The organism is Streptomyces plumbidurans (genome assembly GCF_019857225.1).
Taxonomy (GTDB): domain Bacteria; phylum Actinomycetota; class Actinomycetes; order Streptomycetales; family Streptomycetaceae; genus Streptomyces; species Streptomyces plumbidurans.
In genome coordinates, this window is sequence record NZ_JAFJSY010000050.1 from 1 (window position 1) to 43,899 (window position 43,899).

41 protein-coding genes and 1 pseudogene are annotated in these 43,899 nt (G+C 69.3%); 23 read left to right on the forward strand and 19 right to left on the reverse strand.

Going from position 1 to position 43,899, the window contains the following annotated elements:
• Positions 1-93: 93 nt before the first annotated feature.
• The gene (locus JYK17_RS27530; RefSeq protein WP_222811397.1) at positions 94-2,892 is read right to left on the reverse strand and encodes a helix-turn-helix transcriptional regulator; all 2,799 of its coding nucleotides are present in this window, start codon (positions 2,890-2,892) and stop codon (positions 94-96) included.
• A gap of 214 nt (positions 2,893-3,106) precedes the next feature.
• Here JYK17_RS27530 and JYK17_RS27535 point away from each other — a divergent pair, with 214 nt between their 5' ends.
• The 3 genes from JYK17_RS27535 to JYK17_RS27545 all read left to right on the forward strand — a co-directional run bounded on the left by JYK17_RS27535 (position 3,107) and on the right by JYK17_RS27545 (position 6,552).
• On the forward strand, positions 3,107-4,792 hold the full coding sequence (locus JYK17_RS27535; RefSeq protein ID WP_222811398.1) for an FAD-binding protein: 1,686 nt from the start codon (positions 3,107-3,109) through the stop codon (positions 4,790-4,792).
• Positions 4,793-4,893: 101 nt separating this feature from the next.
• A complete protein-coding gene (locus tag JYK17_RS27540) occupies positions 4,894-6,087 on the forward strand; it encodes an acyl-CoA dehydrogenase family protein (protein WP_222811399.1) in 1,194 nt (397 codons plus the stop codon).
• Positions 6,088-6,195: 108 nt separating this feature from the next.
• Positions 6,196-6,552: a hypothetical protein gene (locus tag JYK17_RS27545; protein WP_234548362.1), complete on the forward strand. Its 357-nt coding sequence runs from the start codon at positions 6,196-6,198 to the stop codon at positions 6,550-6,552.
• 37 nt (positions 6,553-6,589) lie between these two features.
• Here the strand turns inward: JYK17_RS27545 and JYK17_RS27550 are convergent, their stop codons facing one another.
• Genes JYK17_RS27550 through modA form a run of 3 tightly spaced genes read right to left on the reverse strand, consistent with a single transcriptional unit; the run spans position 6,590 to position 9,362 of the window.
• On the reverse strand, positions 6,590-7,675 hold the full coding sequence (locus tag JYK17_RS27550; protein WP_222811401.1) for an ABC transporter ATP-binding protein: 1,086 nt from the start codon (positions 7,673-7,675) through the stop codon (positions 6,590-6,592).
• Entirely contained in the window at positions 7,672-8,520 is an 849-nt protein-coding gene (gene modB, locus JYK17_RS27555; RefSeq protein ID WP_222811416.1) for a molybdate ABC transporter permease subunit, read from the reverse strand. Before modB ends, JYK17_RS27550 begins: the two co-directional genes overlap by 4 nt.
• Positions 8,521-8,531: 11 nt before the next feature.
• Positions 8,532-9,362 carry a molybdate ABC transporter substrate-binding protein gene (modA, locus tag JYK17_RS27560; protein WP_222811402.1) on the reverse strand — a complete coding sequence of 277 codons (831 nt, stop codon included), beginning with the start codon at positions 9,360-9,362 and terminating at the stop codon, positions 8,532-8,534.
• Between the two features lie 456 nt (positions 9,363-9,818).
• On the opposite strand from modA, the gene JYK17_RS27565 reads away from it, so the two are divergent.
• Together JYK17_RS27565 and JYK17_RS27570 are read left to right on the forward strand one after the other, a co-directional pair.
• Positions 9,819-10,712, forward strand: coding sequence for an SCO1860 family LAETG-anchored protein (locus JYK17_RS27565; RefSeq protein ID WP_164932100.1), 894 nt, complete (start codon positions 9,819-9,821; stop codon positions 10,710-10,712).
• A gap of 282 nt (positions 10,713-10,994) precedes the next feature.
• Positions 10,995-13,385, forward strand: coding sequence for a beta-L-arabinofuranosidase domain-containing protein (locus tag JYK17_RS27570; protein WP_222811403.1), 2,391 nt, complete (start codon positions 10,995-10,997; stop codon positions 13,383-13,385).
• A gap of 11 nt (positions 13,386-13,396) precedes the next feature.
• Here the strand turns inward: JYK17_RS27570 and JYK17_RS27575 are convergent, their stop codons facing one another.
• The 5 genes from JYK17_RS27575 to JYK17_RS27595 all read right to left on the reverse strand — a co-directional run bounded on the left by JYK17_RS27575 (position 13,397) and on the right by JYK17_RS27595 (position 20,986).
• The gene (locus JYK17_RS27575; RefSeq protein WP_222811404.1) at positions 13,397-16,579 is read right to left on the reverse strand and encodes a glycoside hydrolase family 38 N-terminal domain-containing protein; all 3,183 of its coding nucleotides are present in this window, start codon (positions 16,577-16,579) and stop codon (positions 13,397-13,399) included.
• An 88-nt stretch (positions 16,580-16,667) separates the two neighbouring features.
• Positions 16,668-17,858, reverse strand: a complete 1,191-nt coding sequence (locus tag JYK17_RS27580; protein WP_222811405.1) for a glycoside hydrolase family 76 protein — start codon at positions 17,856-17,858, stop codon at positions 16,668-16,670.
• A gap of 36 nt (positions 17,859-17,894) precedes the next feature.
• Entirely contained in the window at positions 17,895-18,710 is an 816-nt protein-coding gene (locus JYK17_RS27585; protein WP_222811406.1) for a carbohydrate ABC transporter permease, read from the reverse strand.
• Positions 18,711-18,713: 3 nt separating this feature from the next.
• Complete coding sequence (locus tag JYK17_RS27590) at positions 18,714-19,676, reverse strand: carbohydrate ABC transporter permease (RefSeq protein ID WP_108014109.1); 963 nt, start codon at positions 19,674-19,676, stop codon at positions 18,714-18,716.
• Positions 19,673-20,986, reverse strand: a complete 1,314-nt coding sequence (locus JYK17_RS27595; protein WP_222811407.1) for an ABC transporter substrate-binding protein — start codon at positions 20,984-20,986, stop codon at positions 19,673-19,675. Before JYK17_RS27595 ends, JYK17_RS27590 begins: the two co-directional genes overlap by 4 nt.
• Before the next feature lie 295 nt (positions 20,987-21,281).
• Here JYK17_RS27595 and JYK17_RS27600 point away from each other — a divergent pair, with 295 nt between their 5' ends.
• The 9 genes from JYK17_RS27600 to JYK17_RS27640 all read left to right on the forward strand — a co-directional run bounded on the left by JYK17_RS27600 (position 21,282) and on the right by JYK17_RS27640 (position 28,101).
• On the forward strand, positions 21,282-23,003 hold the full coding sequence (locus JYK17_RS27600) for a class I mannose-6-phosphate isomerase (RefSeq protein WP_234548363.1): 1,722 nt from the start codon (positions 21,282-21,284) through the stop codon (positions 23,001-23,003).
• A complete protein-coding gene (locus JYK17_RS27605) occupies positions 23,000-23,938 on the forward strand; it encodes an ROK family protein (protein ID WP_222811408.1) in 939 nt (312 codons plus the stop codon). Before JYK17_RS27600 ends, JYK17_RS27605 begins: the two co-directional genes overlap by 4 nt.
• 50 nt (positions 23,939-23,988) lie before the next feature.
• Positions 23,989-25,044 carry a LacI family DNA-binding transcriptional regulator gene (locus tag JYK17_RS27610; protein WP_222811409.1) on the forward strand — a complete coding sequence of 352 codons (1,056 nt, stop codon included), beginning with the start codon at positions 23,989-23,991 and terminating at the stop codon, positions 25,042-25,044.
• A gap of 94 nt (positions 25,045-25,138) precedes the next feature.
• Complete coding sequence (locus JYK17_RS27615; RefSeq protein ID WP_234548364.1) at positions 25,139-25,336, forward strand: hypothetical protein; 198 nt, start codon at positions 25,139-25,141, stop codon at positions 25,334-25,336.
• Between the two features lie 70 nt (positions 25,337-25,406).
• Positions 25,407-25,574: a hypothetical protein gene (locus tag JYK17_RS27620; protein WP_258198380.1), complete on the forward strand. Its 168-nt coding sequence runs from the start codon at positions 25,407-25,409 to the stop codon at positions 25,572-25,574.
• A gap of 63 nt (positions 25,575-25,637) precedes the next feature.
• Positions 25,638-26,093, forward strand: coding sequence for a hypothetical protein (locus JYK17_RS27625; RefSeq protein ID WP_108014104.1), 456 nt, complete (start codon positions 25,638-25,640; stop codon positions 26,091-26,093).
• Positions 26,094-26,108: 15 nt separating this feature from the next.
• On the forward strand, positions 26,109-26,678 hold the full coding sequence (locus JYK17_RS27630) for a cysteine hydrolase family protein (protein ID WP_128800876.1): 570 nt from the start codon (positions 26,109-26,111) through the stop codon (positions 26,676-26,678).
• The gene (locus tag JYK17_RS27635) at positions 26,665-27,039 is read left to right on the forward strand and encodes a MerR family transcriptional regulator (protein ID WP_222811410.1); all 375 of its coding nucleotides are present in this window, start codon (positions 26,665-26,667) and stop codon (positions 27,037-27,039) included. The genes JYK17_RS27630 and JYK17_RS27635 overlap by 14 nt, the downstream gene beginning before the upstream one ends.
• 48 nt (positions 27,040-27,087) lie before the next feature.
• Positions 27,088-28,101, forward strand: a complete 1,014-nt coding sequence (locus JYK17_RS27640; protein WP_222811411.1) for a zinc-binding dehydrogenase — start codon at positions 27,088-27,090, stop codon at positions 28,099-28,101.
• A gap of 9 nt (positions 28,102-28,110) precedes the next feature.
• On the opposite strand, the gene JYK17_RS27645 is transcribed toward JYK17_RS27640, so the two are convergent.
• The 6 genes from JYK17_RS27645 to JYK17_RS27670 form a co-directional block, all read right to left on the reverse strand.
• Complete coding sequence (locus JYK17_RS27645; RefSeq protein WP_234548365.1) at positions 28,111-28,938, reverse strand: ATP-binding cassette domain-containing protein; 828 nt, start codon at positions 28,936-28,938, stop codon at positions 28,111-28,113.
• Complete coding sequence (locus JYK17_RS27650; RefSeq protein WP_181362562.1) at positions 28,935-29,987, reverse strand: ABC transporter permease; 1,053 nt, start codon at positions 29,985-29,987, stop codon at positions 28,935-28,937. Before JYK17_RS27650 ends, JYK17_RS27645 begins: the two co-directional genes overlap by 4 nt.
• Positions 29,984-31,222 (reverse strand): sugar ABC transporter substrate-binding protein, encoded by a 1,239-nt coding sequence (locus tag JYK17_RS27655; RefSeq protein ID WP_234548366.1) that lies wholly within the window; start codon positions 31,220-31,222, stop codon positions 29,984-29,986. The genes JYK17_RS27650 and JYK17_RS27655 overlap by 4 nt, the downstream gene beginning before the upstream one ends.
• Before the next feature lie 87 nt (positions 31,223-31,309).
• Positions 31,310-32,176 (reverse strand): U32 family peptidase, encoded by an 867-nt coding sequence (locus JYK17_RS27660; protein WP_234548367.1) that lies wholly within the window; start codon positions 32,174-32,176, stop codon positions 31,310-31,312.
• 160 nt (positions 32,177-32,336) lie between these two features.
• On the reverse strand, positions 32,337-33,203 hold the full coding sequence (locus JYK17_RS27665) for a GNAT family N-acetyltransferase (RefSeq protein ID WP_234548368.1): 867 nt from the start codon (positions 33,201-33,203) through the stop codon (positions 32,337-32,339).
• Positions 33,204-33,483: 280 nt separating this feature from the next.
• Positions 33,484-34,218 (reverse strand): SDR family NAD(P)-dependent oxidoreductase, encoded by a 735-nt coding sequence (locus JYK17_RS27670; protein WP_108014098.1) that lies wholly within the window; start codon positions 34,216-34,218, stop codon positions 33,484-33,486.
• 120 nt (positions 34,219-34,338) lie between these two features.
• On the opposite strand from JYK17_RS27670, the gene JYK17_RS27675 reads away from it, so the two are divergent.
• Positions 34,339-34,968 carry a TetR/AcrR family transcriptional regulator gene (locus JYK17_RS27675; RefSeq protein WP_108014097.1) on the forward strand — a complete coding sequence of 210 codons (630 nt, stop codon included), beginning with the start codon at positions 34,339-34,341 and terminating at the stop codon, positions 34,966-34,968.
• A 107-nt stretch (positions 34,969-35,075) separates the two neighbouring features.
• Positions 35,076-36,002 (forward strand): aminoglycoside phosphotransferase family protein, encoded by a 927-nt coding sequence (locus tag JYK17_RS27680; RefSeq protein WP_222811413.1) that lies wholly within the window; start codon positions 35,076-35,078, stop codon positions 36,000-36,002.
• A 98-nt stretch (positions 36,003-36,100) separates the two neighbouring features.
• Here JYK17_RS27680 and JYK17_RS27685 read toward each other — a convergent pair whose 3' ends face one another.
• Positions 36,101-36,484, reverse strand: a complete 384-nt coding sequence (locus JYK17_RS27685; RefSeq protein ID WP_234548369.1) for a RidA family protein — start codon at positions 36,482-36,484, stop codon at positions 36,101-36,103.
• A gap of 188 nt (positions 36,485-36,672) precedes the next feature.
• Here JYK17_RS27685 and JYK17_RS27690 point away from each other — a divergent pair, with 188 nt between their 5' ends.
• The gene (locus JYK17_RS27690; protein WP_128800872.1) at positions 36,673-37,413 is read left to right on the forward strand and encodes an alpha/beta hydrolase; all 741 of its coding nucleotides are present in this window, start codon (positions 36,673-36,675) and stop codon (positions 37,411-37,413) included.
• A gap of 131 nt (positions 37,414-37,544) precedes the next feature.
• On the opposite strand, the gene JYK17_RS27695 is transcribed toward JYK17_RS27690, so the two are convergent.
• A complete protein-coding gene (locus JYK17_RS27695) occupies positions 37,545-38,144 on the reverse strand; it encodes a YdcF family protein (RefSeq protein WP_222811414.1) in 600 nt (199 codons plus the stop codon).
• A gap of 64 nt (positions 38,145-38,208) precedes the next feature.
• Positions 38,209-38,472 (reverse strand): annotated as a pseudogene (locus JYK17_RS40720) (hypothetical protein); the annotation flags it as partial.
• A 75-nt stretch (positions 38,473-38,547) separates the two neighbouring features.
• On the opposite strand from JYK17_RS40720, the gene JYK17_RS27700 reads away from it, so the two are divergent.
• Genes JYK17_RS27700 through JYK17_RS27715 form a run of 4 tightly spaced genes read left to right on the forward strand, consistent with a single transcriptional unit; the run spans position 38,548 to position 41,585 of the window.
• Positions 38,548-39,297, forward strand: coding sequence for an aminoglycoside phosphotransferase family protein (locus JYK17_RS27700; protein ID WP_108014093.1), 750 nt, complete (start codon positions 38,548-38,550; stop codon positions 39,295-39,297).
• 60 nt (positions 39,298-39,357) lie between these two features.
• Positions 39,358-40,158, forward strand: a complete 801-nt coding sequence (locus tag JYK17_RS27705; RefSeq protein WP_108014092.1) for an alpha/beta fold hydrolase — start codon at positions 39,358-39,360, stop codon at positions 40,156-40,158.
• 43 nt (positions 40,159-40,201) lie between these two features.
• Positions 40,202-40,819 carry a hypothetical protein gene (locus tag JYK17_RS27710; protein ID WP_234548370.1) on the forward strand — a complete coding sequence of 206 codons (618 nt, stop codon included), beginning with the start codon at positions 40,202-40,204 and terminating at the stop codon, positions 40,817-40,819.
• A 10-nt stretch (positions 40,820-40,829) separates the two neighbouring features.
• Positions 40,830-41,585: a class I SAM-dependent methyltransferase gene (locus JYK17_RS27715; RefSeq protein WP_128800869.1), complete on the forward strand. Its 756-nt coding sequence runs from the start codon at positions 40,830-40,832 to the stop codon at positions 41,583-41,585.
• 86 nt (positions 41,586-41,671) lie between these two features.
• On the opposite strand, the gene JYK17_RS27720 is transcribed toward JYK17_RS27715, so the two are convergent.
• On the reverse strand, positions 41,672-42,253 hold the full coding sequence (locus JYK17_RS27720; protein WP_108014089.1) for a GNAT family N-acetyltransferase: 582 nt from the start codon (positions 42,251-42,253) through the stop codon (positions 41,672-41,674).
• A gap of 306 nt (positions 42,254-42,559) precedes the next feature.
• Between JYK17_RS27720 and JYK17_RS27725 the strand changes: the two genes are divergently transcribed.
• Positions 42,560-43,009, forward strand: a complete 450-nt coding sequence (locus JYK17_RS27725) for a DUF5709 domain-containing protein (protein WP_108014088.1) — start codon at positions 42,560-42,562, stop codon at positions 43,007-43,009.
• 357 nt (positions 43,010-43,366) lie between these two features.
• Positions 43,367-43,899: molybdopterin-dependent oxidoreductase (locus tag JYK17_RS27730; protein ID WP_222811415.1), on the forward strand; the 533-nt coding region annotated here is incomplete at its 3' end.

Below are 43,899 nucleotides of genomic sequence, written 5' to 3' on the forward strand. Positions count from 1 at the left end.
GGGGGTCCACGGGGTTTCCCGGGGCCCCCGGGGGAGGGGTACCCCCGGACCCCCGGAGCGCGGGCCCGGGAGAGGGGCCGCAGGCGTCGATCCTCAGCCGGAGTTCACGGTGCCGGCGCTTCCGGCACCCGCGAGGGCGGCCGGCAGCGAGCGACGTGAGTTGATCCCGAGCTTCGCGTACACCTTGCGCAGGTGCCACTCCACGGTGTGCGGGCTGATGAACAGTTCCGCACCGATCCGCGCGTTTGTCATGCCCTCGGCGGCGAGCAGCGCGACCTGCGTCTCCTGTGGGGTGAGGGTGCTCGCGGGCTTGGAACTGCGAGTCCTGACGTGCTCGCCGGTGGCGATCAGTTCGCGGCGGGCCCGTTCGGCGAACGCGTGGGCCGGCATCGCGGCGAACATTTCGTGGGCCGTACGAAGGTGTTCGCGCGCCATCGCACGGCGGCGTCCGCGGCGCAGCCACTCGCCGTACAGCAGATGGCTGCGTGCGACTTCCACGGCGACACCGCCGCGGCCGAACTCCTCGATCGCGGTCCGGTACAGACGATCGGCCTCGTCACCGTCGGTGAGCAGAGCCTGGCTGCGGGCGCTCGCGCCGCGCGCCCAGCCGGAACCGGCGGCATGTGTCAGTTCGACGAGCCGGACCAATGAAGCGCGAGCCTGCTCGAGTTCACCGCACCGGGTCGCGGCCTCGACGTGCTCGACGAGCGACAGGCCGGTGAAGTTGAACCCGTCGTGATCGATGCTCGTGCGCGCGGCCACCATGGCCTCTTCGTAGCGTGCCAGGCCGTTGAACAGAACGCCCTGGATGTAGCCCATGGCGCCGAGCAGGCCCACCTCGCCCCGTTGTACGGCGCTCTCCGTGGCCTCTTCGATGAGGGCGGCCGCCACGTCCGCCTCGCCTCGCCAGGCGGCCAGGACGAGCGTCGCGTACTTGTGCGGGGCGTGGCCGGTCGCGGCGGCGATGGCGTCGGCCTCCTCGATCATCCGGTCGGCCATGGCGAAGTCGCCGTAGTGGATGTGCACCCCGCCGGCGTAGATCAGCGCAGGTGGCAGGCTGGCGAGCGCTCCGATGTCGCGAGCCAGACGCACCGCGCGACTCGACAGCGTGTCCCACGCGTGCAGGTCCCAGGCGTAGTGAATGAAGGCTTCGAGCGCGACCGGAGCCAGCAGAAGCCAGCGTACGGTGGCCTCCCGGGTGCTGAGCTCCTCGTGCGCGAGCGGCCCCAGCGCGCCGCGCAGGGCCGGGACACCGGTCTCGCAGCCGTCTGTGAGAAGCGCCGCCACACCGTCCAGGAGGAGGTCCGCGGCCATGGAACCGGAAGAGGGCGCCCCGGATCCCCTGGCCGCGATCGCGGCGGCGCGGGCGCCTGTCGGACCGTGCACCCGGCCCGCGAAAATGGTCGCGCTGATCGCTTCCAGATAGGTCTCCCGCGCCAGTGGGGATCCGGCGGCGGTGAACTGTGCAGCGGCCTCGAGGAGCAGCGGCGCCGCTTCGTCGCTGCGGCTGCGCGCGAAGAGGAGCCTGGCCCGCAGGCGTGCCAGGCGGGCGCGGTCCAGGGCACTGAGCGGATACATCTCGGCCACCGCCGCCAGCTCCGTGGCGCGGTCGGGCGCGGCGGCCGAGAAATGGGCCTCGGCCGCTGCGAGGGCTCGGCGCCCACGCGGCCAGGGGTCCGCTGTCACCTCGGTCGCGCGCTCCAGCAGTACCGCCTCGGCCGCGATGCCGCCGCGCCGACGCGCGCGGTCGGCGGCCTGCTCCAGCGCTGAGGCCACATTCTCGTCCGGCCCGTCGGCCGCCTGGGCGGCGTGCCAGGCGCGCCGGTCGGGGTCCAGAACCGGGTCCGTGGCCTCGGCCAGCGCCCGGTGCACCGCTCGGCGCTCTTCGGGCTCGGCCCCGTGGTAGACCGCCGAACGCACCAGCGGGTGCCGAAACCGTACGGACTCGCCGAACTCGATCAGCCCGGCCGCTTTGGCCGGTGCTGCATCAGGAGTGACCTTGAGGGAGGCGGCCGCGCGGACCAGCAGGCGCGCGTCGCCGACCGGCTCAGCCGCGGCGATCAGCAGCAGTGTCCGGGTCACCGCCGGCAGCGACACGAGCCGGCCGGCGAAGTCCCGTTCGACCCGGTTCGCGACCGGCCCCTGGATGCTCGGGGAACTCGACGCGTCCAGGCCGTACGCCAGTTCGGCGGCATTGCGGCCGCGGGAGAATTCGAGCAGCGCGAGCGGGTTGCCGTGCATCTCGGCCACGAAGCGGTCCCGGACCCGCTTCTCCAGGCGGCCGCCGACGGTGGCCTCGAGGAGCTCACCGGCGGCCGCGCTGTCGAGACCGCCGATCCGCAGCTCCGGCAGACCACTGAGCGCGGCCTGTCCCTCGGGGTCGCGTACCGCGAACGCCATCGCGACCGACTCCGCGAGCAGCCGCCGGGCCACGAACTCCAGGGTCTGCAGGGACACTTGGTCCAGCCACTGTGCGTCGTCGACGAGGACGAGCAGCGGCCGGGACTCCGAGGCCCGGGTGAGCAGGGAAAGCACGGCGAGGCCGACCAGGAAACGGTCGGGCGGGTCTCCGGCCGCCATGCCGAACGCCACGCGCAGGGCCTCACGTTGCGGTCCCGGCAGCTCTTCGAGCTCGTCCAGGAACGGCGCACACAGCTGATGCAGGCTCGCGTAGGGCAGTTCCATGTCGGCCTCGATGCCGCGCGCCCAGGTCACCTTCAGTTGGGATGCCTGCGCGGCCACATACTCCAGCAGCACCGATTTGCCGATGCCGGCCTCGCCGCGGACCACCAGTACCCGGGATTCGCCCTCGCGCAGGCCGACCAGCAGGTCGTCGAGCGCCGCGCACTCGCGCTGCCGGCCGACCAGATCGGGAAGCGGGCTGGCGATCATGCGACGCGGCTCCTTGGCGGGATCCGGGGAGGAACAAGTCCCTCGACGGCTGTCGGAACGAGCCTTGCAACGATACCCAGGACACCCCGCCCCCGCCGCCTGCGAGCTGTGAGGCACTCCACATCACCAAGTCCGCGAAGACTGTCACAAACCGAGCCGCTGCCCGGTCGACCACTGCCCATGATCTCGTCGGTCCGCTGTCGCAGGAGGTTCCATGTCGTCGCTCGGACACCAGGTGGCCACGTCCGTCCTCGTGGTCGGAACGGGCGGGTCGGGCCTGCGAGCGGCCATCGAGGTCGCGGAGGCCGGTGTCGCGGTCATCGCGGTGGTCAAACACACGGCCGACGGCGTCCACACGGCCGTGCCGGCCGGCGGTTTCGCCGAGACCTCCGATGTCGCCCACGCCCGCGACCCATGGGAGCGGCATGCGGCCGACACCCTGCTGGAGGGCCACCTGCTGGCCGACCCACGCACCGCGGAGGTCGTGGCCCGCCATGCCGCACAAGGCTTCCACGACGTCGCGCGCTACGGCACGCATGTCGACAGCCGGGGCGGAACCGCGTCGGCCGGCTCCTGCACCGGTGTGGGGGTGCAACGAGCACTCCGCGCACGCGCGAAGCACCTCGCCATCCCCGTCCTGCCGAACCTCTGCGTCACTCGGCTGCTGGTGGACGACGGGACCGTGTTCGGTGCCTACGGGTTCGACCTCGTCGACGGCTCGCGTTACCTCGTGCACGCCGACTCCGTGATCCTCGCGACCGGCGGACACACACGCATCTGGCGGCATACATCCTCGCGTCGCCACGAGAACACCGGCGATTCCTTCCGCCTCGCCGTCGAGGCCGGTGCCCGGGGACGTGACCTGGAGCTGGTGCAGTTCCACCCCTTCGGGCTGATCAGGCCGGAGATCGCGGCCGGCATGCTCATCAGCGAGTCGGCGCACAGTGAGGGCGGGGTGCTGCTCAACAACCTCGGTGAGCGGTTCATGACGCGATACGACGCCGCGCGGGCGGAGCTCTCCAGTCGCGACAGAGCCGCGCTGGCGTCCTACACCGAGATCAAGGAGGGCCGCGGCAGCCAGGCCGGCGGCGTATGGCTCGATCTGTCCCACCTGCCGCCCGAGACAATCCTGACGCGGCTGCCGCGCGTGCACCAGACCCTGTTGGACCTGCAGAAGCTCGACATCACCCAAGACCCCGTCGAGGTCGTGCCAACGGCCCGGTACTGCCTGGGCGGTGTCTGGGTCCGGCCCGAGGATCACAGCACCGATGTCAACGGGCTCTTCGTGATCGGAGAGGCGGCCGGCGGTCTGCACGGCGCGAACCGGTTGGAGGTGAACTCGCTGCTGGAGCTGCTTGTTTACGGACGTCTGGCCGGTCGTGCCGCGGCGGAGTACTCGGCCAGGCTCACCGGTCAGCGACGGTCGCCCGCGGCGATCCGTGCCGCGGACGGGGAGGTGAACGGGCTTCTGTCCGCCGACGGTGGCCAGAGCGTCCGCGGGCTGCAGCGGTTGGTGCGTCACCTGATGACGGAGTACGCCGGTGTCGTCCGGGACGAGGCCGGGCTCGCCGCCGGGCTCGCCCAACTCGACGAGATCGAGGCCCGCATGGCGGACATCAGCGTGCACGTCGATATCGGCGGTTTCCAGGAGCTCGCGTACGTCTACGACCTCAGGTCCAGCGTTCTCGCCGCCCGCGCGACGATCGAATGCGCGTTGGAGCGACGGGAGTCGCGGGGCTGCCACAACCGGTCCGATCACCCCGGTACCGACCCGGACCTGACAGCGAACCTGCTGTGGTCCCCGTCGACCGGGGTACGCCGCGAACCCGTCCCGCCCATTCCCACCGACATCGCCGAGTTGATGTACGACGTCGCAGCCGATGACAAGCCGGCCGAGTAGGGGCTTTTGGCGCATCGTCGCTGCCCGCCCACAACCCCCGGGCGCGGGCCGTGCGTACGATCGGGCCCAGGACCTGCCCGGCACCCGAGCGAGGATGACAAATGGCTTTGGAAGCAGACGAGTTCGCCATCGCCGACGATCAAGAGCTGCTCGGTCACGAGGAGTTGTACCGGTCCGCGCTCAACAGCGCCCGGCTGGCCCGTTCCCTGGCGCCGGCCACCGAGGAGCAGCGGGCTCTGGCCGGTGAACTGGTCCGCAGGCTCGTCGACGACGAACTGCTGCGCACCGGGGTGCCGCGCTCGGTGGGCGGTCCGATGGCATCGCCGTCGGTGATGCTCCGCTGCGCCGAGACGGTCGCACGGGGTGACGCGTCCGCGGGGTGGTGCGTGTCCATTGCGATGACGTCGAGCCTCCTGGGGGCCTATCTGCCACGGAAGGGCACCGAGGAGGTGTTCGGCGACCCGCGGTCCGTCGCTTCGGGCGTGTGGGCGCCCACCGCCCGGGCCCGGACCGTGCAGGGCGGTGTCGTCGTGTCGGGCCGGTGGGCGTTCTGCAGCGGCATCTCCCACGCCGACTGGTTGTTCGCCGGGTGCCTGCTGGACCCCTCCAAGGAACAGCCGGGCTCGCCGGTCATGCGGGTCGTCGCCCTCCCCAAACAGCAGCTGGAGGTACTCGACACATGGCACACGGGCGGCCTGCGCGGCACCGCCAGCCACGACGCCGTCGCCGATGAGGTGTTCGTGCCCGACCACCGCATCCTGTCGCTCGTGCAGGGACCTCCGGCCGACGCCGAGCCGCTCCACCGGTTCCCCGCCATCGCCTTCTTCGCCCTGTCGGTCGCCGCGGCCGCACTCGGCAACGCCCGCGGAGCCATTGACGACCTGACGGCGCTGGCGGGGGACAACACGTCCCGTGGGTCGAGCCGCGGCCTGGCCGAGCGGTCCTCCGCGCAGATCGCCGTGGCCCAGGCGGAAGCATCGCTGCGGGCCGCCCGCCTCCTCTACTACCAGTCGGTCGAGGACGCCTGGCAGGCCACCCAGTCCAGCGAGCCCGTGCCGCAGCAACTACGGGTCGGACTACGCCTGGCCGGAACGCACGCGGCCCGCGTCGCCACGGAAGTGACCGACACGATGTACGAACTCGCCGGCGGCGCCGCCGTCTACGAAACCTCCCCCCTCCAACGCCGCTTCCGCGACGCCCACACGATGACCGCACACATCCAGCTGAGGCCGACCATGTACAAGGCGGCGGGGGCCTACCTACTCGGCCAGCCGGTACCGGACCAGGACCTTTGACGCCTCCACCGGGTGTTCGCGGCACCGGCGGTCGGCCCGGCAGGCCTGGCAAGGAGGGTGATTATTCTCGGGGCACCGACAACAAGGAGGGGTTCGATGCTTACGGGTGTGCTCGTCGCCGAGAGCTTGCGGACCGGCACCGAGCTGACCGGTATCCCGTTGCAGATCACCAGATTGGCCCGGATCGAGATGACGAGCGCTTCGGAGGACCAGCCACGTCACTGGACGTTGCTGGACTTCACCGCCGAGGACTCCGAAGCGCCGCGGCTCGCGGATCAGCTCGCCGACTGCCTTTCGCCGACCGGCGGTTGGTACACCGACTTCCATACGCCGACCGAGACGTATGTGGTCTTCGCCAACAAGGTCTTTCGGTATCCGCGCGGACAGGCCGAAGGGCGCCGTGAAGCTCAGATGTACGGGCGCTCCGCCGGAATCCCCGAACAGCAACTCGACTGGCAGCACTGAAATGGTCGTACGCCTCGCAGACCTCGCCCCGCCATTCTCAAGCCGGATACGCATGCGTCAGCGTAGCCTTGACCGTCGCCCACACCGTGGCCCCCGGGCGTAGGTCGAGCTCCGCCGCGGCGACCGTGGTGAGGTCGGCGGTGAGGGCGAGGTCGCCGGTGAGGGCGACGCGGATCTGGTCGCTGTGGGTCTCCATGCCGGACACTTCGCAGCGCCAGAGGTTGCGGGCGCTGGCGCCGGTGGGGCGGTCGCGGTGGACGGTGACCGCGCTCGGTGGGAAGGCGACGAAGACCGGACCGGTGAGGTTTTCCTCGGTCGTGATCGCGGAGCCGGCCTCGAGCCGTACGGTGTGCCCTTCGGCCTCACCCCGGTACAGGTTCAGGCCGACCAGGTGCGCGATGTAGTCCGTGCGCGGATGGCGCGCGATGTGGGCAGGCGTGCCCTCCTGCACGATGTGGCCGTCCTCGATGACGACGAGGTGGTCGGCCAGGACCATCGCGTCCAGCGGGTCGTGTGTGACGAGTACGGCCACTGCCTCGAAGTCGGCGAGGTGGCGGCGGAGTTGGGCGCGGATGTCGAGGCGGGTGCGGGCGTCGAGGGCTGCGAGCGGTTCGTCGAGGAGCAGCAGCCGGGGATTGGTGGCCAGGGCGCGGGCGAGAGCGACGCGCTGGGCCTGGCCGCCGGACAGACGGCGGGGTTTGGCCCCGGCGTGGGCGGCGAGGCCCATGCGCTCCAGCCATACGGTCGCCCGGGCGCGGGCCTCTGCCTTGGTGGCGCCGTGGCAGCGCGGGCCGAAGGCCACGTTGTCGAGCGCGGTGAGGTGGGGGAAGAGCAAATAGTCCTGGAAGACGACGCCGACAGGGCGTGACTCGGGCGGCGTACGCTCCAACTGCGCGCCGTCCAGACGGAGATGCCCCCCGGAGAGCGGGACGAGCCCTGCGAGGGCACGCAGCGCGGTCGTCTTGCCCGCGCCGTTGGGTCCGAGGAGGGCGACCACGTCGCCGGGCGCCGCCGTGAGCGCCACGTCGAGCCGGAAGGAGCCACGCTCGACCACGAGCCGGGAGTCGAGCCCGCCACCGATCCGGGCGGCGACGTCGACGGCGTTCTTCTCGGTGTCGGTCATGACGCGGTCACCCAGCGGTCGCGCAGCCCTGCCAGCACCGCGATCGACACGGCGAGCAGGACCAGGCTGAGGGCGATGGCCGATTCGGGGTCGTTCTGCAGGGCGAGGTAGACGGCGAGGGGCATGGTCTGGGTGCGGCCCGGGAAGTTGCCGGCGAAGGTGATGGTCGCCCCGAACTCGCCCAGGGCGCGCGCCCAGGCCAGGACGGCCCCGGCCGCGATGCCAGGTGCGATCAGAGGCAGGGTGACCCGGCGGAACGCGGTGAAGCGGGACGCGCCGAGCGTCGTGGCCGCCTCCTCGTAGCGCGGATCGGCGGCCCGCAGGGTGCCCTCCACACTGATCACCAGGAACGGCATCGCCACGAACGCCTCGGCGATCACGACCCCTGCCGTGGTGAACGGCAGCGTGATCCCGAACCACGCGTCCAGCGACTTTCCGACGACCCCGTTGCGGCCCAGCGCCATCAGCAGCGCCACACCGCCCACCACTGGAGGCAGTACGAGAGGCAGGGTGACCAGGGCCCGTACGAATCCGCGTCCCGGGAACTCGACCCGGGCCAGCAGCCAGGCCAGCGGTACCCCCAGCACCAGGCACACCGCGGTCGCCGCCGTCGCACACACCAGGGACAGCCGGAGCGCCTGCCACACCTCGGAGCTGGTCAGCAGATCCGGCATGCTCCGCCACGGGGCCCTGATCAGCAGGGCGACGAGCGGCAGGATCAGGAACGCCAGGGCGAGCAGCGCGGGCAGCAGGAGGGGCAGTGGGGCGCTCATGCGGACACCCCTGAAGACGCGGCGAGGCCGCGGACCACCGGTCAGGGTGTCCGCGGCGTCGGCCTGGTCCATGCGGGGAGTGCTCACGGCTTGAGGAAACCGGCCTCGTTGAGGACCTTCTGACCCTCGTCGGACTGTACGAGTGCGATGAAGGCCTTGGCGCCCTCGGCGTTGGGGGCGTTCTTGAGGAGGGCGATCGGATAGTCGTTGATGGCGTCGGCGGACTCGGGGAAGTCGACGCCCTCGACCTTGTCACCGGCGGCCTTCACGTCGGTCTTGTAGACGACGGCGGCGTCGGCCTCCTTCAGCACCACCTTGTTCAGGGCCGCCTTGACGTCCTGCTCGTAGGAGACCGGGGTCAGCTTCAGCTTGCTGGCGTCCAGGGCCTTCTGGGCGGCGGCGCCGCAGGGCACCGTCTTGTCGCACAGTACGACCTTGAGGTCCTTGTTCGTCAGGTCCTTCAGGGAGGCGACCTTGTCCGGGTTGCCGGGCAGGGTGGCGATCTCCAGCTGGTTGCGGACGAAGGTGGCCGGCGCGGTGGCGTTGTCCTTCTTGTCCGTCACGATCTTCATCGTCTTCGGGCTGGCGGAGGCGAAGACGTCGGCCGGGGCGCCGCCGGTGATCTGCGCGGCCAGGGTGTCGCTGCCGCCGAAGCTGAAGGTGACGTGCGTACCCGGGTGGGCCTTCTCGAACTGCTTGCCCAGGGTCGTGAAGCTCTCCTTGAGCGAGGCCGCGGCGAACACGGTGACCGTCCCCGACAGCTTCGGCGACGACGCCGACGAGGCGGAGGAGCCGGACTTCGTGGAGCCGGAGTCCGAGTCGGACGAGGAGCAGGCGCTCAGGGTCAGCAACGCGACGGCACCCACTCCGGTCACCTGCAGCATCCGACGGGTCCGGCGCGCTGAACGGGTCATCACAGGTCCACTCCCTCAAGGTCCCGACGGACCCACGCTACGGTCTTACGACCTCGACTGCGGTCTCTCGACGACCACGTGCTGATGATACTTCCGCAGGTGCGAGGTGAAAGTCATCTGTCGCTTCGCATGAGCTGTATCCCACGCCTGTGAGCATGGCATGTGCGTTCGTACGGGGCGGTTCGCAGCCTTGCCGATGCGCGAGGCCGGGTTGTTCGGATGCGGGCGCCTATTCCTCGAACTTGATCCGCCAATCCAACTCTTTGTGACGAAAGGGGGTTTCGTGCGCGTTTCGCCGCTGTTGGTGTCGACAGGATGAGGCCGGGCTGCTGCCGCCGCGTCGGACTGCGACGTGCGGTGTGCTCTCTCATCGTTCTGTAGTTCTTCACGCAGGGGATTCGTCACTTGAACAGCTTTGTTTCGCGCCCGTCGGTTTCCGCTCGAGGATGGGCCGCCTTGCTCGTGGTCGGCGCCCTCGCCGCCGCACCGGTCGCAGTGGGGACTGCGGCTTCCGCCCATACCGGCGACGTCAAGAAGGGCAGCGCCGACGCGGCTGTCCTGCGTACCAGCTTGGATGTCTCACGCCTCGACGGGCTCGCGCCACTGCCGTTGCGTACCGCGCTCAACGAGGTGCACGCTCCGGCGACGGCGGAGAAGAAGGCTCTCGACATCAGGCTCGACGCGGTCGAGGGCGGCAAGCCGGTCAGCGTGCTCCGGGCCGATGTCGCCACGGCCAGGGCCGAGGTCACGCACCACGCGGCCAAGGCGACCACGCATCTCGTCCATGCGCGGGTCCACGTCCCGGGGGTGCCGCTGCTCGCCCTGGTCGAGGTCGAGGAGGTGACCTCCACCGCGGTCTGCAAGGCCCACGAGAAGCCTTTCGCCACGTCGGCGATCCCCGGCCCGGTCACCGTTCTGGGCAAGCGGATCCCGCTCACGATCCGCGCCGACCGGACCGTGGAGGCGCCCGGAGTCGGCACGGTGCATCTCGCCTTGTCCCGCACGGAGACGACCAGCCGCAGCGCCGCCGCGACCGCGCTTCAACTGCACGTCTCCATCGACCCGTTGAAGCTGGGCGTCGCGCAGGTCGAGGGTACGGTCACGCTGGCCGAGGCGCACTGCACGTCCGCGGCAGTGGCCGCGTCTCCCGCCGCGGAGCCGTCTGTCGCGGCGGGGCCGGTCGGTACGGACGCCCACCCGCAGTCCGCCGGCGAGCACACCGAGACCCACCTCGCGGAGACCGGCAGCACCACGCTGACGCCGTACCTCGCGGGAGCCGCCGCCGTCTTCGTCCTCGCCGGCGGTGGCAGCCTGATGCTGGCCCGCGCCCGCAGCAACAAGCGGCAGTGAGCCGTAGCCGCTCGGTCGGCTTCGGCGAGTTCGGCAGTGAATGACGGGCAGTGGTGCTCCGCCGGGGCGGCGGCACCACTGCCCTTCGCGCTACCTGGTTTTGTCATGTCCCTGGACAGGGTGCAGAACTCGTGCTGTCATGCCAACTGCCGTCCCTTACAACGTTGTACAGAGCGAACGCAGAAGCCTCCGCCCCTCGGCGGGCGACACGGACGACATGACCGACAACGTTGTCCAAGCCTGCAACCGGATCGTGCCCCACCCCACGACAGGAGAAGCGGTATGCCCCTCGCCCGACGCCACTTCTTGCAGACCGGATGCCTCGCCGTCGGCTCCCTCGCGATCGGCGCCGCACTCCCGGCAGCCCCGGCCGCCGCCGCGGCGAGCGGCCTCGCTGCCGACGCCCTCACCCGGCTGGCCCCCGGCAGCATCACTCCCCGCGGCTGGCTGGCCGGTCAACTGCGCCTGCAACTCGCCGGACTGTGCGGCCGCTACGCCGAGCGCTCCCACTTCCTCGACGCCACGACCAGCGGCTGGACGAACCCAGACCACGACGGCTGGGAGGAACTCCCGTACTGGCTGCGGGGATACGTCCCCCTCGCCATCGCCACCGGCGACGCCGCCGCCCTCGACCAGGCCCGCAGCTGGATCGACGCGATCCTCGCCACGCAGATGGACGACGGCTTCTTCGGCCCCCGGGCCCTGCGCACCTCGCTGAACGGCGGCCCCGACTTCTGGCCGTTCCTGCCGCTGCTCCAGGCGCTGCGAACGTACGAGGAATACACGGGGGATCAGCGGATCGTGCCCTTCCTCGTCCAATTCCTGCGCTTCATGAACGCCCAGGGGCGCGGCGCCTTCGACACGAGCTGGGTGTCGCTGCGCTGGGGCGACGGCATGGACATCGCCGTGTGGCTGTACCGCCGCACGGGCGAGGCGTTCCTGCTCGACCTCGTCGACAAGATGCATGCGTGGGGCGCCGACTGGACCGGGCCCCTGCCCACACCGCACAACGTCAACATCGCACAGGGCTTCCGTGAACCGGCGCAGTACGCCCTGCGCACGGGCTCCGCCGACCTGACCCGGGCCACCTACCAAACCTATGACCAAGTCCTGGGCGGCTACGGCCAGTTCCCCGGAGGCGGGATAGCGGGCGACGAGAACATCAGACCCGGCTTCGGTGACCCTCGGCAGGGGTTCGAGACCTGCGGCATCGTCGAGTTCATGGCCAGCCACGAACTGCTCACCCGGGTCACCGGCGACCCCGTATGGGCGGACCGCTGCGAGGACCTGGCGTTCAACATGCTGCCCGCCGCCCTGGATCCCGACGGCAAGGGCGTGCACTACATCACCAGCGCCAACAGCGTGGACCTCGACGACGCCGGCAAGACCCAGGGCCAGTTCCAGAACGGCTTCGCCATGCAGTCCTACCAGCCCGGCGTCGACCAGTACCGCTGCTGCCCCCACAACTACGGAATGGGCTGGCCCTACTTCAGCGAGGAGTTGTGGCTGGCCACCCCGGCCGGCGGGCTCGCCGCCGCGATGTACGCGCCCAGCCGCGTCCGCACCACCGTCGCGGACGGCACAACGATCACCGTAACCGAGGACACGGACTACCCGTTCGACGAGACCGTCACCCTGACCCTGTCCACCCCGCAACCCGTCTCGTTCCCGCTGCTGTTGCGCGTGCCGGGCTGGTGCGAGGGTCCTCAACTCCGCGTCAACGGACAGCCGTTCGCGGCTCAGGACGGCCCCACGTTCGTACGGCTGGAGCGGACCTGGAAGGACGGCGACCGTGTCACCCTCACCCTCCCGCAACGCACCACCGTCCGCACCTGGTCCGGCAACCACGACTCCGTCAGCGTGGCGCACGGACCGTTGACGTACGCGTTGCGCATCGGCGAGCAGTACGTCCGTTACGCCGGCGACGACACCTTCCCCGAGTACGAGGTCCACGCCACGACGCCGTGGAATTACGGCCTGGTGCCCGACGCGACACCTGAACTCCACAAAGCGAACGGCCCCGTTGCCGCCAACCCCTTCACCCACGACACCACCCCGCTCACCCTCACCGCCCAGGCGCGCCGCCTCCCGGAGTGGATCGCCGACGACGAACACGTGGTCGCCCCGCTCCAGCACAGCCCGGCACGGGCCACGGGCACCGTGGAACAGGTCACGCTCGTCCCGATGGGCGCGGCCCGGCTGCGGATCACCTCGTTCCCGACGGCGTCCCCGGACGGCAACGCCTGGGTGCCGGAGCCGCCGTACCGGCGCATCCTCAACAAGCACAGCGGCAAGGTGCTGGCCGTCGACGGGATGTCCACGGCGAACAGCGCCAGGGTCGTGCAGTTCGACAACACCGGCACGGGAGACCACGCCTGGCAACTGATCGACAAGGGTGACGGCTGGTACCTGGTGCGCAATGGCCAGAGCGGCAAGGTCATGGGCGTCGACGGCATGTCGACCGAGAACAGCGCGCACGTCGTCCAGTACGAGGACAACGGCACCGACGACCACCTGTGGACCCTGGTCGACAAGGGCGACGGCTGGTTCCTGGTGCGCAACCGGCACAGCGGGAAGGTCCTGGGGGTCGACGGGATGTCGACCCAGAACAGCGCCCAGGTGGTGCAGTTCGACGACAACGGAACCGACGACCACCTGTGGCGCCTGGTGTGAGCTGAGTCGTGCTACCTCTCAGCCCGTACGCTCAAGGCCGGTGCGGTCGGGCCGAGTTGAAGAGTGAACGCTGCTGTTCCGAAGGCGGGCACCTCGACCGAGACGGCACCGTCCGGCAACACCGGCAGTTCGCTCGGGGCGAGTCCGAGGAAGGTGGTCCGGAAGGCGCGAGTGAAGCGGAACGGTGTGCTCGCACGGCAGTTGACCGGAGTGTCGGCGGTCGACTGCAGTCGGATCACGAGCGTCCCCTCGTCCGGCACGGTCAGACCGACGAGGCGTACGCGTGGATCCTCCACGGTCAGGAACTGCGTCTGCGACGGCGGCTCGTGCCCGGCCTCGCCGCGAGCGCGGACCGCGATGAGCGGGTGGCTGGTGACGGCCGCGGTGCGCATGGCCAGTTGCTCGCCCGAGCCTGGCTCCGTTGCCGCTCCCTCCTCGGTGGTGGCGAAGCCGACGCTGTAGCGGAAGGTGTGATCGAAGGCCTGCTGGGAGGGGAAGTTCGTGTCCCAGATGTTGTTGTGCACCCAGGAGAAGACCGTGGCCGGTTCCTCCTGCGGGAGCGACTGGGGGTAGGGGACGTAGGGGATGGCGATCCCGCCGTGCTGGACGAGGGCCACGTCGGCCGTGGCCAGCGCGGCGTGGTGGTGAGCGTCGCTGAGGCTGATCCAGCGCCGGATCGCCCGCATGTGGGTGGCGGAGCCGGGGACGGTCTCAAGTCCGGTGCCGGTGACGCCTCCTGTGGCCTCCATGCGTACGGCGGGGTCGTCCAGGGCGAAGGGGAAGGCGAAGAAGGCGCTCTCCTTGGTGAGGGTGGCCGTCTTGTCGATGCGGTTCTCCACGTCGATGCGAGCCGCGTGGTGCGGGAGGTGCACTCGTACGCGAAGGCGCTGTGTGCCGGCCGGGGCGCACTCGTAGATCAGCGTGTTGCCGGTGGCGTCGGCGGTGCGGTCGACCAGTGCCGCGGGCGGTGCCGTGCGGCGCGAGGCGAGCAGATGCATCGAGTCGTCGGCGACGGTCTTGCTGGACTGGTGGTTGAAGCCGCCGGCCGTGGCGTACTCGTCGTACACATAGCCGTTGAAGCCGATGACGGCGTCCTGCCGGACGAGTTCGCGTCCGGTGTGCTTGTCGACGACGGAGCCGATGCAGGCGTTGCGCAGGTCGACCGTGACCCGCAGGTGGTCGTTCTCCAGGACGGTCGGATCCGTCCACGGCTCCGTGGTGCTGCCGTCCTTCGTGGAGGTGGCGGGGACGATGTCCAGGCGTACGGTTCCGCAGGCCGGCACGTCCGTGACGGGCACGTCGAGGAACCGGCCCGCCGCCCGGTGGCGGTCGTTGCTCTGGGCCTCCTCCGTGAAGGGCAGCGGCGTGTTCGAGCGGGCGTCGAGCACCTGGACGGGCTCGCTCAGTGCGACCGCGCTCTCCGGCAGGAAGAGCCGGGCCGTCTCGGTGCGCGGCCAGCTGCAGGTGTTGACGACGTGGTAGGTGGCCAGGGCGTCCGCGCAGGGCGCGAAGGCCTCGCCGAGCAGCGCGGCGGCGGAGTCCAGGAGCGTCTCCGCCTCGTCGTGGGCGCGCAGGGCCTGGGAGTACTTCCAGTGCCACTGCTTCTCGCCGGACCCGTGACCGTGATCGCCGTGCGTCCAGGGATCGCCCGCGCCCCAGGTGTGCTCGTTGAACAGCGAGGCCGCACGGTAGACGGACGGTGCTGCCTCCGTGACGGCTGCGCTGCCGGGTACGCCCATGAGCCGGGCGTACCCGGCGACGGTCTGCGCCTCGGCGAGGGCGGCCTGGCCGCGCCGTGTGGCCGCGAGCGGGACGGCGCCCGCGCCGATTCCGTCGACCCACCAGTCGCTCCAGTCACCCCGGTGCGTCTCCAGCCGGTCGCCGACGCGCTTCTCGGCGTCCTCGAAGAAGTCCTGGTTGCGGGAGGCGCGCAACTGCGGGAAGGCCCACTCCTCGTTCCAGCGGCGCACGGTGTCGGAGATGATCCGGCGCGGCGGGCCGTTGTCCGCGAACTTGCCCAGCACCCGCAGATGCAGCACGTCCCACGGATAGGGGTCGGCGGTGCCGGGGAGATCGAGGGCGGGGAAGCCGGGGATGCCGCGGCCCTCGTGCGGGTAGGGGAAGGCGGCCAGCGCACTGAGGTAGGCGGGCAGCAGGTCGTCGACGCGGTCGAAGGACTCGTCGAAACCGAGGATGGAGCCCTCCATGTACGCCAGTCCGTGCGGTGTGTCGGTGCGCCAGACCAGGACGCTGTTGCCGCTGGGGGCCTGCCAGCGGAACAGCCGCGGAAGGTGTTCCCCGCCGACGTGGTGAGGTACGGCGCGTCCGGCCCAGTTGTGCGCCACGGACAGGTAGCGGATGCCGTGGTCGGCCAGGACGTCGGGCAGACCGACCACCTGGCCCGGTACGTCGGTCTGCATGGCCGTGGTGATGTCGATGCCGTGCCGTCGGCGCAGGTCCAGTACCGGGCGGATCAGTTCGTGCAACTCGTCGGTGGAGCAGGTCTCGGTGTGGAGGTTGAACGGCATCGCCGTGAGTTCGATGCGGCCTTCGCGTACCCGGTCCAGGAAGCGCTCGATCTGGCGTTCCGGGCGGTTGGCCCGCCAGTCCTGAAAGGAGTGGAAGCCCTCGACGGCCCAGCGGAAGCGGGCGGCCTCCGGCCAGTCGTCGGTGCCGTGGCACAGTTCGAGCAGGGAGTCGAGGTAGGCGCGGTGCTCGGCCATCACCCGCCCCTGGGGGTCGGTGTAGCCGATGTCGAGGTGGGAGTGCTGCACCAGGTGCAGCGTCCAGTGACGCTGCGGGCGTGCCTCGAAGTCGAGCCGGGTGCCCTCTTCCAGGTCGGGAAGCTCGATCAGCAGCCGCGTCGGTGCGTCCACCTCCGGCACCAGGATGCGGGTGTCGGACCCGGGGCCGGACAGCAGTTCGTGGGGGACAGGGGTGCCCCCGCTCGTGGTGACCCGGACCCGGGTGATGCGCGGCAGGGCGTCCTGCGGGCGCGAGGCGGGGCGGCGCAGCCGCAGCCGGATGGACTGCAGCAGGCCGCCCTTGCCGTCACGGCGCAGCAGCGGCTCGCCCGACAGCTGCACCTGCATGTCGCCGAGGCCGGCGCTGGTGGTGACGACCCGGTCGCGCAGGATGTCACGCGCGATGTCGGAGTCCCACCAGGAGGGCCGGGTCAGTGGTGCCTTGGACATGGTGCGGAAGTGTCCTTCGGATTGAGGTTGGTCCCGCGTGGGCGGGACGCGGTGTCACGAGCGGGGGCGGTGAGGTCGCCGGCCGGGATCAGTGGTCGGCGGCCAGGGTGGCGAAGATCTGGACCATGGCGGACTGCTCCAGTGTCTCGGCCGGAACACTCGGGTCGTAGTCGCCGCCGCCCGAGGGCTGGAAGTGGAACAGCCCGGTGGCGGCGTCCCGGTTGCCGGCGTACGTGCTGTCCGCGTAGGCGCTGACGGCCTTGCGGTAGGCGGGGTGGGGCCGGACGGCGTCCAGGGCGAGCAGGTCCTTGAAGTAGAAGGCGTTGAAAATGGCCGGCTGATCGTGCAGCCGGGTGCCCTGCGTCCAGTACGCCAGGGAGGCGTGGGCGTCCTCGACGGCCTTGTCCAGGTAGCCGGTGTCGCCGGTGCCGCGGTACAGGGCGGTGGCCGTACCGATCATGGCGCCCGAGTTGTAGGTCCACAGCGTCGGGTCGGTGCTGCCGTCGTCGCCGCGGTCGTTGCCGTACAGGCCCGGTGCCTGGCGCATGCACGAGTGCACCCAGCCGTACCACTGCTCGGCCTTGGCGAGGTAGGCCGGGTCATGGGTGTGCTCGTAGAGCCGGGCGGCCAACTGGGCGGACAGCGCGGTGACGTTGGTGGCTCGGATGGTGTTGTCGGGTGAGTCGAACCAGTCCATTCCGCCGGGGCACGCCTTGGTGGTGTCGCTGTCCCAGGCGCGGCTGACGATGGGGACGATCTGCTCGGCGCGGGCCAGGTAGGTGTGGGCGCCGGTGCTTTCGTACTGGTCGAGTTCGCTCAGTCCGACCACGGCGTTGTCGTCGTAGTAGATGTCGCCGCCCGAGCCCAGGGGAGCGGGCAGGTAGGACTCGTAGCCGGGCCGGGCGCCGGGGGTGAAGTACAGCTCGATGGTGTCGAAGCGCTCGGCCGCGTCCGTGCGGTAGGTGGGGCCGCTGCGCGGAAGTGCCTGCATGTCCACCGTTGCCGCGGCGGCCTCGCGCATCGGCCACAGGTAGGAGTGCTCGGGGTCCGTCGACTGCCGGGGGGTGCGCTCCAGGTACAGGCCGTGCTGATCCTGGCCCTGGTAGAGGTGGGCCTGCAGGGCGTTGTACGCGTCGGTGGCGCGGTCGGCCCACGCGGTGGGGGAGACGGGGTGGGGGCGCGCGGGGTGCGTGGGCTGGGCGTGGGCGGGGACGGCAGTCCAGAGCAGGCCCGCACAGGCGGCGGTCACGGTCGTACGACGAAGCAGCGATCTCAGCATGGTTGCCCTTCGTGGCGAGGAGGAGGCGTGCACGGATCAGCGGTGGATCTTCAGGCTGCTGATGAAGAAGCGCTGGGCGGAGAAGAACAGCACCAGGGTCGGCAGCGAGACCAGCAGGGCGCCGGCGAGCACGACCGGCGGCCCGACGTTGGTGTAGTTGCCCTGCAGATCGGCGAGCGCGGCCATGACGGGCCGGATGTTGCGGCTCGTGGTGAGCGTGATGCCGAACATGAGGTCGTTCCAGACGGCGACGAACTGGAAGACGAACACGGCGATCATGGCGGACCGGGACAGCGGCACATGGATCTGCCAGAACAGCCGCCACCAGGAAGCACCGTCCATGCGCGCGGCCTCCACGACCTCCCGCGGCAGCGTGAGGGCGTAGTTGCGCATGACGAAGAACGCGAATGGAACCGCGATGGCCGTGTAGATCAGCACGAGCCCGATCTGGGTGTCGTACAGGGACGACTTCGCGTACGACAGGAACAGCGGCCGGATGAAGACCTGCAGGGGCAGCAGCGTGCCTGAGTAGATCAGCCAGAACCACAGCGCCTGGCGCTTCACCTGCATGACGATGGTGGCGAACGCGGCACCCGAGGCCAGCACGACGGCGGCCAGCGCGCTGACGACGGCGTAGAGGAGGCTGTTGCCCATCGCGGGCCCGAGCTGGGCCTTGTCCCAGGCCTGGTGCATGTTGTCGAACAGCCCGAAGCTGGAGGGCAGCCAGTGCGGACTGCCGGTGTAACTCCCGGACGGCACAAGGGCGTTGACCACCAGGAGCCAGGTCGGGACCAGCCACAGCAGGGCGAGCAGCACGACGGTGCCGTTGCGCAGGACTCGGCTTACGGACATGGGTCACTCGCCTTTCACGTCGAGCTGACGGCGCAGGTAGAGCCAGGAAGCCGCCAGCACGATCACGGTGAGGACGACCGCGATCGCCGCTCCCGCGCCGGGCCGCAGTTCCAGGAAGGTCTCGTTGTACATGGACACCGCGAGGGTCTCGGTGGCCCGTCCCGGCCCTCCTTGGGTGAGCACCCAGATCAGGTCGAACGACTTGAGGCCGTTGACGAGGCTCATGCCGATCACGATGATCGACACGGGCCTGAGCTGGGGCAGGATGATGTGGCGGAACTGCTGCCAGCTCCCCGCGCCGTCCAGGGCGCCGGCCTCGACGGTCTCCGGCGGGATGGACTGCAGGCCGACGAGGAAGAGGATGACGGCCACACCGGTCGCCTGCCACGCGTTGGCGAGGATCATCACGATCGTGTTGCCGGGCCAGGTCAGCAGCCAACCCTGGGCGAGCGAGTCCAGGTGCAGGTTGGTCAGGACCTGGTTGACGGCGCCGTCGGTGGTGAGCATGAAGTTCCAGACCACGGCGACCGCCGAGCCCGAGAGCGCGTAGGGAAGCACGACGCACAGCCGTGCCAGGCGCGACCAGCGGGTGGCGTTGGTCAGGACGGCGATGGCGAGCCCGAGGACGAAGGGGAGCACGACCGTGCCCACCACCCACATCAGGGTGTTCTGGATGGAGCGGGCCAGCGCCGGGTCGGAGGCGAACAGCGAGTAGTTGTCGAACCAGCTGAAGGGCGTGGTCCTGCTGTCGCTGAAGAAGCTGCGGTAGATCGTCCACACGAAGGGGGCGAGCAGGAAGGCGGCGACCAGGAGCACCGCCGGGGCCATGAACGTTCCGGCCGTCAGGCGTTCACGCCGCTTGCGCCAGGTGTGCGGCACGGGCGGACGCTGCGCGCCGCCGGAGGGTGCTGCCGGGAGTCCGCCCCTGGTGGTGGGCGTCTGCCGCTCGGTAGAGAAAGTGCTCATGCCTCGTCACGCCTCCAAGCCGCCCATTCGTCCTGTGCGCGCTCCTGCATCCTGCGGAGCGTGGTGGCCGGCGACGTCTGTCCGGCCATGAAGCCGCCCAGGTCGTCGGTGTTGCCCTGGATGAGGCTGGGTGGGCCGGATTCCCAGTACCTGATCAGCGGGAGCCGGTGCTCGCGGGCGATGTCCCGTTGCAGCTGAGCCACCACCGGGTTGCCCGAGCGCACCGTGGGATTGGCGGAGCTGTCCTGCAAGAAGTCGCTCCACACCCGCTGCACGGGCGGGGCGAGCCAGGACCCGGCGTTGGCCATGGCCGCTGAGTGCGAGGAGGCCTGGGAGGGAACGGCGAAGACACCGGACTCCGTGATCACGCTCTTGGGGGTGGAGGCCCGCACGGTGGGCAGGATGAACGCGTCGTAGTCGACGCCGGGTTTCATGCCGACGGCACTCATGCCCTGCGACTGCCAGGTGCCGTGCAGGAACATGCCCACGCTGCCCGCCTTGACCGCACCGGGCCCGCGGTTCTGATCGAAGTCGGGCGAGGTCATCCAGCCCTTGCGCATGAAGTCGTGCCAGATGTCCATCGCCCGACGCGCGGGGGCGTCGAGATAGGAGGCCTGTCCGGCGACCAGCTTCTGGTAGAAGCGCGGATCGACCTTGGTGACGAGCTCCTGGAACCATTCGATGGCGGGCCAGCCGCCGACCTGGCTGGCGAGGAACGGCGTGATCTTGTTCCGCTTGAGCACCTCGGCGCAGTGCAGCAGCTCGGCCCAGGTCGTCGGGGCGGTCAGCCCCAGTTTCTTGAACACCGGCTTGCTGTAGAACAGCACGTAGTACGACTCGTACAGCGGAACGCCGTAGACCTTCCCGTGGTACGACACCGTCTCGCGCGTCGCACCGCGCACCCACCCCTTGGCCGCGTACGCGTCCCAGACGGGCGACAGGTCGGTGAGACCGCCGGCGCGCGCCAGGCGCTTGAGCTGGTAGCCGGACGCCCACTTGACGAGGTCGGTGGCCTTCGAGGTCTGCAGCGTCATCTGCACGACCTGCTGGTACGAGGTCGTCGACGGGTTCGACAACGGCCTCAGCGCATAGCCGGTGATCTTCTTGAGTGCCTGTCCGGCCGAGCGGTAGCCCTCGTCCCAGGTGGCGTTGTCATTGGAGATGCTCGTGGTCCCCGGCTGCGGGGACGTGCTGTCGCCGCGAGCGCAGCCCTCTACCGCGAGGGTGGCCGCGCCCGCGGTCATCCCGGCGAGGAAGCGACGCCGGGCGAGCGGCGCGGCTGCGCGGCGGGGCGTGCCCGATGCTGTCATTGATCACCTTCACCGAACGGGCCACCTGCATGGCCGGATGTGAGCCAGTGAGTACACGCGAGGCCAGGGAGAACGCCTGAATCGCCGACTGCGTGTTGCCCGGAGGTTAACGACAACACTCCGCTCACATCAAGGGTTCGGCGCCATCTGAAGCTCTCGTCGAGGTCTCCAAGCGTCATACGTGCAGCTCAATGGCGTGAAGACCGCCGAAATAAGTCTCGCACGGAGGGCTGGACTGCTTCGGCCAGCTGTTGTTATCGTTAACGCACTTGGTGAAACCCAGCGAGGAGAAGATGTGCCGTCCGCGTCTCGTTCGTACGACCCCCACCCCAGCTACGAGCCCGTGGACGGGCAGGTGACGGCAGGCTGGCCCGCCGCGGTCGCGGGGCTGCCCACCGGTCCGCTCGTGCTCGCGGTCGACGGTCCCGCCGCGCTGGACTGGAGCGCGCTGGGCGACGGTCTGTCGTCGGCCCTCCGCGCCGCGGGGCGCGAGGTCGAGCCGGTGGACGTACACCGCCACTACGCACCATCGGCCGCCGACCGGATCGCCGCTCGACCCGTCCCTGCTGACGACCCCTTCTTCACCCCCTTGTCCGAGGCGCAGGTCGCGGACCTCTTCGACTCCGCCCCTCGGCCCGAGCGGCCCCAGGGCGACGGCGTGGTGGTGGTGTTCGGGCCGGGCGCGGCACTGTGCGACCCGGACGTGCTGTGGTACGCGGACCTGCCGAAGCGGTACGCCGAGGCCGCCGTCGCCCACGGGCAGCTGCCGGTCGGCGTCAACCTTGGCCGCCCCGACCAACCCGGCGAGTTGGTGCGGTTGTTCTACACCGACTGGCCCGTGCTCGACCGGCACCGGGACGCGCACGTGACGCGCGTCGAGCGGTGGATCGACATGCAGGACGCGGCCACGCCCGCCTCACTGGACGGCGCCACGCTGCGCAGCACCCTGGAACACCTGTCCCGCGGACCCGTACGCACCCGCCCCTACTTCAACTCCACGCCGTGGGGCGGCCAGTGGGCGGCGAGCGAACTGGGCTTCACCCCACAGGCCGGCAACACCGCCCTCGGCTACGAACTGATCGCCCCCGAGGCAGGCGTCCTCGTCGGCGAAAAGAACGGGCCGCAGGTCGAGATCCCCTTCCAACTGCTGTGTGTGCTCCACCCGTTGGCCATGCTGGGCGAAGAGGTCCACCGCACCTTCGGCACCTCCTTCCCGATCCGGTTCGACTACCTCGACACGATCGGCGGCGGCAACCTCTCCCTGCACTGCCACCCGCAGGAGCGGTACATGCGGGAGGTGTTCGGCTGGCCCTACACCCAGCACGAGACCTACTACGTCACCGCCAGCGAACCCGGCGCCCAGGTCCTGCTCGGCCTCACCGAGCACGCCGACCTCGACGTCATGCGCCGCCAGGTCGAGGACGCCATCGACCAGGGCACCCCGCTGCCCGTCGAGGACCACGTCCAGACCCACCCGGCCACCGTGGGCCAGCTGTTCATGATCCCCGCGGGCACCCCGCACGCCTCCGGAGCGGGCAACCTGGTGCTGGAGGTGAGCGCGACGCCGTACCTGTACTCCCTGCGCTTCTACGACTGGCTCCGCAAGGACGCCACCGGCGCCTCCCGGCCCTTGCCCTACGAGCACGGCTTCGCCAACCTGGACACCGCACGACGTGGGGAGGACGTGACGAAGGACCTGATCCAGCAGCCGCGCACACTGCGCGCGGGCGACGGCTGGCGCGAGGAGGTCATCGGCGCCCTGCCGGAGATGTTCTACGCGGTGCACCGCCTGGTCGTGGCCCCGGACGCCGACATCGCCGACGACACCGCCGGGCGCTTCCACATCCTCAACGTCGCCGCGGGCCAGGGCGCCGTCATCGAGACCCGCGACGCGGGCCGTCACTTCCTGGCCTTCGCGGAGACCATCACCGTGCCGGCCGCGTCGGGCCCCTACCGCGTCCGCTCGGTGGGCACCGACGAGGTGCACCTCGTCAAGGCCCTGGTGGTCGAGCCGTGACGAGTGCCGTCGCCCGGCGGACCGGTGCGCCGATCCCCGTGCTCGACGTCGGCGGCACCCATGTCACCGCCGCCCTCGTCGATTCCGCAACCGGCCGCCCCGTACCGTCGTCGGTGCTGCGCAGGCCCCTGGGCTCCGACGACGCGGCCACCGACATCCTCGACGCCATCGCCCTGGCGGCACTGGAACTGCCCGCCGAACACCGACGCCGCTGGGGCGTGGCCATGCCGGGTCCCTTCGACTACGACATCGGGGTGGGCCGCTTCGCGGGCGTCGGGAAGTTCGAGTCCCTGTCGGGGGTCGACGTCGGGGTGGGACTGCGCCGGCGGCTCGCCGAGCGGGCCGAGCGGCTGTGCTTCCTCAACGACGCCGACGCCTTCGCCATCGGCGAGTATCACGCCGGGGCCGCCGCGGGCCACGACCGCGTGGTGTGCCTGACGCTGGGCACGGGCGTCGGCTCGTCGTTCCTGCGCGACGGGCTGCCCGTGCACGAAGGCACCCGGGTACCGCCCGGAGGTCATGTGCACCGGCTGACCGTGGACGACCGGCCGTTGGAGGACCTCGTCTCGCGCCGAGCCATTCGTGCCCACTACGCCCGCAGCGCGGCCCTCGCGGATGATGCGGAGCTGCCCGACGTCCACCGGATCGCGGAGTCGGCGAGGAAGGGCGACCCGGCCGCTGCTGAGGCTTTCCGCTACGCTTTCGAAACCCTCGGCCAGGCCCTGGCCCCGTGGATCGACCGCTTCGAGGCAACCGCGGTGGTGATCGGTGGTTCCATGGCCCAGTCGTGGGACTTGATCCACCCTGCGCTCACGGCCGGGTTGGTTCGGACGGGCGGGACCACCGCGCGCGTACTGCCGGCCGGGCAGCCGGCGCAGGCACCGCTGATCGGAGCCGCCCACTGGGCGCAGGACACACCGAGGGCGGCGCCTTGAGGGCTGATCAGGTCCGGGACGCCGCCGGAGACGCAGGAAGGGGAAGGGGCATGACCGCTCGCCGGGGCGGCGGGCCGACCATGCACGACGTCGGGAAGCTCGCGCAGGTCAGTGCCATGACGGTCTCGCGGGTGCTCAAGAACGACCCCGGGGTCTCCGAGGCCACCCGCGAGCGGGTCTTCGCCGCGGTCGACCGTCTCGGCTACCGCCGCAACGAGACCGCGCGCAGTCTGCGGCTCGGCGGCAGCGGGATGATCGGTCTCGTCGTCACCAACCTTGCCAACCCCTTCTATTCGCGTCTCGCGCTCGGGGTCCAGGAAGTCCTCACCGAGCACGGCTTCCGGATGCTGCTCAGCAACACCGGCGAACAGACGGAGCGCGAGCCGGGTCTCGTCAACGGTCTCATCGACCACCGGGTCGAGGGGCTGATCGTCGTCCCCGCCGGCAGCCGCCAGCAGCACCTCGCCGACGCAATGCGTCATGTCCCCGTCGTACTCGCGGCACGGCCGCCGGCCGGACTCGACACCGACTGCGTACTGGTCGAGGACTTCCACGGAGCCCGCGAGGCCACCGCCTGCCTCCTGGCGGAAGGCCACACCCGCATCGCCTTCCTGGGCAATCCGCCCGCGCTGTACACCGGCGCGGAACGCCTGCGCGGGTTCTGGGCCGCGCACGAGGAGAACGGCGTCGAACCCGACAACGCCCTCATCAGGCAGGGCCTCGTCGACACCGCGACGGCCGAGCAGGCGGCCCTCGAACTCCTCGGCCTGCCCGAAGGCCCCACCGCACTGTTCTGCACCAACAACCGCATCAGCCAAGGAGCGATCCGGGCCCTGTACAAGTCGGGGACCACCCTTCCGCTCGCGGGCTTCGACGACTTCGACCTCTCCGACATCCTCGGCCTCCCGCTGACGCTCGTCTCGTACGACGCCGACGAGATCGGCCGACAGGCCGCACGCCTGCTGATCGACCGCCTCGGCCACCGGGACGCCGAACCACCCGCCTCGCGCCGCGTCACGGTCCCCACCCGCGTGATCCGCTACGGCCCGCACCAGCACCCCGGCGAACGCGCCTTCGGCAGCACACCGCCACCCACCACCGCGTAACGACCGCTGGAACAGGCGTTGTTGACGCACCTCCAGCCCTGAGGGCGGGGGTGGTACTGACGGCTGCCCTCCACGGCCCGCAGAAAGGCTGACGATGCAGTTCCCCACCAGCGTCAAGGACCACCCCGTCGTCCAGCAGGCGGTCCGGCGCCTCGACGACCTCGGCGACCCGCGCTACGGCCGGATGCTGGTGCGCTGCCTGGACGACACCCTGGCCCGCACCCTTCACCCCATGCCCGACGGCACCGCGTTCGTGGTGACCGGTACCAGGCGTTGGGCCCGCGCGGCGTGAACGTCTCGAAGAACGCGCCGACTGCGCCCCTGGCAGGGAGATGCCCGTCTGGGCGGCCCGTAGCCTCTCCTTGATCAACCCCGACCTGCGCACCCCGCGCAAGCTCCTCGGCAAGAACCTCCACGCCACCTCCGGGAAGGCCCAGCGCCTCCTCGGCTGTAAACCGCGCCCCATCGAGGACACCATCGCCGAAACCGCGGAAAGTCTCCTCGCCCTCGACAGTGCCTGCGCAGCCTGACCCTCTGGCCTGCGCCGAACCCTTTTGCATAACAAGCGTTATGTCTTGAGGTACGGTGGTCGCATGACGTACCAAGACACAGAGCAGCACGCAGAGCGCGAGAGCACGGACGAGGGTCGCGTCCGCCACCTGGTGGCCGAGATGTACGCGACCGTCTCGGGCCCGGCAGGCCCGCGCGACTGGGCGAGGGACCGTGAAGTGCTGCACCCCGATTGCCGCCTCATGCGGGTCGTGCGCTCCGACCCCGGTCGGCCGCAGCTGGAAGTGCTGACGCTGGACGGGTTCATAGCGGCGGTCACGCCGTTGCTCGAGTCCGCCGACCTGTACGAGATCGAGACCAGCAGCGAGGTCCGGCTCTTCGGCAACATCGGCCATGTGTGGAGCACGTACGAAGGCAAGCGCTCCCCGGACGACGACGCCGAACCGAGCTTTCGCGGCGTGAACTCGATCCAGGTCGATCGCGACGCCGACGGCCGGTGGTGGATCCGCAGCATGCTGTGGGACAACGAGTACGCCTGAGAAGGAGTTGGGTCCGTGTCCACTGCTCTGATCATCGGGGACGTTCAGCGAGGCATTACGCGCAACTACCCGTTCGCCCAGCAGGTCGTGCCGCCGCTCACCGAGCTGCTGCCGCGTGCTCGTGCGGCGGGGGCCCTGGTGGTGTTCGTGCGTTTCGGCTTCCGGGGCAACGGCGCCGACCTACCGGCCGGCATCCCGCTGTTCCGCTCGTTCTTCGACGCCGGAGACGACTTCCACGAGGGAACGCCCGGTACCGAGCTCGATCTTCCGGTCACGGACGAGGACGTGGTGGTGCTGAAGCGCCGTGCCAGCGCGTTCGCGGGCACGGACCTGGATCTCGTACTCCGCGCTCGCGGCGTCACCGGACTCGCGATCGCCGGGGTGGCGACCAGCGCGATGGTCGCCGCCACCTGCTACGACGCGGCGGATCGCGGCTACCACCTGACGGTCCTGCGTGACGGGTGCGGTGACGGCGATCCGGACGTGCACGACTTCTTCATGGACAAGGTCTTCCCAGGACGGGGATTCGAGGTGGTGCCTTGCGCGGTCTGGCCCGGAGGTGGGGCCGGACATGAAGATCGGTGAGGCGTCCCGGGCAAGCGGTGTGAGTGCGAGGTCCTTGCGGCACTACGAGGATGAAGGCCTGATCGTGCCCGGCCGTTGCAGCAATGGATTCCGGGACTACTGCCAGTCGACCGTCGACAGAGTGGTCACCATCCGCTCGCTCCTGGAGTCCGGGCTGCCCGTCCGCTTGATCAGAGAGCTCCTGCCGCACACCGCGGCCGGGTCCAACGACCGTACAGGCGTGGTGTGTTCGGAGTTTCTGCGCGAGGTGGCGAGCTATCGTGACCGGCTCACCGCTCGCATCGCCGTCCTGAACGACCAGCGTGCGGCACTCGACGCGTACTTGCGGGAAGCCCGAGGCCGAGATCTGCAGGATTTCTGACCGTGCCGCTTGACCTTGACGTAAGTGGGAGGTTTCTACGGTCGGTGCATGGACATTGAAGAGCACGGAACTGCTGCACAGACCATGCGGGCGTTGATCCAGCACTCACATCGGGGACCGAAGGACCTGACCCTGGCCACCGATCGATCGCGTCCCACTCCGGCGCCCGGCGAATATCTGATCCGCGTGGGCGCCGCCGGCATCAACTTCGCCGACGTGATGCAGACATACGGAACGTACGGAGGCGGGCCGCAAGCCCCCTACGCGGCCGGCTTCGAGGCCGCGGGCGAAATCATCGAGGTCGGCGCGGAGGTCGAACACCCACTGCCCGTCGGAACCCATGTCGTCGGCGTCGGCCCAGGTGCGTTCGCGCAGTACATGACGATGCCGGCAGCGGGCGTCCTTCCGGTCCCTACCGGCTGGAGCGATGCCGAAGCCCTTGGCATGGTGCTGAATTGGGCGACCGCCTTGGCCGCACTCAAGCCGCTGGGAGACATCAAGAGGGGCGAGGTGGTGCTCGTTCACGCCGCCGCCGGGGGAGTGGGGCAGGCCGCTGTCCGTCTTGCCCGTCACTACGGCGCGCGCGTGATCGCCACGGCGTCGCCGGGCAAGCACGACAGCGTCAGGGCGCTCGGCGCGGAGGCCGTCCTGGACGGTCGCCGCCCCGATCTGGCCGCGGAGATCATGGCTTTGACCGGCGGCGTCGACGTGGTCCTGGAGTCGGTGGGACAGGCCACGTTCGAGGTGAGTCTGTCCGTCGCCAAACCCTTCACCGGACGCGTCGTCGTCTTCGGCGCCGCGTCCGGCGAAACCGAACTCAGCACCCACGACCTGGTCTTCAACCACCAGGTCCAGGTCAAGGGCCTGCACATCGGAGCGCTGGCAGCGGCAGCACCGTCCTGGTACCACTCGTTGCTCGTCGAGATCGAGGCACTGATCGCCGAAGGCGTGTATCCCCCCGGTACGCCGCAGGTGCACGCGCTGACGGATGCACCCGAGGTGCTGCGGCAACTCGAAGCAGGGCTGACCCAGGGCAAGCACGCACTCGATCCCTGGCGCTAGAAACACCACCTATTTGGTTCGCGACCTCCGGTACTCCTCGACCACCAGGTCGGTCAGCTCGGTGACCGACGTCTCCGATGTGTACTTGTCGAAGGTGATCTCGCCGTGCTGAAGCAGGTTGACCCGGTCACAGACCTCGAAGACCTGGGCGTAGTTGTGGGCGATGATGATGACGGAGACCTCGCCGCGGGTCTTGAGGTCGTTGACCAGGTCGAGGATGAGTGCGGCTTCCTTGGCGCCCATCGCGGCCAGGGGCTCGTCGAGAAGGAGGACCTTGGCCTCGGAGTAGACCGAGCGGGCCACGGCGATGGCTTGGCGCTGACCACCGGACAGCTTGGCGACCTCGACGTCGACCGACGGAATGTTCACACCCATCTCGTCCAGGTGCTCCTGGGCGATCTTGCGCATCGCGCGGTTGTTGAGCAGCCGGGTGGGCCGGATCGTCTCCCGGTTCAGGAACATGTTGTGATAGACCGTCAGTTCGTTGACCAGCGCCAGGTCCTGGTACACCGCGTCGATGCCCAGCGAACGGGCATGGTCGACCGACTTGAGTGTCACCTCCTCGCCGTTCAGGAGGATGCGCCCGGCGTCGGGCTGATGAAAACCGCAGAGGATCTTCAACAGGGTTGACTTTCCGGCGCCGTTGTCACCGACCAGGGCGAGCACCTCACCCTTGTTCAGACGCAGGTTCACGTCCCGCAGCGCCGTGACCGCGCCGTAGCCCTTGGCCATGTGCTCCACGGCGAGGGCCGGTGGCGGTGTCTGCTCCGGGGTCTGAGCCGGTGTGGGTGGTGCCGGTGTCGGCGGTGTCGGTGTCTGCCCGGTCGTGTCGCTCATCGGCGGCCTGCCCTTCGCAGTCTGGCCAGGTACACGTTGAGCACCATGGAGAGGATGATCGCCGCACCGAGGATGATGTTGAACGGGTTGGCGTTGATGCCGATGAGGTTGAACCCGTTGCGCAACTCCGCCAGGACGAGCGCGCCGAGCAGCGCCCCGACGACCGTTCCCGAGCCGCCCGCCAGCGCCGTACCGCCGATGACCGCGGCGGAGACGGCGGTGAACATCGGGGAAGCACCGTCCGCACCCGCGGAGGTCGGGTCGATCGAGTCGACGCGGAAGGCCTCCAGGATGCCGGCGAAGGCCCCGAGGGCGCTGGTGACCATGAAGTTGCCGCATTTGATGCGGCCGGTCCTGATGCCGGCCTCGCTCGCGCCGAGCGGGTTGCCGCCGGTGGCGATCGTGTAAAGGCCCCAGCGGGAGCGGGTGAGCACGACGTGGAAGTACGCGACGATGATCAGGCACCAGATCAGTTCCGACCAGTCCGCCTGCCCGAACCAGCCGCGCACCCCGTGCGCCGCCTCGGGGATCTGTGCCGGGTACGCGTGCGACGTGGTCAGCATGATGCCGAGGATGAGGAAGAGCATGCCGAGCGTGGCGACGAACGACGGCACCTTGAGCACGACCACCACGAAGCCGTTGACGAGACCGATGACGGCGCCGGCCAGTATCGAGCCGATGATCGCCACGATCGGGTACGTGCCGTAGTAGTCGATCATGTAGTGCATCAGGAACGGCGACAGCGCGAAGACTGCGCCCACCGACAGATCGATCTCTCCGCTGACCAGCAGCAGCACCATGCCCGCCGCGATGATCGCGTAAGGGGCCGTCTGCTGCGAGAGGTTGACCAGGTTGTTGCGGGCAAGGAAGTCGGAGTTGTTGGACCAGAAGTACAGCAGCAGACCCACCGCGACGATGAAGATGGTGGCCTCGCGGCGGATCACGAACGCCTCGTAGACCAGGCGCAGCGGGCCGTGCCGCCTCACCAGCGGGGTGCCGGCCGTGGTGGTCTTCCCGTCGATCGCGTCCTGCACGGTCCGCTCGCTCATGCGTGCGCGATCGGGCCGGAGCGCTTGATCAGCTGCTGCTTCGTGCTGGAGCCCTCGTACCGGGTCTTGGTCTGCAGATAGGGGCTGACGTTGTCCTTGGTCACGAAGAGCAGGCCGGTGTCGGTGACGCTCGGGATCACCAGCCCACCGGACAGCTTGTACATCCACAGGTAGAGCACGCTCAAGAAGCCCTGCAGATAGGGTTGTTGGTCGATGGTGAAGTCGAGGTCGCCCGCCTTGATCGCGGTGAGGGTGTTCGGGTTCAGGTCGAAACCGCCCGCGACCACGTTCTTCTTCTTCAGGCCGTACTTCTTCACGACCTTGCCGACGCTCTCCGTCGAGCCCGCGTCGACCGCGAACAGGCCCTTGAGGTCCTTGTGTCCGCTGACGTACGCGTCGATGGTCGACAGCTCCTGCGGAAGCTCCGCGCCGCTGGCGACCGACTTGAAGTTGATCGACTTGCCGGATGCCTTGATCGCGTCGGTGGCCCCGTCGATGCGCGGCTGGATGTTGAGCGCGCCGGGGGTGGCGATGAATCCGACCGCGTCTCCGCCGGAAGGCATCAACGAGGCGATACGGCGGCCCAGTTCGACCCCGGACTGGTAGAGGTCCTGCCCGACGTAACAGAGCCGACTCGTCCCCGGATCGCCTTTCGCCCCGTCCGCGTTGTACGAGATGGTCGGAATTCCGGCGTCCAGGGCTTTGGCGACGGGCGACTTGAAGGCGTTCTTGTCGACGACCGCCAGCGCGATGCCGTCGGCCTTCGCGGAAACGGCCGAGCTCATGGCGCTGACCATTTCCGGAACGCTCGAATCTTTCGAACCGGTCCACTGGAACGAGGCACCCAGAAGCGCGCAGGCGTCCGACGCGCCGTATTGCGTCGGAGTGAAGAACGGATTGGTCGTGACGTGGTTGACGAACACGAACTTCCACTTCGGCGTCTGTGGGAAGTCGCCGACGCCGTTGCCCGATTTGTTGTTGTCGCTCTTGTTGTCGGCTGAACAGGCGGACAGCAGGGCAGCCGCCGCGGCCGAGGCGCTCAGCATTCCCGCGCCGCTCAACAGCCGCCGCCTGGCCAGCCCGTTCAGGCTGAGCGTGTCGACGGCCTCTTCCACCTGCGGATCGATCTTCTTCATGATCACTCCGGCCCGCTCGGCCCACGCTGCCCGGTATTTCGAACGGCGTTCGGCATAATTGGTGGGGCTGAAAGTAGAACCGGCCTGATAGGCCGTCAAGGCCCCCAGTCGGCTACGGTTTCGTCAAGATCTGTACGTGAATCGTCAGCCCTGCCCCACCTGCGTCGGCGCCGGCGTAGCCACCGGTCAGGTGCTGCCTTTCGCCTCCGGATAGTGCCGGCGGAGCACCGAAAGACCGATCGCCGCACGCCGTACGCGCTCGCGCGCGGTCGCCACGGCCACGTCGGCAAGGTGCGCTCCGGACGGATACAGCGATGGCGCGTTTCGTACCGTGAACTTGAGATGGACAGGAGCGGCCACGCGCACCAGGGCCGGGATGTCGTAGTACCGGACCACACCGCCGAATTCGTCGGCCCCCTCCACGTAGACGTCGAGCGGCGTGTCGACGGCGTGCCGGATCGCCGCCATCTGGGCCAGGGTGAGATCGATCGGCAGGTTGATCGTGGTGACCCCGAGGTCCTCAAGGACACGGGCGGACGCCGGATTGGCCGTAGGCATCGATACCGACGCCTTGATGCCCAGGTCCGGCGGCAGATCGCCGGCCTCTCGCATGCGGCCGAGGACCCACAGCTGGCCGATGTCGGCCACGAGCACGCTGCGCACGCCGAGGTCGCAGCCCCGGATGACGTCCTCGACCCCGTACGCCAGCTGGTCGGCGCCGCGCAGCACCGCCGCCGCACCGCCACCCGCCGCGGACGCGGCCTGGACACCGATGTCCCAACCGCCGCGTGGACCCACGAACAGGCAGATCTCCAGGTCGTGTTCGCGGCCGAGCGCCACCATCTGCTCGATCTCCGAGTCGGTCAGGAGCATCATGCCGCTGCCCTGGCTGATCCGATGGATGCGGATCCCGTGCCGCTCGGCCTCGCCCACCACCGCCTGCAACGGTCCCGGACCCTCGACCGACGGGATCTCCACCCGGTACTGCGCGCCATCCGGAAACCGCTTCTCCGAATCGGGCAACTCCCCGAGGTCCCGCTCCGGCAGCCCCAACGCCGACAGCGACCGCCGCGACCTTTCCATGCCGTCCATCGGGACCTTCTTCCGATCGATATGTCGAACCCTGTTCGACATCACTGCGCTTGGACGGTAGGCAGCGAGCGATGAGCCGTCAACGGCAGAGGGAGGCATTCGCTGCGCGGGGGCTCGGGCTTCAGTGGACCGGAGGGGTTGGCTGGTGTTGTTGCTTCACCAGTACGGCGCGGGTGTACAGCAGGTGGAAACCGTGGCGTTGCACGTTCTGCTGGGACCTGGAACCCGGTTGGGTGGTCACTACGGCGATGTCGCAGCCGGCGGCCGCGGCGTCGGCGAGACGGGTCGCGAGCAGGGCCGTCTGTACGCCGTGGCGACGGTGCGCGGGGGCGGTCGCCGCTCCGGTGAGCTGCGCGACGCCGTCCGCTGTACGAAGGCTGCCGCCGCCGGCTGCGGTGCCGTCGCTCAGGGCGATGTAGTGCACCACTCCGGCCGCGGCGAAGTCCCGTTCGGCGTTCGCCAGCACGTGTCGTGGGAAGTCCTCGTGCGCGGGGACGCCTTGGGCGTCGGGATGCGCGAAACCCTCGGCCACGACGTCCAGCCAGGTGTCGAATTCGTCGTCACGGCACTTCCGGACCTCGATTCCCGGGTGAGCCACCGCTTGGCGCGGACCGTCGAGGGCGAGTCCGAGCACGTTCTCGAACGAGGTCAGCCGGTATCCGCGCTCCGTCAGCAAGGCGCCGATCCCGGGGTCGGCCAGCGCCGACACCTCCGCCTGCACCGGGGCACCGCGCTCGGCGAAGGCCCGCTCGATGTCGTCGAGCGAGGCCGCGTCGGGCACACCGTCGAACCCGAGTCCGGCGACCTTGTTGAAAGGGGAGCCGTCCTCGGCGAACGTGGCCACGGCACCGCCCAGCGGCAGCACGAATCCGCCGTTGTCCGCTCGGCGCCGGCAGGCGGCCTCCGTCGCCGCGGCCATCAGCTGAACCTCGACGCGTTCGATGCGCTGCGCCAGGGCGAGGTCGCAGAAAAGCGGCGACCGGGTCATGTGCGCCCGCATCTTGTTTCCTGGCTCATGCTCGGAGGCTAGTCGCCGTCTCCCGCGCCGAAGCAGCAAATTTCCTTCTGGTTCGAGGAGCGGGCCCGGCACGCGCTGGGCGGTGCGGGGCGTTGCTGACGTAGGACACGCACGGTTCTGCGTTCGCGGCCGTGGATGCCGTGGATGCCGTGGATGCCGTGGGCGCCGTGGGCGCCGTGGGCGCTCTCCCGCACCGCCCCGGATGCAGGGTGTTGGGCCTGCCGGGCTCCCGGGGCGGTGTGGAGGAGGCCTACGCTGCGGTGCGGCCGGCGTCGGCGGCGATGGTGGCGCCGGTGAGGTAGGCGGAGCGGTCCGTGGCCAAGAAGAGGATCACCTCCGCGATCTCGCGCGGGGTGGCGAGCCGACCCAGGATGGTCGTCTTGGCGAACTGCTCGGCTCCCTCCTCGCCCACCGTGGCGAGCACCATGTCGGTGCGGGTGGGGCCGGGGGCGACGGTGTTGACGCGGACTCCGGCAGGGCTGAACTCGGTCGCCCAGGTGCGAGTCAGCGATTCCAGCGCCGCCTTCGTCGCGCTGTAGAGGGAAAGCCCGGGCACACCGATCCGGGCGGCCATGGTGCTGATGTTGACGATGCTGCCGGCACCCTTGGCGATCATGGCCGGGGCCAGTGCCGCGGTCAGGAAGTACGGTGCGCGGATGTTGGCCGCGAGCGTGGTGTCGAAGGTGTCGACGTCCTGGTCGACGGTCGGGGCGCCGGGGAAGATCGCCGCGTTGTTGACCAGTACGTCCACGTCACCTGCCGTCTCGGCGAGACGGCGCAGCGAGGCCAGGTCGGTGAGATCGGCGGCGACGAAGCGGGCCCGGCCCCCGGCGTCCGTGATGGAGCGCACGGTCGCCTCGCCGCGTCCTGTGTTGCGGCCGGAGACGATGACCTCGGCGCCCTGGGCGGCCAGCAGTCGGGCTGTCTCGCTGCCGATGCCGCCGGTCCCGCCGGTGACGAGGACGCGCTTGTTGCTGAGTTCCATGCTCGGTCCTTCCAGAGATTCAGCCCGGGCCAGACATTCAGCCCGTGGACTGGGTTGCATGACCCACAATGCTCACTGAAAAATGGGTTGTCCAATCCAAAATCTGCTAGCCTGTCCAGCATGGAAACCCGTACAGAGGCACGGCGGCCGGAGCGCAAACTGACCCGCAAGGGCGAGCAGACACGCCGAAGGATCGTCGCGGCGGCCGCGCAGCTCATGTACGAACGGGGCGTGACGGAGGCGACCCTCGAAGACGTGCGGGCCGCGGCCGGGGTGAGCGGCTCGCAGGTCTACCACTACTTCGCCGACAAGCAGGAACTGCTACTGGCGGTGATCGAGTACCAGACCCAGTCGGTACTGGACATGCAGCAGCCGCTGTTCGCCGACCTGGACACGATGGAGGGTCTACGGCGCTGGCGGGACGCCCTGGTCGAGTACCAGTTGCGCCTGCAGTGCCGCGGCGGCTGCCCGATTGGCTCCCTCGGCAGCGAGGTGGCCGAGACGAACCCGGAGGCCCGGCTCGCAGCCGCCACCGGCTTCGTGCGCTGGGAGGCCGCCATCCGCTCCGGCCTGCAGGCCATGCACGACCGCGGCGAACTCGACGCCGACCCCGAAGACCTCGCTCTCGCCACCCTCGCCGCGCTCCAGGGCGGCCTTCTGCTGACCCAACTTCAGCGTGAGGTACGTCCGTTGGAGGTGGCCCTGGACGCGATGCTCGCGCATATCGCATCGCGCAGGGTTAGTTCTTGACGTCGTATGGTGGCGTCACCGTTGCCACCTCGGCCTTGGCTGCAAGCTCGTTGTCGACGCGGCGCGGCCAATTCGCTCTGCCCGCCGTTTCGGTACCGTGACCTCGCATGACCGACACCGAGATCGACACCGAGATCGAGATCACCGCAGACCTGGTCCGCGACCTGCTGAAGGATCAGCATCCAGACCTTGCCGGGCTCGCCATTCGTGAGGTGGCGGGAGGTTGGGGCAATCAAATGTGGCGTCTCGGGGACGAGTTGGCCGTACGCATGCAACGTATGGACCCCACGCCGGAGCTCCAGCTCAAGGAGCGGCGGTGGCTCCCGGTGTTGGCCCCGCGGCTGCCGCTTCCGGTGCCGACGCCGGTGCGGTTCGGTGAACCGTCCGCGCGCTTCCCCAAGCACTGGACCGTCATGACATGGGTCCCCGGCGAACCGCTGGACCACGGCTCGATCAGCCGCGGCACCCACGCGGCCGACACGCTGGCGGGTTTCCTCCGGGCACTGCACGTGGAGGCGCCCGCCGATGCACCGATCGCGACGGACCGCGGGGGTCATCCCCGGGACTGCACAGACGGCTTCGAGAACCTCTTGCGCTCCGTCGCCCCCGACGATGTCGTCGCCCCAGACGATTACGCAGCCGGGGTCCGGGCCGTCTGGGACGACGCCGTTGCGGCCGACGCATGGGAGGACCCGCCGGTCTGGGTGCACGGCGACCTCCATCCCGCGAACGTCGTCGTCTCGGACGGAACGCTCTGCGGCATCGTCGACTTCGGCGATATATTCGCCGGCGATCCGGCGTGGGACCTCGCCGCCGCATGGGTCCTGCTGCCGGCGGGCACGGCCTCACGCTTCTTCGACGCCTACGGCCATGCAGACGAGGCGGCGATCCGGCGTGCCCGCGGACTGGCCGCGATGAAAAGCCTGTTCCTGATACTCATGGGGCAGAACGGAGACCGAGGGCTCCCCGGCGGCAAGCCGCACTGGGGGCCTGTGGGTTGGGCTGCGCTCGACCGAGTTCTGAAGGGCGTGTAGGTCACTCGTGGTGCGTGCTGGCGGAACCACCACGGAGGGTGCTGCCGCAGGGAGGGCCGCTTCAGCAATCCAGGTGAAAGCGGCTGTCGTTGAGCCGGTCAGACCACGGCGACTGCGTCGATCTCGACGAGGAAGCCGGGGCCCAGGCCGGCTACGACATGGACCGTGATGGCTGGCGGTGGGTCGTCCCGGTTCCACACTTCCTGGAAGGCGGCCACGCCCTCTTCGAACGTCCGGCCCTCCACCACGGCGATGGTCCAGTGGACGATGTTCGCCAGACTGGCCCCCTCGCTCTCCAGGATGGTCGCGAGGTTTCGGAACGCCTGCTTGGCTTGCTCGCCGACTGTCGGGCCGACGACCTTGCCCTCGGCGTCGACGCCGTTCTGCCCTCCGATGTAGATCGTCTTCGCGGGCTGTTCGACCACGACGGCCTGACTGAAGGCCGGGCTGCGATGCAGCCCATCGGGGTTGATGTGCCGCACGCTCCGCAGGCGCGACAAAGCGTTTGGCGGACCGTGATGACCACTGCTACGTTTCCGGTGGCCGTGCGAGTGAGTGAGGAGGTGGTACCCGTGAACGTATCGACATGGGTGCTCTCCTCTGGAGCCACGGTCGGGCGATAGGTCGTCGTCCGGGAGCGCCGTTCAGCGCACTCCCGAAAGGCACGACCATGCACTTCACTTCAGAACGGCGTCTCGACGGCGGTGTCGTAGAGCGCGAATTCACCCTCGGCGAGATCCCCGGAATTTTGTGGACTCCCGCATCCGCCTCGGCGTCCGCACCGGTCCCGTTGATCCTGCTCGGCCACCCCACGCTCGGGCTGCGCAAGATGTACCCCCGGCTGGTGGGGCGGGCCCGGCACGCCGCGGCGGACGGGATCGCCACGGCCACCATCGAGCTCCCCGGCTGTGGCGAACGGCCCCGGTGGGAGGCGGCCGAACAAGCCCGCGCCGACCTGCGCCGGGCGAAGCAGGCCGACGAGCCGATCAGCGACGAGCTCATCGACGCCCTCATCCTCCCGCTCGTCGACAGGGCGGTCCCGGAATGGCAGGCCGCCCTGGACGCTCTACTTGAACTGCCCGAGATCGGGGGGCCAGTTGGTTACTCAGGGGGCGTGATCTCCATCGGCATCCGGCTGGCGTTGGTCGAGCCGCGCATCACGGCCGCCGGTCTGTTCGCCGGGAGTTTCGTGCCGCGCGCCATGTTCGAGGAGGCCCGCCGGGTCACCATTCCGCTGCACGTCCTGCTGCAGTGGGACGACGAGGGAAACGACCGACAGGCGGCCCTGGACCTGTTCGACGCCTTCGGCTCCAAGGAGAAGTCCCTGCACGCCAATATGGGCGGCCACACCGGGGTCCCGCAGTTCGCGGGGGAGGACGCGGCCGGGTTTTTCACTCGACATCTGAAGTGAGGCCAGGGCTACCGGGGTGGTAATCCGCGCTGACCAGGATGCCGCTCGCCGGAGCGTCCGCGCTCGTCTGCTGCTTGTGACGCGGTTCCCTGCCGAACTCTGTGCTCGGTGGGGGACCGCGGTAGGACCTCTTACCGGGGGATCCGTCGCTCGTCCGCCTTGAGACCGCGGAGCGTCCAAAGCCCGTAGAGCGCCAGCAGGGGTTTGATGAGCAGCCACTCGCCAGGGCGGTAATCGTCGGCGCGCACAAGCTTTTCAGCAAGGTCGGGGCGCTGCCGCCGCAAGTAGGCGCGGGCCTTGAGTGCGTGGGCCGGCTGGGAGGCGATCTTGATGCGGTCGACATCCTCAAGCAGTGGGATTACGTTCGTGATGTTCTCCCAAGTCGTCGTGCTCTGCTCTTCCAAGAGCACCGTGCCGTCGAACTCCAGCACCGACTTCGCGTAGTCAGCCATCAACTGGGCCTCCGTAGCCCCGTCTCCGGTCGTACCGCCGCTGAAAATCACGCGCGTTCCGTAAGCACCGTCAGCAATGGCGGAGCGAATGCTGGCACGGACTCGCCACCGGTTGATGACGTTCACCGTCGCTTGGGGGTTTCGGAAACCCAGCACGACCACGGCGTCGACGGCGCCCCTGCTGTGCCCCACGAGGGCTTGAGACCAGCGCCAGTTCAACCACTCGCCCCAGGCAAGGGCCATGGCCCCTGCTATCGCCAGTCCCGTCCGTCGCCGCATGCGATCGACTCTAGGGCAGCTCGCTCAGCAGCCGTGCGTTGCGGATACCTCCTTTCAACTCCTACTCCAACTCTGAGCCGAGTTCTCGTCCCACCAGCCGCTCACGGGTGCTGGTATCGGCCGGCCCCCATGGCGCGCTCGAACATGCCCGTGGCCTCCGGCAGCACACTCAGGGTGTTCGTGTAGATCAGGCGCCGGCGCCCGGGCCGGCGGAGTTCGCCCACACGGCAGTCAAGATGCCCGCGGTGATCTCCGCGCGGTGAGGATCTCCCTCAGGAGCCGGATGCACCTGCCCCATGTAATCGCCATCGATAACCGCGCGAGCGACCACCTCACGCGATCCGATACGCCCACTCGAAAAATCCGGCGACGTCGACGGCCGGCCCCGGGATACTGATCACCCATGGATGAGGTCAAGGTCGTCGTAGCCCATTCCGAGCGGGCGACCCTGCGGGTCGGCGACGTGTTTCTGAAGGTGGACGCCGATCAGGCGCGCATCGATGGGGAGGTCGAGGCGATGGCCCTGGCGCCGGTGCCGACGCCGGAGGTGCTGTGGCGCAAACCGCCCGTGCTCGCACTTTCCGCGGTGCCCGGGAGGGCGCTGGGCGTGCTGGGCGAGCCGTCGACCGCGTCGCCGGCGGCGTGGGCGGCGGCGGGGGCCGCCATCCGAACGTTGCACGGCGCACCGCTGCCGCCCAGGCGTGGCCGGGCTGGGGAGAGTCGCGACAACTTGGCGGCGGAACTCGATGTCGAGTGCGAGTGGCTCGTGGCGAACGGCGCCCTGCCCGCCGACCTGGTGACTCGCAACCGTCAGATCGCCGAGGCCGTGTTCCGGCCGTGGACTCCGGTGTTCACGCACGGCGACCTGCAGATCACTCACGTGTTCGTCGACGACGACGATGAGGTCACAGGCATCATCGACTGGTCCGAAGCGGGGCATGGCGATGCCCTGTTCGACCTCGCCATCTTGACGCTCGGCCACGAGGAGCACCTCGGCGACGTCATCGCCGGCTACGGCACCGACGTCGACCTCGACGTGATCCGGGCATGGTGGTCGCTGCGCAGCCTGCTGGCGACTCGCTGGCTCGTCGAGCACGGCTTCGACCCGTTCGCGCCGGGCTGCGAAGTCGACGTGCTGAGAGCTCGCATGTGACATCGCGCTGGTTCACGCTCGGATACGTCGGCCACGGCACAAGACTGTTTGGAGGCCCAAGTGACATGGTCCGAACGCATGGTGGTGCGAGACGGTGTGCGTCTTGCCTGCCGGGACTGGGGCCGGTCCAAACACCAGCAGTCCATCGTGTTGCTGCACGGCCTGGCCGGTCACGCGGGTGAATGGGACGTGCTGGCACGGATGTTGAGCTCCAGGTATCGGGTGGTCGCCGTCGACCAGCGCGGGCACGGCGCCAGCGAGCGGCTGCCGAAGGACGTGTCTAGAGCCGCCTACGTCACCGACGTCATCGCCGTTGTCGATCAACTGGCATTGCAGCGGCCCGTTTTGGTAGGCCAGTCGCTGGGCGGACACACGGCCATGCTCGCCGCTGCCGCACATCCCGATGTCGTCCGTGCTCTCGCGCTCGTCGAGGCAAGCCCTGGCGGTCCAAACCGGAACGGCCCCCTCGACATTGGCAGATGGCTCGACTCATGGCCGACACCGTTCCCTTCACGCGAAGCCGCAGTCGCATTCCACGGCGGCGGCGGAGGAGGACCGGTCGGTGAAGGCTGGGCAGCCGGACTGGAAGAACGTGACGGCGGATTGTGGCCCCGCTTCAACAGGGATGTGATGGTCAACTCGCTTGCAGAGAACGCCCAGCGTTCCTTTCGGCGCGAGTGGGCACAGGTTGTCTGCCCCACTCTGGTCGTCCTCGCCGAATCCAGCTTCACTCCGACGTCGGCCCGTTACGGATCTGGACGTGTGACCATGCTGGTGGAAGAGGGCGACGGCACCGTCGACGTCCAGACCACCCGGTTTTCCGCGCACACCTGGGAGAGGGATGGAGCCCGGACGGTTTGAAGAGATGTCCCATGCCGCAGAGCTTCGGTCCCGTCTGCGACACGTGTACTGGATCGGTGGCGGGAGCGGGGCAGGCAAATCGACAATCGCCCGCCGACTCGCCGACCGCTACGGTTGGCGCCTCTGCGCAACCGACGACGTGATGGGGGATCACGCGAGGCGGACCACACCCGAGGAGGCCCCGTTCCTGCACAAATTCATGGCCATGGACATGGACGAGCGCTGGGTGAACCGATCCCCGGACATCATGCTGGAGACATTCCACTGGTTCCGAGGCGAGGGCTTCCGATTGATTGTCGAAGACCTTCTGCGGCTGCCTCCTGAGCCGGAAGTCGTCGTCGAGGGCTTCCGACTGCTGCCGCACCTGGTGAAACCTCTCCTTGCCGCCCCCGAGCACGCGGTCTGGCTCCTGCCCACACCTGATTTCCGCCAGGCCGCATTCCAGAGTCGGGCCATTCCGGGGGAAGGGTTCGTATGGCAGACCAGCGATCCAGAAAAGGCCTGCCGCAATATCGCCGAACGCGACCATTTGTTCACCATGCGCATTCAAAAGGAAGCTGAGTGTCTCGGACTGCGCACCATTCAGGTTGACACGTCGGTGACCGAGGATGATCTCACGGAGCAGGTCACCACAGCATTCGGTCTCGGCGCCGCCGCATAGGGTCGCCTCCATGGTTGACGCAATTTTCGGACACCCGCGCCTCGCCGCCGTCTACGACGCTCTCGACGCGGACCGCAGCGACCTCGACGCGTATCTCGTGATGGCGGGGGAGTTCGGTGCGCGGTCCGTGTTGGACATCGGGTGCGGTACGGGTGTGTTCGCGCTGTTGCTCGCCGAGCGTGGGATCAGGGTCACCGGGATCGATCCCGCGCGAGCGTCCGTCGACGTCGCGCGGGGCAAGCCGGGTGGCGAGCGGGTGCGTTGGCTCGATGGCGATGCCGGCGACCTGCCAACTCTGCAGAGCCGGCAGGTCGACCTGGTGACGATGACCGGGAATGTCGCCCAGGCGATCGTCGATCCGCAGGCGTGGCGTACGACGCTGCGCGGCGCCCACGAGGCGCTGCGGCCGGGCGGTCGGCTGGTCTTCGAGACGCGCGATCCGGCGTACCGAGTGTGGGAGGAATGGGCGCGGTGGACGCGTGAGTCGACGTACCGCGTGACGGACGCACCGGGCGTCGGACGCGTCGAGACCTGGGCCGAGTTGACGGACGTGAGTCTGCCGCTGGTGAGTTTCCGGGACACGCATGTGTTCGCTGCGGACGGAGAGGTACTGATCTCTGAATCGACCCTGCGCTTCCGTGAACGTGCGGAAATCGAGCGGGACTTGCACGAGCACGGGTTCGCCGTCGAGGACGTACGCGACGCGCCGGACCGGCCGGGCAGGGAGTTGATGTTCGTGGCGCGACGTCATACCGCACAGACTTGAGCGCCCATTGCCCATTGCCCAGTGCACTTGGTCGCGAGGAGCGGCCGTGCCGGACAGCCGTGCCGGACAGCCGTGCCGGACGAGGGTCAGGTCGGGATGGTCGGCAGGTCGAGGTCGCCTTTGCGCAGCCGATAGACCTGCAGGGTGAGGCCGTAGTACTTCTGCGTCTCCCCGACCCACTCCATGCCTACGCGCCGCGCGGTCGCCGTACCCCTCGCGTTGCGGGGGCGTACGACGGCGAACACCTCGTCGACGCCTTGGGTGAACGTGTAGTGGGCGACTGCATGGCCGGCTTCCGCGGCCAGCCCCTGGCCCCAGTGCGCAGGCGCCAGCTGCCAGCCGATCTCCAGGTCGATGCCGTCCGGCGGCAGGGGCAGTACGGCGGCTCCGCCGATCAGTTCGCCGCTGTCCGCCAGCTCGACGGCCCAGCGGCCCGCCGGCGCCTCCAGAGTGGAGCACTGGTCGATCCACTGCTTGAGGACCGCCGTCATCGCGGATTCGTCGGCCACGGCCTCCATCGCGGGCGCCAACCACCGGGCAACCTCGCCCTGGCCGTACACGGCGAGAGCTGCGGCCGCGTCCTGCAGCGACCACGGTCGTAGGACGAGCCGGTTGGTGCGGATGCGCCTTCCGTCGACGGTCACGTGGTGCTGTTCGGGCTTGGCCATGTAGGTGACCTCCGGCTGTCGGTTCGGCTTCCCATTCAACACCCGCGACGTGTGCAGGGGCGCATATCCAATAGTGAGGCGACGTCTGCGGACACGCTGTAGATGGTGCATAGATGTACGCGGTCGGTAGTGCCCATACGGAGCCCATGGCCCGCCGTGGGGCCGACGGGTTCACCGTCCTGAAACGCCGTCGGCGACGCCGCGTAGATGCCGCGTCCATGCCGGGACGTTCGGATGAGGGGATTCGAGCCACCGCGGCAGGGTCGCGCGGGAGAATGAGAGGACGAGACGGCATGGGAGACGCTGATGACGGCAGCAGATGATGCTTCGGCCGCGAGCGATCCGGCGGATTTCAACCCCTTGAGCCCCGAGGAGGAGTACGACGAGGACGAGTTCGGCGAGGACATCCTCGACGAGGGGTACTCGCCTCCCGAAAGGCCCGTCGGCGTGTCCGAGTGGGGCCTGACCGCACGCGAAGGGGCCTCCCACGAGGACTTGGCCCACCGGCTGGGGCGCGAGGTCCCCGACTCGCGAGCGGAGGATCAAGGCGACGGACTGGGCGACTCCGTCGACACCGACGGGGAACTCCTCGACGACCAGGTCGGCGACGAGCGCGCGGGCCGCCTGGTCGGCCAGGACGTGGACGGCGACGTGGATTTCGACGACAACACGGCCTGGGACGCCGGTGTCGACGGTGGTGCGGCGTCGGCGGAGGAGGCGGCCGTGCACGTCGTCCCCGAGCGCGACACCGAGTGACAGCAGTGCCGCCGTCCTTGACGGCCCTGGCGAGTACGAGCGGTCAGGGGTGCCCGACGCCTGTTGCTGCGAGGACCCTGGTCGGCGACTAGCATGCGGAGGAGCTGTCCGGGCGTGCGCGAGGCCGTCGAGAGACGGCTCAGTGTCCGGCAGCGACAGGTCGGCCATGCCTCGAACGCCCGCGGCACTGCACCGGAAACGCCGGTCGGCGATCTCCGTACCGGCTCGAACGCCCTTCACAAGAGCATCGTGGACGCGCAGGAGCTGCGCGAAGCCACCTCGTCAGGCCGACGCGGCCCCCGCACCGCCTCCCGCCCGACCGTTCGCCTCCCGTCCGACCGGTAAGGACGCCCAGAAATGACGATCATCTCTCGCGGTTTCCACGGGCGCAGAGCTGCCCCCGGCACAAAGCTCCCGCCGGGCCAGTACGAGACCACCGGCTTCCCCGTGCTGTCGGCAGGCCCCACGCCCCGCGTGCCCCGCGACACCTGGAAGCTGTCCGTCACCACCGAAGTCGGGAAGCGCCATGTCTGGGACTGGTCCGCTCTGACGGCGCTGCCGTCGGACAGCCCGACCGTGGACCTCCATTGCGTCACCAAATGGTCCAAGTTCGGCACGCGCTGGCAAGGGGTCTCCCTGGACGTCCTGCTCGCGGACGTGGAGACCGCGGCGGAGTACGTCCTCGTCTCCTCCCACGGCGGATACACGACGAACCTGCCCCTCGAGGACCTCCTCGACGGCAAGGCGTGGATCGTCTACGGGTACGACGGCGAGGACCTCACCCCTGAGCACGGAGGCCCGGTCCGGCTGCTGGTCCCGCATCTTTATCTGTGGAAGTCCGCCAAGTGGGTCCGCGGCATCGAACTGCACGACGACGACACTCCCGGGTT

Excerpts from the sequence above, each read along its gene's own strand:
- JYK17_RS27680 (WP_222811413.1), top strand. The coding sequence starts at position 35,076 with ATGACCGACACCGAGATCGACACCGAGATCGAGATCACCGCAGACCTG.
- JYK17_RS27635 (WP_222811410.1), top strand. The coding sequence starts at position 26,665 with ATGAAGATCGGTGAGGCGTCCCGGGCAAGCGGTGTGAGTGCGAGGTCC.
- JYK17_RS27530 (WP_222811397.1), bottom strand. The coding sequence starts at position 2,892 with ATGATCGCCAGCCCGCTTCCCGATCTGGTCGGCCGGCAGCGCGAGTGC.
- JYK17_RS27715 (WP_128800869.1), top strand. The coding sequence starts at position 40,830 with ATGGTTGACGCAATTTTCGGACACCCGCGCCTCGCCGCCGTCTACGAC.
- JYK17_RS27690 (WP_128800872.1), top strand. The coding sequence starts at position 36,673 with ATGCACTTCACTTCAGAACGGCGTCTCGACGGCGGTGTCGTAGAGCGC.
- JYK17_RS27550 (WP_222811401.1), bottom strand. The coding sequence starts at position 7,675 with ATGACCGACACCGAGAAGAACGCCGTCGACGTCGCCGCCCGGATCGGT.
- JYK17_RS27670 (WP_108014098.1), bottom strand. The coding sequence starts at position 34,218 with ATGGAACTCAGCAACAAGCGCGTCCTCGTCACCGGCGGGACCGGCGGC.
- JYK17_RS27700 (WP_108014093.1), top strand. The coding sequence starts at position 38,548 with ATGGATGAGGTCAAGGTCGTCGTAGCCCATTCCGAGCGGGCGACCCTG.
- JYK17_RS27675 (WP_108014097.1), top strand. The coding sequence starts at position 34,339 with ATGGAAACCCGTACAGAGGCACGGCGGCCGGAGCGCAAACTGACCCGC.
- JYK17_RS27570 (WP_222811403.1), top strand. The coding sequence starts at position 10,995 with ATGCCCCTCGCCCGACGCCACTTCTTGCAGACCGGATGCCTCGCCGTC.
- JYK17_RS27665 (WP_234548368.1), bottom strand. The coding sequence starts at position 33,203 with ATGACCCGGTCGCCGCTTTTCTGCGACCTCGCCCTGGCGCAGCGCATC.
- JYK17_RS27610 (WP_222811409.1), top strand. The coding sequence starts at position 23,989 with ATGACCGCTCGCCGGGGCGGCGGGCCGACCATGCACGACGTCGGGAAG.
- JYK17_RS27575 (WP_222811404.1), bottom strand. The coding sequence starts at position 16,579 with ATGTCCAAGGCACCACTGACCCGGCCCTCCTGGTGGGACTCCGACATC.
- JYK17_RS27535 (WP_222811398.1), top strand. The coding sequence starts at position 3,107 with ATGTCGTCGCTCGGACACCAGGTGGCCACGTCCGTCCTCGTGGTCGGA.
- JYK17_RS27720 (WP_108014089.1), bottom strand. The coding sequence starts at position 42,253 with ATGGCCAAGCCCGAACAGCACCACGTGACCGTCGACGGAAGGCGCATC.
- JYK17_RS27580 (WP_222811405.1), bottom strand. The coding sequence starts at position 17,858 with ATGCTGAGATCGCTGCTTCGTCGTACGACCGTGACCGCCGCCTGTGCG.
- modB (WP_222811416.1), bottom strand. The coding sequence starts at position 8,520 with ATGGACCAGGCCGACGCCGCGGACACCCTGACCGGTGGTCCGCGGCCT.
- JYK17_RS27650 (WP_181362562.1), bottom strand. The coding sequence starts at position 29,987 with ATGAGCGAGCGGACCGTGCAGGACGCGATCGACGGGAAGACCACCACG.
- JYK17_RS27595 (WP_222811407.1), bottom strand. The coding sequence starts at position 20,986 with ATGACAGCATCGGGCACGCCCCGCCGCGCAGCCGCGCCGCTCGCCCGG.
- JYK17_RS27625 (WP_108014104.1), top strand. The coding sequence starts at position 25,638 with ATGACGTACCAAGACACAGAGCAGCACGCAGAGCGCGAGAGCACGGAC.
- JYK17_RS27615 (WP_234548364.1), top strand. The coding sequence starts at position 25,139 with ATGCAGTTCCCCACCAGCGTCAAGGACCACCCCGTCGTCCAGCAGGCG.
- JYK17_RS27725 (WP_108014088.1), top strand. The coding sequence starts at position 42,560 with ATGACGGCAGCAGATGATGCTTCGGCCGCGAGCGATCCGGCGGATTTC.
- JYK17_RS27590 (WP_108014109.1), bottom strand. The coding sequence starts at position 19,676 with ATGAGCACTTTCTCTACCGAGCGGCAGACGCCCACCACCAGGGGCGGA.
- JYK17_RS27695 (WP_222811414.1), bottom strand. The coding sequence starts at position 38,144 with ATGCGGCGACGGACGGGACTGGCGATAGCAGGGGCCATGGCCCTTGCC.
- JYK17_RS27585 (WP_222811406.1), bottom strand. The coding sequence starts at position 18,710 with ATGTCCGTAAGCCGAGTCCTGCGCAACGGCACCGTCGTGCTGCTCGCC.
- JYK17_RS27640 (WP_222811411.1), top strand. The coding sequence starts at position 27,088 with ATGGACATTGAAGAGCACGGAACTGCTGCACAGACCATGCGGGCGTTG.
- JYK17_RS27645 (WP_234548365.1), bottom strand. The coding sequence starts at position 28,938 with ATGAGCGACACGACCGGGCAGACACCGACACCGCCGACACCGGCACCA.
- modA (WP_222811402.1), bottom strand. The coding sequence starts at position 9,362 with ATGACCCGTTCAGCGCGCCGGACCCGTCGGATGCTGCAGGTGACCGGA.
- JYK17_RS27540 (WP_222811399.1), top strand. The coding sequence starts at position 4,894 with ATGGCTTTGGAAGCAGACGAGTTCGCCATCGCCGACGATCAAGAGCTG.